A 57,671-nucleotide genomic window follows, 5' to 3' on the forward strand; every position below is an offset into this window, starting at 1 on the left:
GCTGTACCACTACCTCGAGATCATCCGAGCACCACTTATCGGAACCGATCAGCAGGCATACCACTGGTACATCGTCATCGCCCTCACCGTCGTCGGCTGGGCAGTCGCACTCCTGGCACTCCGCAAGTACCGGGCACGCGTGCCCTACTGGGTCTAGAGGAAAAACACATGAGTCAGCCAGTCAGCATCCACACGCAGAACGCGTGCGTCGACTTCCCGATCTTCGACGCCAAATCCCGCTCGCTCAAGAAGGCTTTCCTCGGTAAGGCCGGCGGATCCATCGGCCGTAACGACTCCGATGTTGTTGTCGTCGAAGCTCTCCGCGACATCACGATGACCCTCAAAGAAGGCGACCGCATCGGACTGGTCGGCCATAACGGCGCCGGCAAGTCCACCTTGTTGCGACTCCTCTCCGGGATCTACGAACCGACCCGCGGAACGGCAACCATCCGTGGTCGCGTCGCCCCGGTCTTCGATCTCGGTGTCGGTATGGATCCCGAAATTTCCGGCTACGAGAACATCATCATCCGGGGCCTGTTCCTCGGTCAGACTCGCAAGCAGATGCTCGCGAAAATGGATGAGATCGCCGAATTCACCGAACTCGGCGAGTACCTCTCGATGCCACTGCGCACCTACTCCACCGGCATGCGCGTGCGCGTCGCCATGGGTGTTGTCACCAGCATCGACCCGGAAATTCTGCTCCTCGACGAAGGCATCGGCGCCGTCGACGCGGAATTCATGAAAAAGGCCCGCGTACGCCTGCAGAAACTGGTCGAACGCTCCGGCATCCTGGTCTTTGCAAGCCACTCCAACGAGTTCCTCGCCCAACTGTGCAACAGCGCGATGTGGATCGACCACGGCCAGATCCGCATGCATGGTGACATCGAAGACGTCGTCCGTGCCTACGAGGGCGACGACGCCGCCGAACATGTCCGCCACGTGATCAGAGACATGGAACGGGAGACGCCCGCGTGAGCACACCCGAGAAGATCATCGGGGTCGTCGTCACACACAAGCGTCGTGAACTGCTGGCCGAATCGCTGAAGGTGCTCAGCACGCAGACCCGGCCGCTCGATCACCTCGTTGTCGTCGACAATGCCGACGAAGACGCGGTGCGTGAACTGGTCGAAGGCGCTTCCCTGCCCACCAGCTACATCGGTTCGAAGCACAATCTCGGCGGTGCCGGAGGATTTGCCCTTGGCATTCTGTATGCATTGTCACTCGGTGCAGACCGGGTTTGGCTCGCCGACGACGACGGTCGCCCCGAGGGACCCGAAGTCCTCGAAACCCTGCTTGCCTGCGCGCTGCGACATGACCTTGCCGAGGTCTCTCCCGTCGTCTGCGACATCGACGATCCCGACCGCCTGGCGTTCCCCCTGCGCCGCGGCACCTCGTGGCGTCGGTTGCGTAGCGAACTCGACACCTCCGAACTCGGCGACGAGGACCTTCTGCCGGGGATCGCATCCCTCTTCAACGGCGCACTGTTCACCGCCGACGCCATAGACGCCGTCGGTGTTCCGGATCTTCGGTTGTTCGTCCGCGGCGACGAAGTGGAAGTACACCGTCGACTCGTACGATCCGGCCTGAAATTCGGCACGTGCCTGAAGACCGCCTACATACATCCCAACGGCGCCGAGGAATTCAAGCCGATTCTCGGCGGGCGGATGCACACGCAATACCCGGACAACGATACGAAGCGCTTCTTCACCTACCGCAACCGTGGGTACATCCTTGCACAGCCCGGAATGCGCAAACTGCTTCCGCAGGAATGGATTCGGTTCGGCTGGTACTTCCTGATCACGCGGCGCGATCCCGCCGGCCTGCGAGAATGGATGCGACTGCGCAAACTCGGTCGGGAAGAGAAGTTCGAGCGCCCGAGTTAATTTAATTCGGTTGCACCGCTCTGCCACCGTCTGAGACGATTCTGCACCGACGCATGGTGCGTCCTGAGATTTTCGAGGAGTGAGTATTGATGACTGTCGTGTTCTGCACCTATCGCACCGTCAATACTCACGATTCTTCGTACTCGAGGACACCTTCACCATGCCAGAAAACAGCACATTACTGACCGAATACGGTTGGAACGCAACACTTTCGGAAACATTCGACGCACTGCTTGTCAATTCACCTGACACGGAACCTGGGCGCGTCATACGCGTGGACCGCGGCCAGTGTGACGTTGCCGTCGCGACCGGTACCGTCCGCGCACTCAGTGGCAGCAATGCACTGTGCACCGGCGACTGGGTTGCAGTCACCAACACTGCGCCCGCCAACACTGCGCTCGCCAACACCACGGGCGAGACCGAAACACCCACGGTCACTTCGATACTCCCACGATCGAGCAGCATCGTTCGATCCTCCGCATCCGGAAAATCCGAAGGTCAGATACTGGCCGCGAACGTCGACACCGTCGTCATCACCACGGCGTCGGACGGTGACGTCGACCTCGGACGCATCGAGAGACTACTCGCACTCGCATGGGAAAGCGGCGCAACACCGGTCGTCGCGCTCACCAAAACCGATGCAGCTCCTGATATTTCCGCCGTTCTTGCCGAAGTTTCCGCCGTCGCACCCGGCGCAACAGTGCTCGCCGTCAGCGCCGAAACCAGCGAGGGAATGGACATACTCGACGCAGTTCTGGACGGCACCGTGGCGATACTCGGTCCTTCCGGCGCCGGCAAATCAACTCTTGCCAATGCGCTCCTCGGTGATACCGCCGCGAGCTGCGTACTCGAAACGGGCCGGGTGCGGGCCGGCGACGGCAAAGGACGCCACACCACCGTGACAAGAGAACTGATTCCGTTTTCCGGCGGCCGGACGCTCATCGACACTCCGGGGCTGCGGGGCGTCGGCATGTGGAACGCCGGCGAGGGTATCGACAAGACGTTCCCCGAGATCGAGGAACTGATCTCGGCCTGCCGGTTCTCCGATTGCGCACACAACTCCGAGCCTGGGTGCGCGGTCGTGGGTGCACTCGAACGCGGTGATATCGACGAGCGGAGACTCAGAAGTTATCGGAAACTACAGCGGGAGAACGCGTGGAACGCCGCACGCAGCGACGCCCGTCTGCAGGCGGAACGCACGCGAGAGATCAAGGTGCTCTCCCGCCGCATCAAGGATCATTACCGGGGCCGAAGGCAGTAACGGCCGAACCCTGGCAGCATGGGAGTGATCCCGACGAGAGGTTGCCATGTTCGAGCAGTTCCGTTCCAGCGCCAGGACCAAGCTTCAGCGTGCGGTATCCGAGGTGATCGAGAACGCCGACCGCCATAATGCCGAGCGCACACGGCAGATTCTCGACGAACTAACACGCTCGCACGACGAACTGGCCGGGGCCCGCGAAGATATCGCGGGCCTTCGGAGCAGAATCGACGAACTGGAATTCCGCCAACGCCGCGACCTTGCCTACGCAGTCGATTTGGAAGCAACCGCGTCGAGCGCGTCGTTCATCCTGGAACACATGCGGGTGGCGCAGACGTTCGGTCATCCTCACGACACACTGCGACACGCATTGAATTTGGTCGAGATTCCAGGAATGGCACTCGAATTCGGCGTCGCATCCGGAACGACCTTGAAGATCATCGCCGACGAATTTCACGAACGTGATGGCATCGTTGCCGGCTTCGACGTGTTCTCCGGGCTACCGGAAACATGGCGAACCGGATTTCCGGCCGGTGAGTTCGCCCAGGAATCTCTCCCCGAAGTACCTGGGGCACAACTTGTTCCAGGACTCTTCGAGGAAACACTACCGACCTTCCTCGATCAGGAACGTGAAACCGTGGCGTTCCTGCACGTCGACGCCGACCTCTACTCGTCGACCAAAACGGTGCTCGATCTACTCGGAGACCGCCTAGTCCCGGGATCGATCATCGTGTTCGACGAATTCTTCAACTACCCCGGGTGGCAGAACCACGAATACCGGGCGTGGACGGAATACGTCACACGCACCGGCATCTCCTTCGAGTACGTCGGTTACACCTTCGACAACGAACAGGTGATAGCCAAGATAGTCAGGTGAGAGTCACTTCTCGTACAGGCGAGCCCAGTTCTCGCGGCTGGTGAGCTGCGGGAACTCCCGGGCGAATGCCTCAGCAACACTTGGCGATTCGGCCAGGAATCGCTTGATCACGCCGGCAAGGCGACCACTCATCTCGGCAGCCGTCTCACTGTCGAAGCGGCGTTCACGCACGCCACCCTGCGAAGCGTCGGTCACGAAGACATGATCGAAGCGTCCGACGTGCCACCACTGCGCGTCCTCGTAGGAGATCGCCACCGGACCCCGCTCGAGCTGGTTGCGAGCCTGCATCACAGCGCGTTTCGCAAGAACAAGATCGGTCCACAGGCCGGTCTTGGGACTGGGCGCAACGCGACGAATCGGCAGCCTTCCCGGCAACTCAGACGCCGGACGAGTCACCGTCTCCGGGAACCGCTTTCGTTCCTGGTTGATCGTCGCCAATGCCTTCTGTCCACCGTCGGCCAGGCCCGCCGGGCCTTCCAGGAATCCCTCGATCGCCCGGATCTGTGTGTGCGCGAGGCCGTACTGCAAACCGACTATCGAATGCGAAATGTCTCGCGCCATTTGCTTGGCCAGTGTCTTCGGCGCAAACCCTGGATCGAGTGCCGCGGTGATCAGACCGTTGCGAGTACTGAAGTAGTGGGCAAAACCGTCGACGTCCTTCCAGTAGAAGTCGGCATGCCAGACCGCGGCCGACGGCAACGTGATGGTGGGGATTCCGGCCCGTCCGGCGCGCAGGCTGTACTCGACGTCGTCCCACTGGAAGAACACCGGCAGGGGCAGCCCGATGCGTTCGATGGCTTCAGCGGGGATCAGGCACGTCCACCAGCCGTTGTATTCGGCGTCCACCCGGCGTTCCGGCAGCTTCTCGAGCACGCTCCGGTTACGGACCCCGTGCTCGTCGGTCGGCACACCGCGCTGAAGGGTGCCCAGATCGACGCGTTCACCCGAAGCCAACAAGTAGTCGGGATTGAACAGGAAAAGCATCTGAGCGCCGATCAAGGCCGGTTCCGTTGTCATGTTCGCAAACGCACTCAGTCGAAGGACCGATTCCGGTTCACACAGAATGTCGTCGTCCATCAGAATCACGTCGGAGTGCGGTCCGGCCTCCGACGCCTCGTACAGTCCTCGCGTGAAACCGCCGGCACCGCCCAGGTTCGCCTGCCGCAGGTACTGCAGGCGCGATCCGAACTTCTTCGACACTTCCTGGAAAAGCTCACGACTCTCCACCGGATCGGTGCCCTGATCGACGACGTACAACGCGTCGAGCAACCCCAACACGCGTTCGTCGGACGCAAGAGCCTCGACGGTGCGCGCACAGTCGTCGGCGCGGTTGAACGTGCAGATCGCTACCGCTACCGGCCGGATCAGCTTCGGTGAAACGACGGACCATTCGACGTCGTCGACAACTGCGCCGCCGCCCTGCGCTTCGAACTGCAACCACAGCGCGCCGCCGTCGACAAAAGTGTCGAGAGGCGCCGTCATGGAAATCTGCTCGGTTCCGGTAACAACGACATTGGTCACGATACGACGGTGACCACCGATGTCGGACGCCTGAATTTGAACGCGGCAGGCCGTCTCGGCTACGACGCGCGCGGTGACGGTGACCTCGGTGACAGCCGTCCACCGCTGCCAGTAGCTGGCCGGAAATCGACCGAAGAAAGTATTGGTGTGCGCAACAGCTCCGGGCTGAAGTCGCAGTTCGAACCGAGATCGTGTCGACATGCCGACCTTGGTTACGGCGTACAACTCGTCACTGGCGACGGGAGAGGTTCCGGTGAACAACGTGCGCTGCGCTACCAGGCGATCCGAGCTCGCACGATGTTCGATCAACTCGACCCCGCTGTCGGACTGCCCGGTGTCGGACTGGCCATCGGTCACTTTCACGGTATCCACACCTCGCAGGGTATCGCGAACCCGCTCACCCCTGCCGCATGCACCAGGCCACGCTGGTTCTACCCGCGGTACCCCGGGCCGGCCACAGCGGCCAGCTCCTTCTTCCGCCGGCGAAGCGACAACAATCCGTTTGCCATTTGAATGACGTCCTTGGGCGAAATCCGGCTTGCATGCGCGAGGTGATCGTCACTGAGACGAATCGGAACCTCCACAGGGCGCACGCCCGCCAATTCCAGCGCGTAGTCCAGTTCCGTCGTAAACAGAAAACCTCGCTCGGCCAAAGCCGGCGCGATCCGGCGCACCAAGGTGCCGTCGACGATGAACGTTCCCTGCGGATCACCCGTCCGGGTACCCAATATGGCTCGTCGAAGGGTGGCAAATCCACCGGTCATGATCGCTCTCAACAGGCCACGCTGCACGTCGGATTCCGCGTGGGCCTTCGAACCGATGACCACGGGAGGAACAGACCCCAAATCAGCCATCACACGGTTCGCGCCTTCGATGTCGCCGAAACCGAACGGCAGATCGTCCGCGGTGAGCAACACACGCTCTCCCCGTGACGCGATGATTCCCGCGCGCAGTGCCGCACCCATGCCTTTGTCACTGGTCATGGGACGGAAAGTCACGCCCGGCCAAGACCAGGCAGCCGACAACGCGGCACACACGTCCGCAGTGTTATCGGTGGAACCGTTCTCCACGACGATGATCTCGACTGGGCTGGTGCTCTTGGCAGGGCTGGTGCTCTTGGCAGGGTTGGCGCTGAAGTACTCGGCGAACTGTCGCACCGTCGACTCCAGTACCTCACCTGAGTTGTATGCGGGGATGACCACCGAAAGCTCCGGCGTAGCTGATTCCCCACGAACGGGTTCCGTCCGCGATGTCGCCACGTGCCGATCTCCTTCTTCCCCGACTGCAGTTCGAACTCGTCGGAATACTACGCTCCAAGGAAATGGGCTCCGAGAAACAGGGCACTGAGAAACAGGGCTCTGAGGGATAGGGCACGCCCCGGGCTCCGAAGTACAGCCATCGACTCGACGACGAAAGCACATCGTGAAATCTGACTTGCCGCTTGCTCAACGCGTAGTGCCGCCGATTCTGCTCGCCGCTCTGGTTTCGATCGTCGCGGCAATCCCACTGATTTCCAATCGCTGGTTCTACTACTGGGACGACAGTGCAGCAGCTTTCACGCCGGGATGGCACACGATCGGCGAACGAATTCTGTCCGGTTCGTGGCCGACGCTCATTCCCGAATTGTGGGCCGGTGGAAACGTCACCGCCGAAGCCCTTTACGGGACATACAATCCCGTGATCCTTCTGGATTCGGTTGCCATCGCGCTCATTCCGAACCTCGGCATCGGGATCACGCTCGTCAAAATGCAATTCATGGCGATACTTGCCGTCGGTGTCTACCTCGTGGCTCGGCAGTACGGCGCAAACCGGTCGATGGCATTCATCGCCGGATTTGCCATGCCATTCGCCGGTTACACACTCTACTTCGACGCTTCCAGTTGGGCATCCGGACTGATCGCCTTCGCGTGGATCCCCCACGTGTGGTGGTCGACGCGGGCCAGTGCACTCGGGCGCGTGAATCCGCTGGTACCGATAGCATTCGGCTATCTCGCCATGACCACCGGCAACCCGTACGGAGCGGTTGGCGTCGCTGTCGTCTATATCGCCGTCATCGCGGAATGCATCGCGATCAAACGGGCAGGCAGTATCCGGTCACTTCTCATCAGTGCCACGGCGATCATCATGATGTCGCTGATCGTGTACCTGCCACTTCTGTTCACCACCGGCGTATCCGTGCGCACGCAGTCCGGCATCGCGAACGACGGCTCGCTACGCCCCGATCTCGGTGATCTGATCAACGTTTCAGGACCTTCCAACCAGCCGTACGTCACGGCATTTGCATCACCTGCCATGACGATTCCCCTGGTCTACCTGGCTTGGTTCCTGATCCCGCTTGCTCCCTGGATTCGATGGAGTTCGCTCAAGGCGCTGGGGCGTCACAGTGTTTCGCTCTTCGTCTTCGGCGGAATCTACGTGGTGCTGCTTCTCGGCCCGTCGAATCTGTGGCTGTTCCGTTGGCCGGCAAGACTTCTCGAATACGGCCAACTGCCCGCCATCGTTGTCGCGGCGGTTGCTCTGTCCGCAGGCTTGCAGCGTGATCGAATCCGCGCGCGATCGATCATCACCGCAGGATTGTTGGCGCTCCAGTTCTATCTCGCCTGGTCGAATGTCCCCGAAGACATCGGCATTCACTTCGCATCGCTGCTCATCACCGTGGTTCTGACGGCCGTCGCTCTGATCGTGGCCTACCGGAAACCCCGATACCTGGCAGGTGCACTCGCGGCCGGAATCGTCGTAGTGCTCAGCGCCCAGACAAACTTCTGGTTCACCGGAAACTACAACGTCACACCGTGGAAGTTCCCGCGGCAGATCGCGTTCCTGGAATCGAAATTCGAAGACCGATACCAAGGAACAACTTTCGCCATCGCCGATCCCGTCAACATTCCGCTCGACAACCAAACCGGACAGTGGGGAGATTTGCTGTTCGGAAATGCCTGGCAGCCTGCGGGCGTCGACGCCGTAAACAGCTACGCGGGAATCAGCTACAACGACTTCGTTCAAGCCCTGTGCCTGAACTACTACGGCGGCGTCCAGTGCCCCGACGCAGTCGATCGACTACTCGCCGAGTCACCGGGCACCGGCGTGTCCTGGCTCGACGCGATGCGCATCGATACCGTCGTCGTTCAGAATTCCGGACCGTACGGTGGAAAAAACGCACTCGACGCCCTTCCCGAGAGCGACTGGACCGTATCGCCCGATCGCGTCGTCACGGTCGGCCGCCGCACCACCGATCACCAGTGGCCGGACGGTCGTGTCTCCGCAACCACACCGGGACTCGATGTTCAGGGCGACGCCGCCGCAACGGATACCCGGGAAACCGTCGAGTACACCGGATCAGGCACGGTCACCTTCTCCCTGCTCGCCTGGCCCGGCTGGACCGCAACCGTAGACGGGCAGTCGGTGGAAACGAAGGCCAGCCCCGGCGGCTTGTTGCAAGTCGATCTACCGCCGAGCGCCGACGCCGGATCGACACTCACCATCGAATTCGCCCCGCCTGGAAGCACATTCGGATGGGGCATCGCCGGCGTCGGGCTACTGGTCGCCTTGTCTCAAGGCGCCTGGGCGTTCCGAACGCGGCGCAATCAGGAAGAAAGCGTCGCAGCGAGCGCAGATTCCGTGACTTCGTGAACCGCACGGTGAGCGGGCAGAATTGACGCCCGCTCACCGTCCGCATCACCCGTTCCCTGCACCAACCCGAGGAAATGCGTCAACTGCGCTGCCAGCGGCTCCTCGCTGTAACGGATCGTCGGAATCTCGATGACCGTCTGCTGCTGGTAGCCGTCCCGATCGGTGGGCATGTTGTCGTCGATGTGACGGTAGATCGTGATGTCGCGACGAAGCAGATCGATCTCGATGAGTCGATCAGCCTCGAGCAACGACAGTTGACGGATCTTGCGCTGGCTGATTCGGCTGGCCGAAATAGTCGCTACCGCACCCGAATCGAAACGCAGAACAGCGTCGGCGCAATCTTCCGACCGGTTCTGCACGGAAGTCGGATGGAAGTATCCGAACTCGCCTTTAGCCAAACTCGGCTCCGAGCCGGCAAATCCGATAGCCAAGTCGATGTCGTGAATCAACAAGTCTGTCGCAACGCCGGTCGGAATGCGAGAAACAAACGGAGAGTGACGAATACCGTTAACCTGCCACACATCGCCGGAGAACTCGCGTGCAGTGCGAACAGCTGGATTGAAGCGTTCGAGGAGACCGCACATCAGCGGAACACCGGACGCGCGTGAACGATCGACCAAGTCGACGCTCTGCTCGTACGTCGCGGCCAACGGCTTCTCCACCAGAACGGGCTTACCCAGATCGAGAACCCGTCCGGCCAACTCGTAGTGGGCCGGTGTGGCTGCGGCAATCACCACAGCGTCGATACCGTCGAGTGTGTCGAAATCCGCAGCCCAGCGCGTATCGAACCGCTCCGCAACAGCTTTGCCCTGTTCCTCGCGCGGCTCGATCAACAACTCCAACTCGCACAAAGCCGACTGCGCGATGACACGCGCATGCAGCGAACCCATCTGGCCGGAGCCGACAAGGGCAATACGGGGCTTGCTCGTGGTCATTTTCAGGCCTCCATAGCGCCGCGCACTGCGGCAACAATCTGATCGACGTCTCCGGCGGACAATGCCGCGTGGACCGGAATACTCAAGCACCGCGACGCCACCGACGTCGCAACCGGCGTGTCCTCGATCACCACACGGGGATGTTCGCGGTAGCACTCGTAGTCGTACACAGCCTTGGGGTAGTAGATCCCGCTGCCGATGTCCTTCGCTGCGAGACGCTCGCTCAATTCGTCGCGAGAAATCGGTGCGTCCTCGGCCAACAACAAGGTGAACTGGTGCCAGACATGTCCGCGGCCGGACAGTTCAGCCGGCAGGATCAGCCCGTCGACATCTTTCAAACCGACTCGTAAGGCTTCCGCATTGCGTCGACGCGCCTCGACCTGCTGCATGTACGTCGCCATCTGCGGCAGCGCCAAGCTTGCCTGTAGATCGGTCATCCGGTAGTTCTGGCCGACCATCTCGTACTGGTAGCGAGCCCGCATACCCTGGTTACGCAGGACACGAAGTCGGTCGGCTGTCGCGTCGTCGTCAGTGGTGATCATTCCGCCTTCGGCGGTCGTGAGGTTCTTCGTCGCGTAAAACGAGAAGCAGCCCAACCCGAAACTGCCGGCGCCGCGCCCCTCGAAGGTCGCACCGTGAGCTTGAGCAGCATCCTCGACGACAGTCAGACCATGCGTCGTGGCCAACGGCATCAACGCCCCCATGTGAGCCGACTGGCCGTACAGGTGGACTGGCATCAGTACCTTCGTACGATCGCCGATTCGGGCTGCAGCGGCAGCGGGGTCCAGATTGAAATCGGACTCGGAAATGTCGGCGAACCTGGCCGTCGCACCGGCCTCGAGAATCGCATTCAACGTGGCAACAAATGTGAACGGCGTGGTCAGAACCTCGTCACCGGGCTGCAGATCCTGAACCTGAAGTGCCGCGATCAGCGCCGTGGTGCCATTGTTCACCGCCACCGCATGACGAGTACCGACCAGAGCCGCGAACTCGTCCTCGAGCCGCTTGACCTTGGGGCCCTGCGCGACGATCCCCGATCGCAGAGTGTCCAGCACCTCGCGCTCGACTTCTTCCCCGAACGAGATACTGGATATCGCGATCACTGAGTTACCTCCGATAGATTCATTCGACTGTCGTCGGAACGAAATACTCCGACAACCAACGAAGCGTATCGAAACGCAATTCGATACTTCGAGAGGATTCCGGAACACGCATGTCTTCACGTCCTGACTGCCATATCCATCCCACCGCCCTGGTCGGCGCCGAAGTACTGATCGGAACCGGTGTGACGATCGGACCGAATGCAGTCCTGACCGGTCCACTCGACATCGGCGACGACTGCTGGATCGGGGCGGGAGCCGTGCTGGGAGCACCACCGGAGATCCTCGGCGCACACCATCCCACCTCGTGGTCCGACAGCGCGGGCCTCGGAATCCGCATCGGCGCCCGAACCACAATCCGTGAACTGACCACCGTCCACCAGGGCAGCGAACGACGCACTGAAATCGGTGACGATTGCTTCGTGATGAACCGTGTCGGCATCGAACACGACGTTCAGGTCGGTGACCGGTGTGTCGTGTCGTCCGGGACTACGCTCGCCGGGCATGTCAGCGTCGGAGACGGCGTCAATCTGGGGATGCATACCGTCGCTCACCAGCGACGCGTCATCGGATCCGGATCCATGATCGGCATGGGAACCGTGGTGGTCAAAGACGTTCCTCCGTTTGCCAAGGCCTTCGGCAATCCGGTGTCACTGCACGGCGTCAACCGGATCGGTATGAGCCGTTCGGGCATCTCCGAAGAAGCTATCGAGGCAGTTGCGGCGATCTACGCCGCCGGAAGCTTCGACGGTTTAGCCGCCTTCCCGGATTCTCTGCGCGACGCCTTCACCTGGTGGCGCGAACGGGCCGACAAACCACTCGTTGTGTAGCTGGGAGAACCCTGGTTGGTATCGTCAGGCAAATGACGAACGGGTGGGAAGTTTCAGGCGCGTGAGTACACCCCCCGAATCCGAACATCCCAAACCCGAAATGCCGGTCGACGATGTCGAGCCAGCCGCGAAGCCGAACACTCTGCGCGGACTGCTCGTCAACGGATTCAAAGTTCTGGTCACCGTCGCGATCGTCATTGCAATCATTTTTGCGGTGAAGTCCCAATGGGCCGCCGTCAAAAGCACGATCACCGAACTGAACTGGTGGACGCTCGCTGCGTCGTCGCTGTTCATCTTCCTCGGCATGGGCGCCGCAGTGCGATCCTGGCAACACGCACTCGGTGCCCTGGAACAACCGATCCCGGCGTTCGACGCTGCCCGCGCTTATCTGGTCGGCCAACTCGGCAAGTACCTTCCCGGCAGTGTGTGGGCATTTGTGCTGCAAACGGAACTCGTGAGGCGCGCCGGCGTGTCCCGGGCCGCAGGCTTTGTCGCAGTGCTGGTCACGGTCGGGTTGAGTACAACTTCGGCGTTGGTCGTGGGACTCTTCGGTCTACCTGCTCTGTTCGAGGTCAGCACGGTAGCAGCGGTCGGCGTGATCATCCTGGTACCGATCGCATTGGTCTGCGCGTACCCACCCGTCCTCACCCGTTTGGTGAACCTCGCGCTGAAATTGCTCCGCCGCGCACCCCTGCACAAACCGCTCACAATGCACAAAATAGCCCTCGCGCTGGGTTGGTGCGCAGCTAGTTGGGTGCTCTACGGCATCCAACTGTGGCTGCTCGCGTCCAGCTCGGCGGGATTCGAAATTCGTGGGCTCGTCCAATGCATCGGGGCTCTCGCCCTCGGTATGTGCGCGGGTGTCCTGGTATTTGTCGTCCCGTCCGGAATCGGTGTCCGCGAAGCCGTCATCGTCGCGGCGCTTTCGCCGTTCATGGATGCGGGCGTCGCGCTCGGCCTCGCGCTGGCGTCGAGGCTGCTCTTCACCCTCTGCGAAGTCTTTGCCGGCGTCGTGGCTGCGCTCTCGGGATCGCGGGTCCTGCGCAACGCTCTCGTGCACGAGCGTTCCCGGGTACCCGCTCCCAGCAAAGCCTGAGCTGACAAGTCCAGTAAGCCGCTCAGTCCACGACAGCTTCCGAAGCTGAATAGCCTGCCTCGGTGACAGCCTTCTGTGGACGCCACCACTGTTCGTTGTCGCGATACCACTCCACGGTGGCTTCCAATCCACTGCGGAAATTGCGATATAACGGCTGCCATCCCAGTTCCCGTTGAATTCGCGTCGGATCGATCGCGTACCGCATGTCGTGCCCTGGACGGTCAGTGACAAAGTCGAATTCGTCTGGTTTGCGCCCGAAAATCTCGAGCAGGGCTGCAATCACCGTCCGGTTATCCGTTTCACCATCCGCGCCAATCAGGTACGTTTCGCCCGACTTGCCTCGTTCCAGGATGTCCCAGACCGCACGATTGTGATCGTCGACGTGAATCCAATCGCGAACGTTGCGACCTTCCCCGTACAACCGGGGACGCACACCGTCGATCAGATTTGTGATCTGGCGCGGGATGAACTTCTCGACATGCTGAAACGGGCCGTAATTGTTGGAGCAATTGGAGATCGTTGCCTCGATCCCGAACGAACGCACCCATGCCCGCACAATCAGATCGCTCGACGCCTTTGACGCCGAATACGGACTCGAAGGGTTGTACGGCGTCGACTCGGTGAATCGCGTCGGGTCATCCAGTTCAAGATCGCCGTACACCTCGTCCGTCGAGATGTGGTGATACCGAACCTCATGCGCCCGAACAGCCTGCAGCAGCGAGAACGTGCCCATCACGTTGGTTCGGATAAACGGTTCCGGATCACTCAACGAATTGTCGTTGTGGCTCTCCGCCGCAAAATGCACCACCGCATCGGATCGCGATACCAACTCGTCCACCAAGCCCTGATCGGCGACGTCACCGTGAATGAAGTGGATACGATCCTCCACCTCGGCAAGTGAGCTCCGATTACCGGCATAGGTGAGAGCATCGAGAACCGTAACCTCGACGCCTGGACGCGAAGTCACCGTCTGGTGAACAAAATTGGCGCCGATAAACCCGGCACCCCCGGTGACCAGCAGTCGCACGTTCATCTCCTCAAGCTTGCCGAACCCTTCGAACCTTACCGCCCGTCGGCGCCTGACCGGTTTGCTCGTCGGATCTGACCGCTTTGCCCATCAGTGCCCGATCCGTTTGCCCATCGGTGCCCGATCCGTTTGCCCATCGGTTCCCGATGCGTTTGCTTCGATATGCGCACGTGCAGGACACTGCACGTATGCGTGGAATCATTCTGGCCGGCGGCACAGGCTCTCGCCTGCACCCGATCACTCTCGGAGTGAGCAAGCAGATGCTGCCGATCTACGACAAGCCGATGATCTACTACCCGCTTTCCACGCTGATGTTGGCGAACATTCGCGACATTCTCATCATCACCACGCCGCACGACTCCGAACAATTCAGGCGCCTACTCGGTGACGGTTCCCAATTCGGGGTCAATCTGACCTACGCGATCCAGCACGAACCGAACGGACTCGCAACAGCATTCGTCCTTGGCGCCGAACACATCGGGAGCGAATCTGTTGCACTTGTCTTGGGCGACAACATCTTCTACGGTCCGGGTCTGGGCACCCAGTTGAAGCGATTCTCCGACATCGACGGAGGGGCGATCTTCGCCTACTGGGTCTCCGATCCCACCGCCTACGGGGTCATCGAGTTCGACGACGCCGGACGCGCGATCTCCATCGAGGAAAAGCCGGAATCCCCGAAATCGAACTACGCCATACCCGGACTGTATTTCTACGACAGCGACGTTGTGGACATCGCGCGAGACCTGAAGCCCTCCGACCGAGGCGAATTCGAGATATCCGACGTCAATCGCCACTACCTCGACGCGGGTCGTCTACAAGTCGATATCCTCCCCCGTGGAACCGCCTGGCTCGACACCGGCACCTCGAACTCCCTTCTCGAAGCCGCCAACTACGTGCGGACAATCGAGCATCGTCAGGGCCTCAAAATCGGCTCACCCGAAGAAGTTGCCTGGAGGCAGGGATTCATCACCTCCGACCAAATGCGCTCCCAAGCAGAAACATTGGGTAAATCTGGCTACGGCGATTACCTCCTCGCCCTACTCGAACACGGCAAGGAATGGTGACATGGACATCCGCGAACTGAAAATTTCCGGAGCTTGGGAAATCACTCCCCGACAGTTCGGAGACAACCGCGGCGTTTTCCTCGAATGGTTCAAGAGCTCCGCATTCACGGCCGCAACAGGCCGCAACCTCGAACTGGCGCAAGCTAATTGCTCGGTTTCTGCAGCGGGCAGTCTGCGCGGAATCCACTTCACCGACACACCTCCCGGGCAAGCCAAGTACGTCACCTGCGTCAAAGGGGCCTTCCTCGACGTGATCGTCGACCTGCGCGTCGGATCCCCGACATTCGGCGAATGGGATTCCGTCCTGATCGACGACATCGACCGCAAAGCGGTCTACCTGTCCGAAGGCCTGGGGCACGCCATTCTGTCCCTCGAGGACGGATCGACTGTCATGTATCTCTGCAGCATCGAATACTCCCCGCAATTCGACCGCGACCTCGACCCTTTCGATCCGGAACTGAACATCGCCTGGCCAACAACCGACCGGGCAGGTCACCCCCTGGCCTACGAACTGTCTGCAAAAGATAGTGCCGCACCATCACTCGAGGCACTTCGCACACAAGGACTCTTGCCCAGGTTCTAGGGGCCCAGGTTCTAGGCGCCCAGGTTCTAGTGCCCCGTTTTGTGACCGCACCACCGCCGAATCGGTAATCTGCACCAAAATAGATACACCGGTACTGGTAACCGACGGGCATGGGTACACAGGCGACATGGGTACACCGACGACATGGGTCCACGGATGAGCGAAGACAGTGGTAGCCGCGGCACCAAACGGGGCCTGTGGATCGCCGTACTGCTCGTCCTGGGACTCGGTGGTCTCACGCTGGCCGCGCCGCCGCTGACACCGAGCTCACTAATACCGAACTCACTGCAACCGAACTCACTGCAACCGAATGCCCAGTCACCCGTCACGGTCATCACCACCACCCCGCCGCCGCCTGCGATTTCGCTGACGCCACAAGAACTGGTCGCGCGGGTCGTCTCCAGCATTGTCACCATCACTTCGTCCGCCAGGTTCACCACCACGGCAGGAACAGGTATTGTCCTGTCTCCGGACGGGGTGGTCTTGACCAACCATCACGTGATCAGCGGTGGCACCGAAATCACGGCCGTGAACATGTCCAATGGACTGATCTACGACGTAGAAGTACTCGGTTACGACAGCGGCCAAGACCTCGCAGTACTCCGGCTCGTCGGAGCGTCAGACCTTCCAGTTGCCACCGTGGGAAGCTCACAGACAGCCGCGCGAGGCGATCCCGTTACCGCCATCGGAAATGCCGATGGAGAAGGAGTTCCACTTCCTGCGCTCGGCACTATCACCGGTTTCGGGGTCACAGTCAACACTCGCAATTCGACGGATGGCTCACGAAATCAGCTGAAGGGCCTCATCGAGGTCAATGCCGACATCCGGCCCGGCGATTCCGGCGGACCACTTGTGAATGCTGCTGCCGAATTGATCGGAGTCAGTAGCGCCGGCAATGCCATCGCCATCGAAGATCGAACGGAAATCTCACCCGCCCCGCAGTCTTACGCGATCCCGATCGACACCGCGCTTCCGATTGTCGACCAAATACTCAGTGGTCGCTCCTCGGAGACGGTACGTGTAGGCCCCACGCCGGTGCTCGGCGTGGCAGTCAAAGATCACGTGGGGTCCCCGCCTGGTGCGGAAGTGGTTGCAGTGAGCTTCGATTCGCCAGCAGAGCTTGCCGGGTTGACCGAAGGTGACGTGATCACGAATTTCGGGGGAGCTCCCATCGCCTCGACGTCCGACCTGAATATCGCGATGAGCATGCGTCACCCTGGCGATACGGTCGACCTGATCTGGTTCGACGCGCAAGGCCAACAGCGGTCAGGTTCCCTCGTCCTCGACGAGGGACCGCCGCGTTGAACTGCCACGTTGACCTGTATCAAGCTCTTCAATTCGGCTCAGGATCTTGATCCTCTCTCGAAGACCGTCTCTGCCGATTCGGGTCTCCTCGATGTAGTTTCTTGCGCCACGCAATGATCGAATGCGCTCGTTCCAGCAATTCTCGTGGATGGTGCCGGGAGTTCACTCGAGGCCGCCGTTCCGGATCGATATGCGCCGGCGGTGTCCACTCCGTTCTTCCGGTGTACCCGTCGTTCTCGTTCCGCGCGTTGGTGATCCAGCCCTGCGAGCCCTTTTTGACGAGACCGTGGCAGCTGTCGCAGACGAGTGTGAGGTTTTCGATATCGGTGAGCCCGTCATCATTCCATTCGGTCATGTGGTGGACAGCGCACCGCGAGGGTGGTGCGTCGCAATCGGGCCGCGTACATCCCCGGTCAGCTGCAATAAGTGCCAGGCGCTGATCAACAGTCGCGAGGCGCTTCCCACGACCGAAATGCAGCGGGCGGCCGTCATGATCGAAGAGAACCAACACCGGATGGGATTTCTCGGACATCGCGAGCGCGTCCCGAATCGGCAGAATACCGCCGGTTGCCGTGGTTGCCACGCCACCGATCGATTCCTCCAACTGCTCCAATGTCATGGTGACGATGACTGTCGCGGGAAGGCCGCGATGGTTGCCCAACACACCTCCGTCGAGGACACATTTCAACAGCGCTGAAAATGCGTCGTGGTTTCGCTGACCGGCGGTACGTGTGTCACGTGACGCTGCTGCCGCAATTGCCGACTCGCCCACCTCAGAGCAGTCCCCGCCAGGTGATTCCGGATCATCCGGGTTGTTCATCCCTGGTCTCGCCCATTTGGCCAGCACAACATCAAGTTGTGCCTTTGCAACCGGATCGAGCTCACCGGAGATCCGTGCCATCAGATCTGCGTCCTGTCTGCGCACACTGAGGTACCGCCGACGTCGCCGATCCCTGTCATCGGTTAGTTCACCGTCTGGGTTGAGCCAAGCCAATGCCTCGATGCCGGCAGCCGTCACTCCTTCCGGAGTGCCCGTGCGCGCGTATTCGGCGAGCACCATTTCGAGGCTTTGTCGGTCTTCGAAATCAAGTGCCGCAGGCGCTTTGTGCATGACATCCGCGATCGCCGATATGTGATCACGGCCGATATCCCCGTCACGTGCTGCATCAGCGGTTTCGGGGAGCACCGCGGGAGTCTGCTCCCCGAAGGCCGAAACTTGTTGCACCACAGACCGTGCCGCCCGCACACGCCGTGACGCGTCCGACGCAGAAATACGGAGAACCTGCACGAGCAGTTGATTCGGCGACCGAAGCCCCTGTCCCACGTGCAGGCTACGTTCCATTCCTTCGGCCACGAGTTGATAACCAACAGCATCGATCAGCCGAACTGTTCGCTCGAGATCTCGCAATGCAGAGATGATTCCGTCGTCGGTCAACGCCGCAGACGAGCACTGCACCAATTCTTCGGCAGCGCACGACAACACATCGACCAACTGGCGATGACCCCCGTCATCTGGTGCAATATCGCTCACTGAACCCCCCGGTTCGAACTTGCACCACACCCTATTCCGAGGGTCCGACAAGAAACTCCAGCAAGACGAGCGTCAGATGAACACCGTCAAGACTCAGGCGATGCGCGCCCGAATAAACGTTGCGACGTCACGGAGAGCTGCACGGCTTTCCGGAAGACTCGGCCACACCGCTGGGAAAGCGTGAATCTGCCCGTCCCAGATTTGCAGTGAACATTCGACACCGGCTATCGAAAGTCGTTGCGCCATCAGTTCCGCGTCCACTCTGAGCACTTCGGATTCCGCTGCTATCAGCAGCGACGGCGGAAGTCCTGCAAGGTCTCCGTCGACCGGCGACGGCATTACGCCGCCCAACGAACCGATTGCTGTCAAGGCAGAAACCGGGGCGATGACATCGCGTCGAGCATTGGCATGTGCAGATTTTGCGGTGCAGTCCAGGTCGAGGAATGGCGACAACCCAACCAACCCTGCAGGCGCAAGATCAGTGGCAGCCGCCGCCAACGCTGTGGCGAACGCCAGAAATCCGCCCGCCGAATCACCGGCGAAGACAGTCTTTTCCGGTAATCCGCCCTGCGCGAGAAGCCAGTGATACGCACTCAGGCAATCATCAACCGACCCACTGATGCTCGTGTACGGCAACTGCCGGTACGCAAGATGCAATACAGGCAGCCCCGTCCGCTTGGCAATGCTCGCAACCACTGGACGATGTGTGTTGAGGCCGCAACACATGAAACCGCCCCCGTGCAGGTACAAAACCGCTCCGTCGCGAATATCGGCCGTAGAACCGGCTGTGCGCACCAGTTCTCCGTCGAAGCCCGATCCCCCGCTGGAATCAGGAAAACGAATCATCTCTCGATCGATTCCCGACGGAATTCGCATCCGTGCCGCCGAGTCCAATACCGCTGCGCGCCGAATTGCGCCGTATGTCAACGGCGCCACTCCGACAACCGGACGCACCATCGCGCGACACACGTTGTATAGAATCCGCGACGAGGTACTCGGGCTGCCGAACCGCGTGCCGGTTCGGCGAGTGATTATCGGAGACAGGGACATCCGCCTAGATTAAGGGCGGTCAGTTTCCGGCGAGGTCGACTTCGTCAAGATCTTCGACGATAGTGACTTTTCGCTTCCGCCCACCGATCACTTTCCCGAGGTTGCGTAGTCCACCGGACGTCGGCTTGGGTGCGGGCGGAATGCGCTGGGGTGCAACGCGGGTGCGGGCTGCACGTTGTACCGGTTTAGGAGCGGGTGCCACCGGCGCAGCAGGAACAGGAGCAGCCGGCGCGGCATATCCAACCGACTCAGCGACTTCCACAACCTCGCGAACGACAACCTCGCGCACCACAACCTCAGCCACCTCGACAGGCTCGGGCACTTCAACAAGCTCCGGCACTTCGACAAGCTCCGGCAAGACAACCCGCGCCTCAACAACCCGCTCCTCAACAAACGTCGCCTCAACCTGCGCCGGCCCGTCGAAGACGGGGAATTCCAGCGCCCATCGGACGCGGCTGTCCAACCAACGTGAGTCGAGTTCGCGCAGTAGATCCGGATGCCACGACGCCTCCTGCGTGTCACCGAACGCCCGTGTGTCGTCGCTGACCCACAGTATTTCGGTGCCGGGATTCCGATCGGCCAGATCGAGCAGGGTCAACCAGTTCAGTGTCGCGGGGTAGCCGTCACGCTTTTTCTTGTCGACGTACGGCCGTTGCATCGCTATCGCGCGTTCGGCCACGAGCAGGTGCGGCACGTCGACAGGGTCGATGACCTCTATGCCGATTCCCTGCAGATCGTCGACCAGATCTTGCACATAGCCGTCCGCTTTGTCGTGGGCGGCGTCGATGAATCGGGTGAGGTCCCGGCGTAGACCGAGTCGGTCGTACATCCGCGCTTGCACGCTGAGAGCGGCGATCATGTCCGCGGATTCCTTGCGGTAGCGATTTGCGACGTCGAGGGCAACGAGGCGCGGGACCACAACGCGGAGTCCGCGAGCTTTGGCGTCGGCGACGGAATTGTCGAACCGTGCGCCGCGGACCAAGGCGGAGGAGTCGAGGACGATGATCATGACCTGCATTCTCCCTCAAGAACGGGACGAATGCGCTAATTCACGCGGCCCTTAATTCACACAGCCCTTAATTTCTGCAACTCTTACTTGATATTGAAGATCACAGCTCGCTGGACGATGAAGTTGATGACCGTTGCGGTGCCCTGCGCGATGACAAACGCCAGAGGCATGCGCCACCATTCGTCGGCGAGCACATGCAACATCACTGCGTTGAGCCCGACCTGAACGGCAAAGGTCACCGCGTACAGCACGACAACAGCGATAAACCGGGCGCGCGACGGCTCGGCCTTGAACGTCCACCGGCGATTGATCAGATACGCCGTGGTGGTACCGGCAACGAAGCTCAGAGCTTTTGCTGCGGTGTACGACAGCCCCAACGCGTGGAGCAGCGCATACAGCCCGTAGTCCACGATCGCCGACAACCCGCCCGTCGCAACAAACCGGACGATCTGCGTTTTCAGGTCGAGAGCGTCATCGGCGAGGTCCGTCGTGACGGGAATCTCCACCGGCAGAGGGACGTGGGGTTCGTGCTGGTGGTTCGCAGGCGTTTCGGGCACGACGACGAGCGTAACGACTCCAGCCCAAGCCGTCCGGCTCTACTCCCAGGTAACCTCTACGTTGATGTCCACGACAGCAGAAGAGACGCCCAAGCAGGCTCTCCACACCCAAGCCCGCACCCTCACCGGTTGGGGACGCACCGCCGCCACCACCGCACAGGTGTTGTCCACCCCCGACGTGGAAGTGATCGCAAGTGCGGTCGCCCAGGTTGCGGAGAAGAACGAGTCCAAGCCGTCGCATTTACGACGCGGTGTCATCGCGCGCGGTCTCGGCCGTTCGTACGGTGATCCGGCGCAGAACGCAGGCGGCTTGGTCATCGACATGAATGCGCTCAACCGTATTCATCGCATCGATCGTGACACCGCTTTGGTGGACGTCGACGCCGGGGTGAACCTGGATCAGCTGATGAAGGCTGCTCTGCCGTTCGGCCTGTGGGTTCCCGTGCTGCCAGGTACGCGCCAGGTCACGATCGGCGGCGCCATCGGTTCCGATATTCACGGCAAGAACCACCACAGCGCGGGCAGCTTCGGCAACCACGTCGTGTCGTTGGATCTGCTGACGGCTGACGGCAAGGTTCGCACCCTCACCCCCAAGGGCGGGCGTAACGATCCCAAGGCTGCGCTGTTCTGGGCCACGATCGGCGGTATGGGCCTGACGGGCATCATCCTGCGGGCCACCATCAAGATGACGCCGACCGAGACGGCATATTTCATCGCCGACGGCGATGTCACCAACAGCCTCGACGAGACAATCGCACTGCACAGCGACGGCAGTGAGGCCAACTACGAGTACTCGAGCGCCTGGTTCGACGCAATCGCTGCGCCGCCGAAGCTCGGTCGTGCGGCAATCTCGCGGGGCTCCTTGGCCAAGCTCGACCAGCTTCCGGCCAAGCTGCAGAAGAACCCGCTTGCATTCGACGCGCCGCAGTTGCTGACGTTCCCCGACATCTTCCCCAACGGGCTCGCCAACAAGTTCAACTTCTCGGCGATCGGTGAGGTGTGGTTCCGCAAGTCGGGAACGTACCGCGGCAAGGTCCAGAATCTGACGCAGTTCTATCACCCGCTCGACATGTTCGGTGAGTGGAACCGCGCCTACGGGTCCAACGGATTCCTGCAGTACCAGTTCGTGGTTCCGCCGGAGGCTGTCGAAGAGTTCAAGAAGATCATCGTCGACATTCAGCGCAGTGGTCATCACTCGTTCCTGAATGTGTTCAAGCTGTTCGGCGAGGGCAATCAGGCTCCTCTGAGCTTCCCGATCCCGGGTTGGAACATCTGCGTCGATTTCCGCATCAAGCCGGGCCTCAACGAATTTGTCACCGAACTCGACAAGCGAGTCCTCGAATTCGGCGGACGCCTGTACACGGCCAAGGATTCGCGGACGTCCGCAGAGACCTTCCATTCCATGTACCCGCGCATCGACGAGTGGATGGCGACGCGCCGAAAGTACGACCCCACAGGCGTTTTCGCCTCCGATATGTCCAGAAGGCTGGAACTGTGATCAACGCTGTAGGTAACCCGCAAACTGTTTTGCTTCTCGGTGGAACGTCCGAGATCGGCCTCGCGATGTGCGAGGAGTACTTGAAGAAGTCGCCGCTGCGCATCATTCTGGCGACGCTGCCCGGCGATCCCGGCACCGATGCCGCGGTCAAGGGACTCGAAGCCAAGGGCGCCACCAAGGTTGAGGTCGTCGACTTCGACGCTGTGAAGTTCGACAGCCACCCCGACGTCATCGACAAGGCGTGGGCCGGCGGCGACGTAGATGTCGCGATCGTTGCGTTCGGTTTGGACGGTGACGCCGAGGAGCTGTGGCAGAACCAGCGCAAGGCTGTCCTGGTCGCAAACGTCAACTACACCGCGGCAGTCTCCGTCGGTGTGCTGATCGGCGAGAAGATGAAGGCTCAGGGCTTCGGCAAGATCATTGCGATGTCGTCGGTTGCCGGTGAGCGCGTGAAGCGCGCCAACTTCGTCTACGGCTCCACCAAGGCCGGTCTCGATGGCTTCTATCTGGGCCTCGGCGAGGCTTTGGCGGAGTTCGGCCCGAGCGTAACGGTGGTTCGACCGGGCATGGTGCGCACCAAGTTCAGCGCCCACGTCAAGGAAGCACCCCTGACCGTCAACAAGGAAGACGTCGCGCGGCTTGCTGTTGCAGCGTCGGACAAGGGCAAGGAAATTGTCTGGGCACCGGGCCCGTTCCGCTTCGTGATGATGGCTCTGCGCCACGTGCCGCGACCTATCTTCCGGAAGCTGCCCGTCTAAGCTCTTTTTCGTGTCACAGACAACAGCTGAACCAGCTCTGACAACTGCCTCCCCGTCGCCGTGGCGTAATGCCGCGGCGACGGTGGTGGAAATGGCGCTCGCGGCACTGGTAGCGGTCGTCGTCGCCGCTGTCGGACTGTTCGCGTTCAGCCAGGTCGACTGGCCGGCGTTCACGTCGTCGAATGTCACTCAAGCCGTCACGACGGTCTTGCAGGTTGTCTGTATCGCCGTGATCGGCGTCGCCGTGCTGATGTTCCGCGCCCGCAAAGCGCAGCGAACTGCAAAGCTCCTCTCGTGGGCGGGGCTTTCGGGCTTCGTCACCACGACGCTCGGACTCCCTCTCGCCGCAACCACGCTGTATCTGCACGGGGTTTCGGTCGATCAACAATTCCGCACCGAATACCTGACTCGGCTCACGGATTCCGCTGCGCTGCAAGACATGACGTATGTGGATCTCCCGCCGTTCTACCCGGCCGGCTGGTTCTGGGTCGGTGGACGCGTCGCAAATCTGCTGGGTATGGACGGCTGGGAAGCCTTCAAGCCCTATGCGATCGGCTCGATCGCCGTTGTCGCCGTGATTGCACTCGTGTTGTGGACCAAGCTCATTCGACGCGACTGGGCGGTAGTCGCGGCGTTGGCCGTTACCGCGGTTGTGTTGGCGTACAACTCCCCTGAGGCGTACGGCGCCGTCGTCAACCTCCTGATCCCGCCGGTGCTCATCCTCGCTTGGGGCGCCCTCGATCGCCCGGGTTCGTCCCGGTTTGCCGGAGCGGGAGCAGTTCTCGGCACCGGCTTGTTCCTCGGATACGCAGCGACCGTCTACACGCTGTACCTCGGATTTGCCGCGTTTGCGGTAACACTGATGGGTATCGTCGCGGCGGTTCTCGCGGCCCGCGCCCAGAACACCTGGAAAGCCGCACTCGGACCACTGATCCGACTGGTCGTCATCGCCGTCATCGCCGGCGTGGTCGCTCTGACTGTCTGGGCTCCCTACCTGCTCGAAGCGCTCTCGGGCGCTCCCGCCGAGTCGGGCACCGCTATGCATTACCTCCCGGATTCCGGCGCGGTACTCCCCTTCCCGATGCTGCACTTCTCACTCGTCGGCGCGCTGTGCATGTTGGGCACGATCTGGCTGATTTCCCGGTTCCTGTTCTCACGCAGGGCACGGGCGCTGGGTATCGGCGTGATTGCGGTGTATTTGTGGGCCCTGTTGTCGATGATGTTCACGGTTGCCGGCAGCACTCTTCTCGGATTCCGGCTCGAGCCGGTTCTGATCGGGCTCCTCGCCGCGGCAGGTGTGTTCGGCTTCTTCGAGTTCGCCGGCTGGATCGTGTTGGCCACCAGCGAGAATCCGCGGGTCAAAGCAGTACTCGTTGCTCTCGGCGTCATCGGCGCGATTTCCTTTGCGCAGAACATCCCGCAGGTGCTGGCCCCGGATATCGCTGTGGCATACAGCGATACCGACGGAAACGGCGAGCGCGGAGATAAGCGCCCGCCGGGAGCCGAAGCGAATTACGCGGACATCGACCGCATCATCCGCGAACAATTGGGCCGCGAGCCCCACGATCTGGTGGTCCTGACAGCCGATATCGGCTTCCTGAGCTTCTACCCGTACTTCGGTTTCCAAGGATTGACATCGCACTACGCAAATCCGTTGGCAGACTTCCGGGCCCGCGCGGAGCTGATCGAGAATTGGTCGGAACTCGAGACACCCGACGAGTTGATTGCCGCATTGGATGCCGCACCGTGGCGCAGCCCCGACGCATTTGTCTTCCGCCAGGGCGCCGACGGATACACCCTGCGCCTGGCCGAGGATGTCTACCCCAACGATCCCAATGTCCGCAGGTACACGGTCACGTTCCCCAAGGAGCTGTTCGACGATCCTCGCTTCACGGTCACCGAGCAGGGACCGTTCGTGGTTGTCACCCGCAACTGACGCGGTACCCCCGATAACAGTAAACAAACGGGATATTCTTCACAGTCGGCTTGCCGGTGACGGTCGTTGACGCGCCCCCTCCGCACCCCTAACTTCATAACGTGACAAAAACCGATGCCCGAACGGCCATGATCGATGCGGCCGAGCGATTGGTGGCGGAGCGCGGTTTAGCAGCACTGACCTTGCGCGACGTCCAGATCGAGGCTGGGCAGGCAAACAAGTCGGCAGCGCAGTACCACTTCGGTTCACGCGAAGGCTTGCTGTCCGCGGTGATCGAGTCACGCATGAAGCCGGCTGCGGAGCGCCGACACGATCTCCTCAACGCGATCGACGTCGCACAGCAACCGCCGACCATGCGCCAACTCGTGGAAGCGTCGGTGCTGCCGTTGGCCGAGCAGACGATCGAACGTGAGCACAGTTTGTACGCGCGTTTTCTGGTGCAGTCCATCTTCGATCCGGGAATGTCGACGGTCATCCGGGACCACCTGCAGGCAGCGACCTTTCGCGACGTTCAGCAGCGCATTGCGTCGGCGTCGGAGTTGCCGGCCGATATCGCGGATCTTCGCGCGGGCACACTCAGCATTTTGGCCATCGTGACATTTGCTACCTGGGAAGGACGAGTTCACAGCCCTGCACAAGCCAAGCTCATCGTGGCCGATCTGATCGAGAGTTGCCTCGGTGCGTTGAACGCGCCGGCACCCCAACCCTGATCACACCCGGCCCCAGTTAGACCCCTAGTCAGACAGGGGTCGAGTTTGTCCTCGCCACCACCGGGGTATTCGACTGCTTCACGACGCGGTTGACATGACAACTGCGCACCCATCGTGGCGGGGCAGGTGATGACATTGAGCGAACTCGTTGCGCAGAGTCACGAATTGGTTCCACATCGCGCGATCCTGGACGCAGCAGAGCACACTCTTGTCATTGCGCGAGGTAAGCCATACGGCCCCGAGCAGGCATTTCACGAGCTGCTCCGTGTTGCGACAGAGCATCGGATCGCGGTGCTCACTTTGGCGCGGGCTCTTATCGACGTGTCGCAGACACGTGAACCTGAGAGCCTTCCGAAGGATCTGCCGCATACCGTCGCTGCGGCGCAGTGGGGTGCACTTCTGGATCTGCCCACCCGGGAAACACTGCACGCGCACGACACCGACGACGCTGAGGTAGAAAGTCACCCAGCCGACGAACCTGCTGTCGATTACCTGCTCTCGACAGATCTTGCCGGTCGCATCGTCTTTGTGTCGCTGGCGTTCACCATCGCTGCGATTGTGGGATTCTTTGCCCACGACTGGGCGCTGTTACTTCTTGTGACGGCGGCATGCACGGCGTGGGCGGCGGTGGCACTCGCAATGAAGGCCGTCCGCACCTCCCGCACTCACCGCCGGTCGATCCCTACCGAATACCGGTCGAATACGCAGGCTCCCAACAACTCTCACCGTCACACTGTTGCAGCGTGACGGTGAGAGTCGTAACGATCAAAGCCTCTGCCCTTTAAAGTCAAAGTCTCTGCGGCGCTCCGTATGTGACGACCGTGTCCCCATTGGATGTCACGGCCTTTGCGTACGGCCGGATGGTGACCGGACCGATGGCACCCTGCACGTATCCGTGGATTCCTTGCATCCGCACCGTCGCTTCGCGGCCGTCGAATGTCTGATCTTCGAGCAACTCCACGTCGGTAATTCCACCCGGCGCCAAATCCACGTCAAGTTCCTGCGACGGGATGATGTCTCCACCGAGTACAAATGCATTCGAGATGTCGAGTCCCAGAGCCGGTTCGGGAATGAACCCGATTCCGAGGTTGGTTCCGCTCTCCACGCCCCAGTCGAGTCCGGGGCTGTTGAGGACAACCGTGGCACCGGTCAACGCGATCGGGTAGCCGATTTGGTAGCCGATCGTCAGTTGGGTTCCGGTGAAACTGTCCGCGTCTGGGCCGTCGATGCGCACCGACGCAACGCCGTCGTGGAAGAACTCGACGCTCAGTGGCGAACTGTCGAGCGGCGGGACTGTGTGGATGGCTGTGTCCATCTGCAGGACTTCTATGCGGTTTCCCTTGACGTCCGTGATCGAACTCGCGTTGTCGACTCCCGCCGACGCGTTGGTGCTGCCGAACGCGACGGCAAGGGCGGCCACTGCCCCGACAGCCCCGATGCGAGCCCCGTTACGAGCCTTGTTCCTACTCGCTGCGCGTTTACCCCCTGCGCCGCCGCAAACCCGTGTGTTCGTCATGCACAAGCACCATCCCATCAGGTTGTGACCCCGATGGGTTCCCGCTTTGTCGAGAACGCGATCCGTCGGGGCTGTGTGAACGAATTCGGGGTACACGAATTCGAGCAGGACACCTCCGAGGTACCCATGTCACAAAGCCGCCAAACTCGACCGACCGGTTATCTCGAATGAGGCACGAGCGGGCCTGAACTGCCCCGAATACGGCCTGCTCGCGCAGCTGCAGGCTGGTCTCCAGGCCATCGTTCGTTACGCTGGCGGGATAAGTTATCGAATCGATACCTTCAGCGGGTACCTCGTAACCACCGAGGAACCGCCGAGACAACCACCGAGGCAACCACCGAGATTGGTTTCATCCGAAAGGCGCCGACTGCATGACCGAGACTCTGCCCGAACCTCAACAACAGCTGGTCGAGGCGACACCAGGGCGGGTCCGTTCAGTTATCAGCCGAGGCCGGATGGTCGATCTCGCGATCATGGTGCTCTTTGTCCTGGCCGCGTTCTGGGTGATGTCGAATCTCTGGCGCAACCTGGAGTCCGGTTATCTGGTCAACGCGGGCCGCGACCAGTCGATGTGGGAATGGTTCTTCGCCGACACCGCGCACGCGCTCTCTCAGTTCCGCACACCGTTGTACAGCGACCTGCTGAATTATCCGCTCGGTGTGAACCTGATGGCCAATACCGCGATGTTCGGCATCAGCATGCCGCTGGCGCCGCTCACCTTGCTTTTCGGGCCGACGCCGACTTATGCGATCGGGCTGACCTTAGGCCTGGCCGGTACCGCAATCGCCTGGTACTGGACATTTTCTCGGCATGTGCTGACGGGCGTTTCCGTTCGGGTGAAGTGTGCGGCCGCAATTGGTGGCGGGTTCTGCGGATTTGCCCCTGCCATGATCTCGCACGCAAACGGTCACCCGAATTTTGTGGCCTTCTTTGTCATCCCGTTCATCTTCATGCAGGTTATCCGCGTTTCACGTGGAACCAATGTGGTCAGGGACGGCGTCGTCCTTGGCCTGCTCATGGCGTGGCAGATCTTCCTCGGCGAAGAACCACTCCTCATCTTCACCATGTCCGCGATGGTGTTCGGCGCTGTGTACGCACTCTCGGATCTTCCGAGAGCGCGGGCTGCGATCAAGCGCAGCCTGCCCGGCTTGGCCGTCGGCGCAATCGTGTCCATCCTCATCACTGCGATACCGCTCTACTCACAGTTCTTCGGCCCCGCAAGCTACGACGGCGTCGGCCACGGCCAGGCGGGAGCCGACTTCGGCGCGTTCACCACCCTCCCCACCGAATCGGTGGGCGGCGACAAGACCGGCGCCGAGTACCGCATGAACCCCACCGAGGAGAACTCGTACTTCGGTTGGCCGATCGTCATTCTGATCTTCTTCGCGACGGTATGGCTGTGGAAGATGAAGCTCACTCACGCCGCTGCGGCCGTTATCGTCGTGATGGGCGTGCTGTCATTGGGGTCCGAGCTTGTCTACAAGGGCGATCACACCGGCATCACGTTGCCCTGGAAGTTCCTGGCCCACTTGCCGCTGTTCGAGTCGGTCCTGGAGTCACGCTTTGCCATGGGTGCAATTCCCGCCATCGGGTTGCTGCTGACATTGGGTACGTATCGCGCACTGGTGGAGCTTCGTAATCCCCGCGGCGGCAATTCTCGCGGCCCTGGCCTGATATTGCCCGGCGCGTGGTTGGCGGTGCTGGCGCTCGCAGTGGTTGTCCTGATTCCGACGCGCATCGATACCGTCGAACGCCCGGACACCCCGAAGTTCATCACCAGCGGATCGTGGGAGAACTACGTCAGCGACGGCAGCCTCGTGTCGGTTCCCGTGTCCAGCGGTGAAGAAGCGCGGGCCATGCGCTGGCAGATCGATGCCGATTTCGGCTTCCCGATCGCCGGCGGCTACTTCGTCGGCCCTCATTCGATTACCCGCGGCGGCATCTACGGGGCTGAGTTCCGCCCCACGTCGTCGCTTCTGGTCAAGACCAACGAGACCGGTCAGATCCCCGTTGTCGACGCCACCACCCGCGCCGACGCCCTCACCGACCTGCGGTTCTGGCGTGCCGACGTCCTGGTACTCCCGAAAGCAAGCAACGACAACGCGTTGCGTCAGACGGTCAACGCTCTGGTGGGCTTCGACGCCACCTCGGTCGACGACGTCTGGGTGTGGGACGTCCGTGACCTCGTGAGCGGTAAGACGACCAACAAGTAGCGCTTCCTTAAGTCGTCTCTCAGGATGTAACGGGCGACACTCGCCTAACATCGTTCCTTGTGCCGTCTGACGTAGTAGTGCCCCCGCAGTCTCCCCCCACTGGCCCCGACGCTCGCCCCGAGTCGGATGCCCAACGGGTGCAGAAGGCACGAATCATCGCGATCGTCACCGGTCTGCTCGGCATGCTGCTGGCGCTCGCCACCCCGTTCCTCCCGGTCGACCAGAAGGCAGCAAGTGTCAGCTGGCCGCAGGACGGGTCGTTGAACAGCGTCTCGGCGCCGCTGATCTCCTACTCCCCGACCTCCCTCGACATCACCATCCCGTGCCCCGCGCTTGGCCAGCTCGGCGAAGACGGCGGCACGCTGGTCTCGACCATGCCGAACGGTGCGCCCGACCGCGATGCGCGCGGCCTGACCGTTCGGACCACCGCGGATCGCCTCGAGGCGATCGCCCGCGAATCGGTCCTGATCTCGGCGCCATTGGGCGAACTCACCGGATGCACCGCGCTGACCATCACCAGCGACTACCAGCAGACCGTCGCCACCGTCACCGGAATCGACGGCCTTACTACAACCCTGACCGGCGACTACCGTCCACAGGTTGTCGGCATCTTCACCGATCTGCAAGGCGCTCCACCTGCGGGCCTGTCCGTCAACATGGACATCGACTCCCGATTCTCTTCCAGCCCAACACTTCTCAAGCTCTTTGCGATGATCGTCGCGGCACTCTCCACGATCGTCTCGCTGTACGCGCTGCACCGGATCGACGGCGTCGACGGCCGACGCGCACGACGGTTCCTCCCGGCGCGGTGGTGGAAATTCACGGGCGTCGACGGCCTGGTCATCGGAACGCTCCTGCTGTGGCATGTGGTGGGCGCCAACACGTCCGACGACGGATACCTCCTCGGCATGGCCCGGGTTTCGGAACATTCGGGATACATGGCCAACTACTTCCGTTGGTTCGGTGTTCCCGAGGCGCCGTTCGGTTGGTACTACGACGTCCTCGCGGCGTTCACCAAGGTGAGCACTGCCAGCATGTGGATGCGGTTGCCCGCGTTGATCGCCGGCATCCTGTGCTGGATGGTGATCAGCCGCGAGGTGATCCCGCGGCTCGGTGTTGCGGTGCGCCGCAACAAGGTTGCCATCTGGACCGGCGGCCTCGTGTTCCTGGCGTTCTGGTTGCCGTACAACAACGGTTTGCGTCCCGAACCGATCATCGCGCTCGGCGCTCTTCTGACGTGGTGCTCCATCGAACGTGCCGTTGCCACAGGCCGTTTGCTGCCTGCGGCGGTTGCGGTGCTGATTGCCGCGTTCTCTCTCGCCGCTGGTCCGTCGGGACTCATCGCGATCGGTGCCCTGCTCGCCGGGGCGCGCCCCATCGTGCAGATCTTGATCGCCCGCGGCAAACGAGTGGGTTTCTTCTCGCAGATCATGCCGGTCCTCGCAGCCGGAACCGTCGTACTTGTTGCGGTGTTTGCCGATCAGACGTTGGCAACGGTGCTCGAATCGACCAGGGTGCGAACAGCTATCGGCCCCAACGTCCCGTGGTTCGAGGAACGAGTTCGCTGGGACGCTTTGATGACCATCTCCCCCGACGGCTCGTTGGCGCGCCGCTTCGGCATGTTCGTGATGATCGTCGGGCTGATCTTCTGCGTCATGCTGATCCTGCGGAAGGGCCGGATTCCCGGCACCGCGATCGGGCCGTCGCGCCGGATCCTGGGCATCGTGTTCGCGTCGCTGCTTCTCATGCAGTTCACTCCGACCAAGTGGACCCACCACTTCGGCGTCTATGCGGGGCTGGCAGCAACGGTGGCCGTGCTCGCCGCGGTGGGAGTCAGCGCGTCGAGCATGCGTTCCAAACGGAACCGCGCGCTCTTTGCCGCAGGCATCCTGTTCATACTGGCCGTGGCGTTCACCAGCTCCAACGGCTGGTGGTACGTCTCGAGTTACGGCGTCCCGTGGTGGGACAAGCCGCCGTCCATCGCCGGCAAGGGCTTCTCCACCGCGTTCCTCGGCCTGACGATTCTCGCGTTGCTGCTGGCTGCGTGGTTCCACGTTCGTGAACCCCTCGAGAAGTCGACTCCTAAGAAGAACAACGGCCGGACAGCTCGCCTACTTGCAGCGTCCCCGTTGACGATCGCGGCAGGCGCGGTTGTACTGTTCGAGGTGTTGTCCCTGGTCAAGGGCGCGGTCGCGCAGTATCCGGCGTACTCGATCGGCAAATCCAACGTCGAATCCGTCTTCGGCGGAACTTGTGGCCTCGCCGGTGAGGTCCTGGTCGAATCCGATCCCGATACCGGTGTTCTGCAGCTGATCGACCGCCCCGCCGACCTGGCAGGCGCAGGCGCTTTCGGGGCAACCGAATCAACAGGATTCACCCCGGACGGAGTGGCGAGCGACCTGACCGCAGATGCCGAGGACAAGGCTGCCGGCAGCGCCAACAGCCTCGACACCACCACGTCGGCAAACGGCACCACCACCCCGGGAACGGGCGCCGGTACCGGAGGCGGATCGGCGTCGACGGCCGGAATCAACGGAAGCAACGTTGCGCTCCCGTTCGGCCTCGATCCCGCGACCACTCCGGTTCTCGGCAGCTTCGGCTCGTCGGAAGCCGCTTCCCTGACCACCGGTTGGTACGCCTTGCCGCAGCGCAGTGACGCGGCGCCGCTGCTGACCATCGCTGCCGCCGGGCGTATCCGCTACGTCGACACCGACGGCATCGTCACACCAGGTGCAGTTGTCCACGTCGAATACGGCAAGACGCAGGCCGACGGCAGCGTGACAGCGCTCGGCCAGATCGATCCGATCGATATCGGCCCGTCTCCGTCGTGGCGCAACCTGCGTGTCCCGATGGATCAGCTCCCCGCCGATGCCGACACCGTGCGTGTGATCGCCAGTGACTCCGACATCGGCGGCGAGAAGTGGGTTGCACTCACCCCGCCGCGGGTTTCCGACATGCGCACTCTGCAGAGCGTCGTCGGATCCACCGATCCGGTACTGATGGACTGGGCTGTGGGTCTTGCGTTCCCGTGCCAACGTCCGGTCGATCATCTCTACGGCGTGGCCGAAGTTCCGGACTGGCGCATCCTTCCCGATCGCATCGGTGCGGAGTCCACCAATGCCTGGCAGGACCACTACGGCGGCGGTCCGCTCGGCTGGACCAGTGAGTTGCTCGCAGCCCGCACCTTGCCGACGTATCTCGACAACGACTGGGATCGCGACTGGGGTTCGCTCGAGCAGTACACACCGCTCGATCCGGCGGCGGAACCCGCTCAGATCGACGTGACAACCGAGACCCGTTCGGGCACCTGGACACCAGGTCCGATTCGTTACCAGTCATAACTGTTACCGGTGGACCTACCAAACCTCCCGGGCACGGTAGGTCCACGGGTAACACTCGCATAACATCGGTAGCCGTGCCAGACGTCGCCACAGTGCCACCCTTAACTCCGAGTTCGCCGCCATCCCGTCCGGATGCACGGATGCGCTTCCGACAAACGCGATTGATCGCGATAATCGCGGGCCTCATCGGATTTGTTCTGGCACTCGCCACCCCGCTTCTTCCTGTGGTGCAGACGACGGCAGCGGTCAACTGGCCGCAGAACGGCGTCATCGGCGACGTCGAGGCACCCTTGATGGCTCAGGTCCCCATCGACATCAACGCGTCGATACCCTGCACCGCGGTCGGCGCGCTTCCCGCGGGCGGCGGCATCCTCATGTCCACGGCCCCCGCTCAGGGCGACGGTGCGGCCCTCAGTTCCATGTTCGTGCGTGTGTCCGAAAGCAACGTCGACGTCCTTGACCGCAATGTCGTCGTGGCGTCGGCTTCGCGTGAGGACGTCGAGTCCAGCCGCTGCACCGCCATCACGTTCAACTCCGACGTCGACCGGACCGCCGCAGCATTCGAGGGACTCACCTACCCCGACGGCAACCCCGTTCGTGGACAACTTGACGGCGACTTCCGCCCCCAGGTGGTCGGTGTCTTCAGCGACCTCCCCGACGGCGCGGCCCCCGAGGGTCTCGGATTCTCGATGACCGTCGATTCCCGGTTCTCGTCCAGTCCGACGACGCTCAAGCTGGTTGCGATGATCGTGGCCGTCTTGTCCACCATCGTGTCGCTGATCGCCCTCGCCAAGCTCGACGGAATCGACGGCCGCACTCACCGCCGCTTCCTCCCCGCACGCTGGTGGAAGTTCTCCGGACTCGACGGCGTTGTTGTCGGCACATTGACGTTGTGGCACTTCATCGGCGCAAACACGTCCGACGACGGTTATCTCCTCACCATGGCCCGCGTTGCTCCCGACGCCGGATACATGGCCAACTACTTCCGCTGGTTCGGCGTCCCCGAAGCCCCGTTCGGTTGGTACTACGACGTGCTGGCGGTGATGGCCAAGATCTCGACGGCCAGCCCGTTCATGCGCCTGCCCGCGTTGATTGCCGGAATCCTGTGCTGGATGGTCATCAGCCGTGAAGTTGTTCCACGCCTCGGACGTGCGGTCCGCCGGAGCAACGTCGCGCTGTGGACCGGCGGGATGGTCTTCCTCGCATTCTGGCTCGCATACAACAACGGTCTGCGACCCGAGCCCATCGTCGCGCTCGGCGCCCTGCTGACGTGGTGCTCCATCGAGCGCGCCATCGCGACCGGCCGACTGTTCCCGGCTGCCGTTGCAGTGCTGATCGGCGCCTTTACCCTCGCTGCTGCCCCCACCGGATTGATGTGTATCGCAGCACTTCTCGCGGGTATCCGGCCGCTCATCCGAATCGTCGTGAAGCGTCACCGTGAGGTCGGCACACTGCCACTGCTTGCACCGATCGCGGCGGCCGGAACCTTGGTGCTTGTCGTCATCTTTGCTGATCAGACGCTGGCCGGCGTTCTCGAGGCCACCCGCGTCCGGACCATCATCGGACCGAATCTCGAGTGGTACAAAGACTTCCTGCGGTACTACTACCTCTTTGTCGACACGGTCGACGGCTCGGTAGCCCGCCGATTCGCCTTCCTGACGATGATCCTGTGCCTCTTCACGACGCTCTTCGTGTTGCTCCGACGCGGCCGGGTTCCCGGCGCCGCTACGGGTCCGTCGTGGCGTCTGGTCGGAGTTGTCTTCGGCACCATCTTCTTCATGATGTTCAACCCCACCAAGTGGACTCACCACTTCGGTGCGTACGCCGGCATCGCCGGTTCGCTCGCGGCACTGACAGCTGTTGCTGTATCCGCGTCTGCACTGCGATCGCGCCGCAACCGCTCGGTGTTCGTAGCTGGCCTGCTCCTGATGCTGGCGTTGACCTTTGCCGGCATCAACGGCTACTGGTATGTCTCGAGTTACGGTGTGCCGTGGTTCGACAAGACTGTTTCCTTGAGCGGACACGAATCAAACACCCTGTTCCTCGCACTCTTCGGGCTCGCTCTGGCCGTCGCGGCCTGGCAGTACCTGCGTGAAGGATTTGCGGCGGCACCGGAAAAGCCGAACACCGTCAAGGGCAAGCGGATTCGCAAATTTGCCGCAGCGCCGCTGACCGTGATCGCCGGCCTCATGGTGCTCTTCGAAGTCCTCTCTCTCCTCAAGGGCGCCGTCTCCCAGTACCCGGCATACTCACTGGGCCGTAGCAACATCGAAGCCCTCGCCGGAAAAACCTGCGGCATGGCCGAAGACGTGTTGGCCGAGACCGACGTCAACTCCGGCAACCTGGCGCCCATCCCCGGCCCTGGATTCAATGCCGAAGACCCCTTGGCCGGCGAAGAGGCGAAGGGCTTCTCCGCCAACGGTGTTCCCACCGATCTGACCGCGGACTACATCGAGGTCAAGCAGGGCATGGGAAACACCGACACCCAAAGCGTCGGCCCCACATTCGAAACCGGTTCGGACTCCGGAACCAGCGGCGGCACCGGCAATATCGGCGTCAACGGGTCCACCGCCAAACTCCCATACGGCCTCGACCCGGCCACTACGCCCATCATGGGCAGCTACCAGGCCGGCGTGCAGGAACCGGCGTCACTGATCTCGAGCTGGTATCAATTACCCGCTCGCAGTGAACAATCTCCGCTTGTTGTCATGTCGGTGGCCGGACGCGTCTGGTCCGTCGACAACACCGGAGCGGTGACCTACGGCCAGTCACTGCTCGTCGAGTACGGCAAAACGCAGCCGGACGGGACAGTGGCACTGCAGGGTTCGTACATGCCCCGCGACATCGGGCCGGCGCCGTCGTGGCGCAATGTTCGTATCCCGATCGACGAACTCGCCACCGACGCCGACGCAGTCCGCGTGGTTGCCTTCGATCCCAACCTCACCGGCGATCAGTGGATGGCGTTCACGCCGCCTCGCGTGCCGAAGCTCGAGTCACTCAACTCGTACCTCGGCAGCGAGCAGCCGATTCTGCTGGACTGGGCTGTCGGCCTTCAGTTCCCGTGCCAGCGTCCGTTCTCGCATGTGAACGGCGTCGCGGAGATGCCGAACTTCCGCATCCTCCCGGACCGGCCACTGGCTGTCAGTTCGACCGACACGTGGCAGTCCGCGGACAACGGCGGGCCGCTCGGGTTCACCGAGGTCCTGGCCGAGGCCACGGCAGTCCCGACGTACCTGAAGAACGACTGGGCCCGCGACTGGGGATCTCTCGAACGTTACGACCGGTACTTCCCGAATGCCGTTCCGGCAGAAGTGGAGACGGGCACCGCAACCCGCTCGGGAATGTGGATGCCCGGCGAGATGCGGGTGCACTAGACGGCACTACCTACTCGGGTGCGACGTACGGAGACGGCCGAGACCGCTCCGACAACTACGACGCACCCGAGTAGCTGCGCAGCACTTGGCCGTTCGCCCAGGAGAACGACCGCCAGCAGTACGGCAAGTACCGGCTGCATGAGCAGTAGCGTCGCACCCACCTCCGCAGGCAGCCGAGGTAGCGAATAGCCCATCAGCATCCAGCCGAACACCTGGCCGACCAGAGCAAGAGCGGCCAGCCAGATGAACGATTCCCAGCCGGGGGTGAAATCGATCTGTCCCCACAGTGATCCGATCAGGGAACCGGCAATTCCTGCCGAGGCTGTCGACACCAGCACCTGACTCGCCGCACGGTCGGCCGCGCCGATCCGGCCGACAACGAAGATGTAGCCGCCGTAGGCGATTCCGGAGATCAGGGACAGCACTGTTCCCCACAGCAGATCCGTCCCGGCCGCTGCGCCGCCGAACACACCGCCCGCCAAGGCAATTCCGGTGAACATGAAGGGCAACGCAAACAGAAAGCGCAGCGGAACGCGATTGCCGAACACCAGCCAGGACAACGCGGGCACCACGATCACCTGCACATTCACGACGACGCTTGCTATCCCGGCGCCGATCATGAGAATCGACTGCGACCACAGAGCAAAGTCCAGCCCGAGCAGGATGCCGCCCAATGCTTGCAGCACCAGCGCCCTTCGGGTTGGCATTCCCACTCGTCGATACTCGCGCCACGCCAGCAGGGCCAGCGGCGGCAAGGCCAGGAAACACCGGAAGAAGACCGCGGTCGACGGCGACACATCTGCCAGTTTGATCAGAATCGAACTGACGGAGATAGCAGCGGCGCCGCCGATGACCAGTAATCGAGGATCGAAGCGAGCCTGAGTAATTCGGGTGGGCGTGCGCGTGGGTGAGGTCAAGGTGGTCACTCCCACAATGTTCCTGCCGCTAACTATTCAGCACAAGCAAATATTCGGATCGCATATTGCGTAGCATTACTACCGTGTTGAACCTCGAAAGGCTGCGTGCCCTGCACGCCGTCGCAGAAAACGGATCAGTTGCCGCTGCCGCGCGCACTCTGCACGTCACGCCGTCGGGCATCTCACAACAGCTGAACAAACTCGAGCGCGAAGTTGGTGTGGCGCTACTCGTTCCCCAAGGCCGAGGCGTACGGCTCACCGAAGCGGGCCGCGTCCTCGCCCGGCGAACCGCCGAGGTTCTCTCGGTACTCGCTCACGCCGAGGCCGAAATCGCGTCACTGCACAGCGAAGTGACGGGACGACTGCGCCTGGGCGCACTCGTCTCTCCCAGCCGGACGGTGCTGCCGAAAGCTGTCGCCGAGATCAAACGCGCGCATCCCCAACTCGAGATCACCTTCACCGAAGGCGAATCCGAGGAACTTCTCCCCGCCCTCATCCGCCGCGACCTGGATGTTGTTGTGGTCGACAGCTGGAGCACTCTACCCATCGAACTTCCTGACGGGCTCTCGTTCACCCCGGTGTACGACGACGTCGCGGTGGTCGCCATCCCCGCGTCACATCCGCTGGCGGAGAACAAGGTTGTTGCGCTGCGCGAGTTGTCCGACCACGCGTGGGCGGGTTGGACGCGCGGCACGGATTTCCACACCTTCACCGTCAGAGTCTTGCGCGCACAAGGATTCGACCCACGAATCGATTACGAGGTAGCCGAGTTCCCCGCGCAAGTGGAATTTGTGGCGCAAGGGCTTGCCGTAGCGCTGATTCCGCGTCTCGCGAGAGTGATACCACCGGTAGGTGTTCGGATGCGCGACACTCTTCCGCCGCTGCGACGCGACATCTACGTGGCCTGGCGGACCGACAGCGAGCGGCCCGCTGTGCGGGCAGCGATCGAGGCGCTGCGTGAACAGTTCGATGCCCTGGATACAGCGCAGGACACGGTTGACTAGGACAATTCAACGACAACGGCCCGGCACTTCGAAAGAAGTACCGGGCCGCGACAACTGAACGGTTACAGCGGCATCAAGTTGTGCTTGCGCGGGTTCTTGAAAATCGTCTTGTCCTTGAGCAACTTCAGAGCCTTACGGATTTCGAGACGCGTCTGTGAGGGCTCGATCACCGCGTCGATGTATCCGCGCTCAGCCGCGATGTACGGCGTCGCGACAAACTCGTTGTAGTAGTTGATCAGCTGCGCACGCACGGCAGGTGCGTTGTCGCCCGCTTCGGCAAGCTGACGGCGGCCCATGATGTTGACGGCACCCTCGGCGCCCATCACAGCGATACGCGCCGTCGGCCACGCGAGGTTGATGTCGGCGCCGAGCTGCTTGCAACCCATGACGGCGTACCCGCCGCCGTACGCCTTACGAACTACCACGGTCACCTTCGGCACAGTGGCTTCGATGTACGAGAACAGGAAACGCCCGCCGCGCTTGATGACGCCGACTTTTTCCTGATCGACGCCGGGAAGGAAACCCGGTGTATCGACGACAAAGACGAGCGGGATGTTGAACGCGTCGCACAGGCGGACGAAGTGCGCAGCCTTGTCGGAACTCGCCGCATCGAGGGCACCACTGAGGTACGTGGGCTGATTCGCGACAACCCCCACAGGCAAGCCGTCGACGCGGGAGAACCCGGTGATCACGTTGTGCGCGACCTGGGCTCCGATTTCGTGGAAGGTGCCGTCGTCGAAGATCCGCAGAATGATGTCGTGCATGTCGTAGCCGGCGTTGTCCGCGTCCGGCATGAAGGCATCGAGTTCGAGGTCCGTCTCGGTGATCTCGGGTTCGAGGCCCGGATTGATGAGCGGCGCCTTCTCCTGCCATGAGGAGGGCATGAAGCTCAGGTACTCACGCACCCACTCGAACGCAGCCTTCTCGTCCGGGGCGACGTGATGGATGTTTCCGTTCTCTGCCTGCTTGCGCGCTCCACCGAGGTCGTCGAGGCTGACCTCTTCGCCGGTCACCGACTTGATGACGTCGGGGCCGGTGACAAACATGTAGGACTCTTCGGTGGCAACCACGACGTCGGTGTTGATCGGCGCGTATACCGCTCCACCGGCACACTTTCCGAGAATCACCGAAATCTGCGGGCACACGCCGGACAAAGGCTCCTGACGTGAACCCATGTTGGCGTACCACGCAAGTGAGGAGACCGCGTCCTGAATTCGGGCTCCACCGGAATCGTTGATGCCGACGACCGGGCAGCCCACTTTGAGGGCAAAGTCGTTGACAGCGGCGACCTTCCGGCCGAACATCTCGCCGGCAGCGCCGCCGAACACCGTCTGATCGTGCGCAAATACGGCGACGGGGCGCCCGTCGACGGTTCCGTGTCCGGTCATGACGCCGTCGCTGTACGGATTGCCTTCGCCCGCCATTTTGACCAACGCGCCGATCTCGATGAAACTGCCTGGATCGAGAAGCATGTCGATGCGCTGACGGGGCGTGCTGTGCCCTGCCTCGTCGCGCTTGACAATGGCCCGGGCGGAGCCGGGTTCCTTTGCCTTCTCCAACTTTTCGCGGAGTTCAGCAAGCTTCTCCGCGGTGGTTGTCGTCACTTCTGAACTCCGGTTTCCGCTGCTTTGGTCTGGGCTGTCTCGATCTGGGTCAGCTTGGTGGTGAGGTCTGCCGCGACCTTCGAGATATACGGCTCGTCCACGATCTGCAGGTGATCCCCGCCGATGTAGACGACCTCGAGGTTCTTCACGTAGCTGCCCCAACCACCGTCTGCCTTACGGGTTTTGAATGCAGGCTCGAGCGTCATCAGTTCGTCGTGGTACTTGTCTGCCATGTAGATCACGACGTCGCCGTCGTAACTCTGGAACTTCGCAGTCTGGATGGCGCGATTGTCCAGGAACGACGTCCGCTGGTGCTCGATGATGCCACCGGGGATCTTGACGCCGCTCATCTTGATCATGTCCATCAGGAACTGCATCTGATCTTCATCGGATTCGATTTCGGCCAGAACATCCACGGGCAATGGCACATCGAGGTTGTAGGTGCGCTTCGCGAAGGCTCCGTACCGCTCCCACCGCTTCCGTCGCTCCTCCGCAGTGTCGGGAACGTCCTCGCCGGCCATGACGGTGTCGAGCATGCCGACAACCCGCACATCGGCCCCCTGCTTGCGCAGGATGGCTGCGACGGCATACGCCAGCACGCCGCCGAGCGACCAACCGCACAAGACGTACGGTCCGTCACCCTGAATTTCACGGAGCAACGGCACGTACTCTTCGGCGCGCTTCTCGATCGGGCCTTCTGTGCGCTCGAACCCGTACATCGGCGTGCCGGCAGGCAGACGCTTGAGCAATGGTTCGTACGCAACGGTGGATCCACCGGCCGGGTGGAACACGAATACCGGTACGGCAGTGGAACCTTCGGGGCGGCCGCGCAGAATACGCACCACACCGTCGATCTTGCCCTCGTCTTCGAGGTACTGACGCACGACGTCCGCAAGGTCTTCGATCGTGCCGGAACCACGTACGTCGTCGACGGTGACTTCGCCGCCGGCCCGCTCGGACAGCCGGACAGCCAGCTTCTGTGCCAGATCGTCGTCGACAGTCGGCAGAGCATTGAAAATGCCCTTGGCCGACTTGCCGGTGACCACTGCCCACGTCGCAAACGTCAAGCGTTCAGCGGCATCTCGCGGCGGGACGTCGGAACCTGCGTCGTCTGCGGTGCCTGCGCGAGAAGGATCGACGGCAGCAGGCATCTCCACCGGGAGCTCTACCGAAGCCGAAGCCGAAACTGAAACCACCTCGTCGTCACCGGCATCCGCCGCCAACTTTTCGGCAGCCTGCTGATCGGCCATCGCCTGAACCTCTTCGCGGTTCTCGATGGCGTAGCGCAGGTACTTGTTGACCTCGAGCAGGCTTGCATCCTTGACTGCCTGGAGCTGCAACTGCGGAATGTCGAACTCGTACTCGACGCGGTTCTTGATGCGCATCGCCATGAGCGAATCGAGACCGAGTTCGATGAGCGGAACCTCGGCCGGCAGATCTTCCGGCGAGTAACCCATGGATTCCGCGACAACGATCCTCAGACGGTCGTCGAGGCTCTGCGAACCGTGGGGATCCCACTTGTCGCCGGCATCTTCGACTACCTCGGCAAGAGCTTCCATAGTGCCCGTCGGACGGGCCGGTGCGGCGACGACAAGCTCGGGCAAAGCCTCGCCCGACGTGACAACCGCGTCGAACAGCAACCGGAAGGAGCCGTTCTCGCGGGCATGCACCTGCACCGACGCTCCGCCCGGGTGCGGGTTGAGCGTAGTGGTGACCGTCGTGGCGCCTGAAAGCTCGCCGTGCGGGACGGCCGCGGTGAGCGTCACATCCGAAAGAACCTGAGCTGCAGCGGCTGTCACCAGAGCGGCCAAGTCGGAGACGACGGATGCGTCGGCTTCCCACACGTGGCGGCCGTCGGGCAGGGCAACGTGCGAACCGGGAGCACGTCCCGAGCCGCCCGCATTGACCCGAATGTCGAGCCAGTACGGCTTGCGCACAAAAGCAGTGCGTGGCAGAACTGCGAATTCACCTGCAGGAAGCAGAGATTCGAGATTCACAGCGTGACCGTGAACGTACAGCTGAGCCAAAGCCGACAGCACGCCGATGGACTCGTCTTCCTTACGCTTGAGCGTCTGGATGAGCTGCATGTCGTGCAGGCCGGCATCGAATGCCGTTGCGGCGACGGACATCAAGGTCACCGGATTGGGAGCAAGTTCCACAAACGTGGTGTGGCCGTTGGCAACTGCCAGACGCACAGCGTTGGTGAAGTACACACTGTGGCGCAGTCCCTTGACCCAGTACGCTTCCTGGTGGATCGGCTCGTGGCCGGCCTTGTAGAACGTGTCCTGATCGACAGACGAGTAGACGCCCACCTTCAACGTCGAAGCTTCGATACCGGCCAACTCGGCAGCCAGTTCGCCGAGCAGCGGATCTACCTGCGACGTATGGCTTGCACCCTTGGTCTGCAGAACGCGAGCCATCTTGCCGTCGGCCTCAGCGGCGGCGACGATTGCCTCGATATCGGGCTGCGGTCCACCGATCACCGTGTGCGTCGGCGCCGCGTACACGCAGACCTCGAGCTTGGGATACGTGGGCAGCAGCGCTTCGATCTCGGTCGCGCTGTATTCGAGCAGAGCCATCAGGCGGATGTCGTCACCGACCAGAGCGCCCTCGGCTTCGCCCATCAGACGCGAACGCGAACAGATAACGCGGACAGCATCTTCCAGGTTCAGGCCACCGGACACGTAGGCCGCCGCAGCCTCACCCATCGAGTGCGGAACAACAGCGTCGGCGTCGGCGCCGTGATGACGCAGCAGCGCGGCCAGGCCGACCTGAATGGTGAAGATCGCGACCTGAGCGGTTTCGACGTTGTACTCGAACGAATCGTCGAGGAACATCTCCGCCACCGAGTACCCGGCCTCGTCCTGGATCAGCACGTCGACCTCGTCGACGGCTGCCTTGAACGCCGAGTTCTCCAGATACAGCTGCTTGGCCATCTTGCGGTGCTGCGAACCGAAGCCCGAGAACACCCACACCGCCCCCTTGGGCGACGGTGCGTCGGCGGAGAACACACCGGCAGCGGGCTTTCCGGCAGCAACGGCGCGCAGGGCACTGATGGCTTCGGAACGAGTCTTGACCACAACGGCGGCGCGTGAGCGGCCGTGATTACGACGCGAGAGTGTGCGCGCGACATCCACCAGCGGCGTTGTGCTGCCCTCTTCGGTTTCGAGCCAGTCCGCCAGATCAGCGGCCGCGCGGCGACGACGCGACGGCAATGCGCCGGAAACCGCGAGCACAACCGTCTGGTCTTCGACGAGCCCCATCGACTGCGCTGCGTCGGCAAGAACACCGGCAGCCTCGGTCTCGACATCCAGAGTCTCGACATCCAGATCAGCATCGGAGTCCGAAACAACAGCGGCTGCCGGGACGTACTCCGTCACCACGACGTGCGCGTTGGTTCCACCGAAACCGAAGCCGGACACACCGGCGATGGCCTTGCCGGTGTAGCGGGGCCACTCGGTGGCCTCGGGCGTCACCTGCAGGTGCGCCTTCTCGAAATCGATGTGCGGGTTCGGGCCAAGGTAGTTGAGCGTCGCGGGAATCTTGTTTTCCTGCATCGCCAGGACAACCTTGATCAGGCCGGCAGCACCGGCTGCGGCCTCGAGGTGCCCGAAGTTGGTCTTTGCGCTGCCGAGGAGCGCCGGCTTGTTGTCGTCACGTCCACGCCCGACAACGCGGCTGAGCGCGTCGGCCTCGATGGGATCACCGAGATCGGTGCCGGTGCCGTGAGCTTCGATGTAGTCGACGGTGCTCGGCAGAATGCCGGCGTCGCGGTACGCAAAACGCAACACGTCGGCCTGAGCGTCCGGGTTGGGTGCAAGCAGTCCGTTGGAGCGGCCGTCCTGGTTGACGGCGGAACCGGCGATGACCGCAAGGACGGAATCGCCGTCACGCTCGGCATCTTCGAGACGCTTGAGCACAACAAGTCCGCCGCCCTCGCTGCGAACGATTCCCTGTGCCTGAGCCGAGAAGGCGCGCAGTTTGCCGTCGGGAGCGAGCATGCCGATCTGATCGAACCCGAGAGTTCCGGGAGGGGCCAGCAGCATGTTGATGCCGCCGGCAAGAGCGATGTTGGAATCGCCGCTGCGCAGCGAGCGCACAGCCTCGTGCACTGCGACCAGCGAAGACGAGCACGCGGTGTCCAGCGCGATGGACGGCCCGCGGAAGTCGAAGAAGTACGAGACACGGTTCGCGACGACGGCCGTCGACGTTCCCGTCAGTGCGTACGGGTGGGCGTTCGTGGGGTCGCTGACCGCGAGCAACTGGTAGTCGTTGGCGGAACTGCCGATGAAGACACCGACCTGCTTGCCTTTGAGATCGCTCGCGGGAATGTGCGCATGCTCGAGCGCTTCCCAGGTCAGTTCGAGAGCGAGGCGCTGCTGCGGATCGACGTTGACGACCTCGAGCGGGGACATCGCGAAGAACTCCGCGTCGAATCCCTTGACGTCGTCGAGGTAGCCGCCCTTGGTGTTGGCGTTCTCGATCGCGGCCTTGAGAGCGGGATCGGACTTGAACTCGACCCAACGATCCTCGGGCAGGTCGCTGATGCCGTCGCGGCCCGCGGACAGCATCTCCCACATCTCCGACGGCGTATGTCCGGCGCCGGGGAAACGAGTCGACAAGCCGACGATGGCAATGTCGTGGGCATCCGTGCTGGCGCCTGGCGCGTAGTACGACGCGTCGACGCTCTCTTCCGGCACCTCGGGCTCGCCCTCGATGATCCGAGTGGCCAGCGACGCGATGGTCGGGTGCTGATACGCAACGGTGGCAGTCAGTGTGATTCCGAGCAGATCCTCGATGTCGCCGCTCAGGGCAACCGCATCACGTGATGCGAGCCCGAACTCCTCCATCGGACGATCGTCCGTGATCGTCGTGGCCGGCTGACCGGTCGCGTCGGCGATCCAGTTGCGTAACCACTCACGGAGCTGCGCGACACTCATGTCGACACCGCTCGCGTCAGCAGTAGCGCTCACGTCTACGGAACTGTCCTGCGCACCATCTTGTTCAACCATCAACTCACCAAGCTACCGATCATGAAGGGGATGTTCCTCAAACGCTATCGGGGAATGCCGTCTGCTGATAGCCACCACGCAGCGTCCCCTCGATGTAGCTTGCCTTGCACGCGCGGCGAGCGATCTTGCCGCTGGACGTACGCGGAATGGAACCGGCCGGAACAAGCAGGATGTCGCGTGCGGTCACACCGTGACGAGTCGAGATCGCGGCGCGGACCGTATCCGCGATCGGCTGCGGGTCGGCTTTACCGGCACCGGGTGCACGCTCGGCAACGATGACCAACTGCTCCGAGGAATCGTCGTCGTCGAACGTCAGACCCGAGTGGGAATTCGAGAAGACGACGGCAGGCAACTGGTTTGCCGGAACGGCAAACGCCGCGATGAAGCCCGGACGCAATGCGGGGCTCGCGTCCTGAGCGGAAGACTCGAGATCCTGCGGGTAGTGATTGCGGCCGTCGACGATCACCAGGTCCTTGACGCGACCGGTGATGTACAGCTCGCCGTCGACGTAGACGCCGTAGTCGCCGGTACGCATCCAGTGCGCGTCCAGCGGCAGATCGTCGGTGTGGCTGTCTTCCGGCAGGCGGTTGGTCAGCGTGTTGTGGAACGTCTCGGCGGTCTCTTCGGGGCGTCCCCAGTAGCCGACGCCGATGTTCTCGCCGTGCAGCCAGATCTCGCCGACGTGGTTGTCGGGGACCTCGGTCTGCGTTTCGGGGTCGACGATGGCGGCCCACTGGCTGCGTGAGACGTATCCACAGGACACCTGCGCGATGGCGTTGTCGGCGTGCTGATCGACGATGACCATGCGGCCGTTGTTGAGCTCGTTGCGGTCGACGTAGATGACCTTGGCCTCGTCGGAATGCTTGGTCGACGACACGAAAAGCGTCGCCTCCGCCATGCCGTACGACGGCTTGATCGCCGTCTTGGGGAGACCGTAAGGCGCAAACGCCTCGTTGAATTTGCGCATCGACGCCGTCGTGACCGGCTCACTGCCGTTGATCAGGCCGATGACGTTGCTCAGGTCGAGGTGCTCGCCGTCCTTGGGCAGGCCACGGGCAGCAGCATGCTCGAAAGCGAAGTTGGGGGCGGCCGCGAAGGTGCCTGCGCCGTCCGAGGCCGCTGCGAGTTCCTTGATCCAGCGGTTGGGCCGCTGAACGAAGGCGCGCGGACTCATGATGGTGATGTACTTGCCACCGAACGCAGGCAGGATGACCGTCAGCAGACCCATGTCGTGAAACAGGGGCAGCCAGGTGACGCCGCGTGAATCTTCGGTGAGCTCGATGGAGTCGACCATCTGCAGTGCATTGGTGCCGACAGCACGGTGGGTGATCTCCACACCGGCCGGAACTCGCGTCGAACCCGACGTGTACTGCAGGTAGGCGATGTCGTCGAAGCCGATATCGGGGCGAACCCAGGTTTCGCCGACGGTATCGGGAATGGCGTCGACGGCGATGATGCGCGGGCGTTCGGCGGCGGGCAGCGAACGGAACAACGCACGCACACCTGCGGCCGATGATCCGGCAGTCAGGATTGCCGACGGCTTGCAGTCCCCGAGAACGGCGTGCAGGCGATCGGAGTGGCCGGGCTCGTCCGGATCGAAAAGCGGAACGGCGATGGAACCGGCCTGGATGGCCGCGAAGAACGAAATGACATAGTCGAGACCCTGAGGTGCCAGGATCGCCACGCGGTCGCCAGGCTTGGTGACCTGCTGGAGGCGGGCGGCAACAGCACGCAGACGTACACCGAACTGGTGCCACGTCAGCTCCTGTGCTTCACCGTCACGCTCACGCGAGTAATCGATGTAGCGGTACGCGAGCTCGTCCGCGTTCACACGCGAGTGTTGCTCGACGTAGTCGACCAGAGTGAAGCCCTCTTTCAGGCGAATCCGGCCCTTCTCGTCGAGAAAACCATCGAACAGCGCGTTCATTCCATCTCCTCCGAAGCGATCACACAAGCATTTTTGGTCATGCTTGCGCCCCAGACTTCCTTCGCTCTCTCGGGTATATCGTCAATCAATCGAAACGCACTACGTGCGCAACTCACCTGAATCACTTCATCGATCCCAAACCATCGATATGTTACAGATCGGCATCATCCGCATCGCCGCGCGTGCTCGGCCTCAGGGATCGTGGCGAGCGAAGAACCGATCGTGGCGATCGTGTCCAGCGGCGTCGACACAGCCGATTCGCACTCCTCGAAAGTGCCGACTGCCAGGCACGCAGAGCCTGGCGGCTCCGGGGCGCCGCGCGTGCGCTCCACCGCTGCACCCCGCGGGATGCCGTGACCTGGAGTTGTGATCATCCCCACCCTGCAGCGAACTGCGAGCCGGGGCGCGCGACGCGCACCAAGGCTGTGGGTGGAACCCATGGATCACTCCTTCGTAGTCAAGGCTGGAACATCCGAACTTACTCGCCAGTCACGTTCGTGACAGCACTTTAGAGGACCAGGCGAGCAGTGGTCGCACTTTGCCACGACCAATCCAGCAGACTACTCGCCGACGCACCCCAGCCAGACAAAAAGGATCAACTGTGCGGGGGCGTCGGCGCCCCGTTGATCATGTCCGCTGCCCACTGTGCCATCCATTGGGTCGCCGTCGTGCCATCCGAATCAACTTGGAAGGAGTTGTACATGGCATGCACAGGATTGTTGTAGTACTCCGCCAAACGCGGCAGCGACGTCATGAGGTTGCCCGGATTCATCGCTCCTGCCGGGGCGTCACAGATTCCGTCACTCGGCGCACAGATCTGATAGGTGCGGTCGTTCAGCTTGCCGAACCCACCCTCACGGGGACCCGTCATCGTCAGACCCGGCAACTTCAAACCGTTCAGCGACAGCTCGGCACCCACACCGGCAACGCTTGGGCCAACGGTAATTCCGTACGCGGGATCACGACGCCCGTCCGCGATCAAGCCGACACCGAGCACCAGATCTGCCGGCACTGCGCCCGTCCCGTTGCCGATACTCGCGGCTACGTCACCGGCGATGACCGCGCCCTGCGAGAAGCCGGTGAGTACGTAACTCGTCAGTGGGCACTCGGCATGGCGCTGCACCAGAAAGTCGTTGGTGGCAGCAGTTCCCGCACCCCGACTGTTGTTGTACGACTGCTGCCCGTCCGGCGGAAACGCCACCGGATTCGAGAACTGCGCAACGTAAGGAACCGTATAGACATCCGCACGTGAAGCGTCGAACTGATTCTGCAAAGGACCCGTGACGTTGAGCATCAACGAAGCCGGGTTTGCCGCCGGAGCATACGGATCGTCGGCAGCGCTGGACTCCCAGGTTCCAGGGATGGCAACTACCTGGACATCGGGACAACTAGCCGGCTGCGACGCCGGTTTCTCGGGTCCGGGTGGCAACGGCTCGGGTGTCGGCACCCGCCCGGCAAGGATGTACCAACCGCCGATCACCACGGCAGCGACCACCAGAATGATCAGCAGCGGGACCAGGCAACCCCGACGCTTTCCGCCTCGCGCCATCATCTATTTGCAGAATGTGGCGTTGGCGACATCGATGTAGATCTGAGCGTTGGCGGTGGCCTGCTCTGACGTGATCGCAGTGCCATCCGTCGCCGCGGAACCCACGACGGCCGTCACCAACGCAAGAATCTCCTCGTCCGAGGTTCCCTGAACATTCGCGGCGCAGATGTAGTTGGCCGTGTTGATCGCGATGCTGCCGTCACCCTCGGGAGTAACTCCCTTGGCCTTCAAACCGTCGAGGAATGCCTGTGCTTGCGGGTTGACCTCTACTTCTGTCGGACCGGGGAAACCCTCGATGCTCTGGGGCTGCTCCGGCGGAGCCGTAGCGGCCGCTCCGGGACTGGTGGGCGCTGCGGACGCCGTTGTGGTCGCGCTCGCGGAAGCCGAACTGCTCGCAGCCGACGACGATGCCGCGGCGGACGTCGTGGTCGGGGTGGAGGTGACCGTCGAGTCGTCACTTCCACAAGCGACGAGCATCCCACCGGTAATCAGTGTCAGAGAGCCCACTGCGATCGCGCGCGCAAAAGTATTTCGGTTACCCGAGAAAAGCGACATCAATGTCCGTCCTTGCCTTCAGTCGAAAGTCCATCATCAGGTTACGCAACGCACAGCGGGCAGGCACCGATCCGTGATCGGGCCCGCCCGCCGTGCGTTGTGTGTCGTACGTTGCGTCCTACGGGTGAATCTCGGTCTTGCCGTCGATCACCGTGATCCAGCCGAACTGGAAGTTCTGCTGAGTTCCACCGGGGATGTCGAACTTGTCACTGAGCGGGTATCCGAGCTTGCCGCCTTCGTAGCCGACACTCTTCCATCCGTCGAAGATCGGGCCGTTGGCTACGGACCAGGCGCCCGTTGCAGGGCTCCAGTAGATGTTGCCGCCGTCGAACTCCGTGAAGCGACCGTTGTCCTTGATCGCCACTTCGTTGGACTTCGGGAACCCGAGCCATCCGTTTTCCCAACCGAGTTCGCCGTACTTGCCCATGATCATGCCGAGCACGGCGTACGTGCCGTTTGCACTGTTGTACATGGCGCCGATTTCGAAGCCCTGCACGGCGCCGGCCTTGCCGGGGGTCGCGATCTCCGCTGCGGTGGGGTACTTGAGCGGGCCACCCTCGTAGCCCTGTGCTGCCCATTCGCTGAGGATCGCTCCGCGGACGGCGTGTGCGCCGGTCCACCAGGTCCAGTAGATGGAGCCGTTCTGGAAGTGGTTGAACCGTCCCTGACCGTCGGGGGTTCCGAGTTCAGGCGTGGTCGGGAAGCCGAGCGGGCCGGCAGCTGCGCCGGTGTTCATGTACTCACCGGCGATACGGCCCGCGATGGGGTTAGCGCCGGTGCCGGAGGTCCAGTAGATGCGGCCGTTGCGGAAGTCCTGAGCCAGGCCACCCGCGACGCTGTACTCGGCTGTGACGCAGTCACCGATCCAGCTGTTTGCCGCTGCGGTTGCCGCGATGGCACCCGAAGCGCCACATGCCGGCTTCTCCACGTCGGTGCCGAGCGCGTTGGCGAGCTGCGGCCACAGCTGATGAAGCTCGAACTGCCAGTACGGCCACGAGTGCGTGCCGGACGGGCGGTAATTGATCTGCGCGGGAATGCCGAGCGAGTTGAGCTTGGTCGCAAATGTCTGCGAGGTCAGGCGCGCAAGAATCTCGAGGCCCATACCGGCGTAGTTGGTGCTGACACCGGGGATTCCCGACGGCTGATCGTACGGTCCGGTGGTGCCGCTACCGCTCGAGACGTACAGGCTGACGCCCTTGAGCTTGTCGGCCTGGGTGTACGGATCGTGCGCTGCCCACTGCGGGTTCGACGGCGGGCCCCACATCGCTGCGGAGTTGAACTTGCCCGCGTCGTTCATCGCGAACTGGATTGCCTGCGGCATTCCGAGCGACGTCGTGGTGAGGATGCCCGAGAGCGACGCGGCGAACTTGAAGAATCCGGGGTTGCGCGCGGCAAGAGACATCGCGGCCGTGCCACCCATGGAGAGACCGACCACGCCGCGGGTCTGCGTTGTGCGCCAATCGTTCTCGAGGATGGACGGAAGTTCCTTGGTGAGGAACGTCTCCCACTGGTAGAACACACCGTTGTCGGCCTCGAGCCAGTCGGAGTAGAAGCTGGACTGTCCACCGACGGGGAGAATCACGTTGACGTTCTTGTCTGCGTAGAACGACTCGGCATCGGTCTCGGCGGTCCAGCCGTTCTCGATATCGGTGGCGCGAAGGCCGTCGAGCATCCAGACGGACGGGAAGGTTGCCGACGGGTTCACGTTCCAGTCGCGGGCCAGAAGGATCTGAACCTGAATGGGGATTCCCATCGACGGGGAGTTGATCCACAGTGCGACACGGCGCTCGCTGAGCCATTCGACCTTGCCGACGGTGGCGCCGCCCTGGTTCTGGGTTGCGGCGGGCGCGGTGAGGGCCGGACTCGGCGCAGCGGCAGCGGTACCTGCCGTGGTCAGACCTGCTGCGATCGGCAGAACCAGCAGTGCTGCCAGCGCTCCGACGACCTTGGTTCTATAGGTCCCGAAGGACCGACTGCGGTCCCGCTTGGCAAGGCCTACTCGCATGAGTTCACTCTCTTTCCCTTACTTCCGGTCCGCGTGTCTTACTACCCGGTGTTTCACGTACTCGGTATCTCACGTACTCGGTGTCTCACGTCTTCGGTATCTCACGTGTTCAGTGCCTACGCGGCGAGGCATCTCTGCCTCGCACACCACCTCGGCGACCAGAGCCCTGTCGAAACTCTTTCTACACGGAAACGACTCCGACTAGGGGTTGCCGCGCTGTTACTGGTGGTGCAATTGTTACCGAAGTTCCTGTTTACGGCATCTCCAAAACAGAAGTGCCGTTCCGGTCTTCCTCTCGGAAGTCCGGAACGGCACTTGTCTGTCTAGGTCTTGCGGTGCAGCGTCATGCAGTGATGCACGGTAAAGCGGTGAAGCATGGTCACCAGGCGTTCATGGTGTCGAGGATCTGGCCGCGGGCCTTGAACAGTTCCTCGGACCAGTACGCCCACGAGTGGGTGCCGTTGGACGGGAAGCTGTAGGTGGCCGGAATGCCGAGCGTGTTCATCCGGATCTGGAATGCACGGGTGTTGGCCAGCGCAAGTGCTTCGAGGCCCATGGCGTTTGCCGTGTTGTAGTAGCCGACCAAGCCCTTGGGGTTGTCGTACTTACCGGTCAGACCGCTTGCTGCGGAGATGTACATCGACAGGCCCTTGAGGCGAGGCGCGAAGACGAACGGGTCGTTGCGCAGCCATGCCGGGCTCCACGGGGGTCCCCACATGGAGTCGACGTTGAAGCGGCCGGCATCGAGCATCGCGACGCGGATTGCTTCACGCATACCGGGAGCCGAGATGTTCAGGTAACCCGACAGCGAGCCGGCGAACTTGAACTGGTCGCGGTGGTACGCGGCGAGAGTCAGTGCGGCACTGCCACCCATCGACAGGCCGAGGACAGCGTTGTTGTTAGGCGAGACGCCGTAGTTCGCGAGGAAGTTGGGCAGCTCTTCCGTGAGGAAGGTTTCCCACTTGTAGGTCATCTGCTGACCGTTGAAGTTCGAGGGTGCGTACCAGTCCGTGTAGAAGCTGGACTGTCCGCCGACCGGCATCACGAGAGTGATGTTGTCGTTGCGGTACTGCTCGAGAGCGTTGGTCTCGAAGGACCACGCATTGGCATCGTCACGAGCGCGGAGGCCGTCGAGCAAGTAGAGGGCAGCGTTTCCGCCGCGAGCGGCCCACTGGACCTGAACCTTGATGTTGCCCATCGTGGAGGGCACCCACAGCTCTTCGAATCCGCCCCACGGCGCGGTCTGGACCGGCGCAGCGTGCGCGGGAGCAGCGGTAGCAACTGCGCTACCGGCGACGCCTGCGGCAAGGGGAAGCACGAGTGCTGCCGCACCGATGGCAAGTGCTCGGTGCTTGAGGCGCTGTGTCAGCCTCGTCGGGGCAAATCGCATGGATACTGCTCTCTCTCTTCGTCTGCGGTAGCTACCCCCGACTAGGGGAAGTACCGACGGATTCCGTCGGGGAACAGGTATGTGCGCCAGTCTGGACAAACCAGACTGGCAGCGGACCTCGTTCCAAGTCACACTGCGCTCGGTGGACCCTATGTCACAGGTTTGGTTGTGACAAATGGATCTCAACCACCGGGCGCTTCTCCCCTGGTGCTCACGGGAGCATTTCGGGTAGGTGAATCGTCTTCGGATACATCGGCGCCGATCACGGGAGCGTTACGGGATCGCAACATGTTTTCTCCTACGGCATAGTGATCTGCATCACTTTTGGGTTTCAAGTGGCACAAGACCACATCGCTGTAGTTCGTACGCCGGCACTCGATCGAATCGATATTTTGCCAAGTCGAATGCCTGACGGAAGTTCTGCTTGAATCGCGCCCACGTCAACTCACTGCGGTAGGAGGTCAGCAACTCCTGCGTTTCCGGACAGGTCAGCGCCAGCTTCGCGTCAGCTACCCATTCCTCGTCGAGGAAGAAGGGCAGCCACGGGTGGACGTCGACCATCCCGGTGTCCGCAACCACCCAATCCGGATACAGGTTCTTGTCGTGACCGATACGGCCGTCTTCCAGCCTCTCCGTGTGCGCGGCGAGCGGGTACGCCAGTCCCATCTGATCGAGCACACGAACGTCGAGTCCGACGTTCATGCTCGTCATACCGAGGTTCAGGAAGAAAACGACATGCTCGCCCGATTCGTCTATCGGCCCTGGCGGCGGAACGACGAACCACGCGTTGTAACTGGGAGACGGAATGAGTAGTCCACCGTCCGGGGTGTCCGCGATGGTCTCGACCATTGCTCGCATCCAGGGGTAGTCGAGGTAGTCCTCGGCTCGGATCGGATGCTCGTGACCGGTGTTGAGAGCGTAGAACGCACGCTCGTCGACGATGCCCGAGCGTCCGACGATCGAGCCTTCCGGCATGCCGGTCGTATTTGCGGCGACGGCTGCCCACACGATGGTCCCCACCCACAGCACTGCGGAGACACCGAAGATCGCGGTGTCCCGGTTGCGGCCGAATGCCGTGCGCGCCGGGACCCGAAGCGGAATGACCGCCACCGGGATCAGAAGGCAGAACAACACCGGAAGCAGGACGCGGCCGTGCATGAAGTCGCCACCGACTCGAACCGAGTACACACCCAGAATCAGGCCGCTGCCGAGAATGAACGTGACAACAGCGCGTGGGGTGCGCAACCACGCCTGCAACCGCACCCAGCGCGACCCTGAAACGGTCTGGGGCGCGGACGTGCGCTCGTTCCTGCCGATCGCAAGAAGTAGCAGCGCACCGACCAGCAGGAACAGCAGAGGCAACCACAGCAAGTACGGTCCGACGAGATTCCACAGATAGGCAAATCCTTGCGACCACTTTGCACCGCCTGCATCCTTCGAGACCGCGGTATTGGGGTACGGAAGCCCGTAATAACCCATGCGCCAGATCTGGTACGCCACCGGAACGAGTCCGGCGACAACCACGATCATCGCGCGGACCTTCCACGTCAAGCCTGCGGACACGACGATCATCATCAGTGCAAGAGCACCAGGGATCGCCATCTCCGGGCGCACGAGGGGCCCGAGCCCGGCAACAAAAGAGAGAATCAGAATCGACGCCGTCGACGGTACTGACGCCTGTGCCCACCGAACCATCAGCAACCACAGCAGCGCGATCCAGAAGATCACCAGACACGTCTCGAGGCCGGACGTCGCAAAATCTCGGGCGGGCGGAACAGCAATGTAGACGAGAACGCCGGCCGGAACGAGGAAAACCGTCCCGCCGACGCCTGGTCGCAGATCGCGGTACAGGCGGGCCGTTCCGAGCATCGCCAAGACCACAGCTGCGGTCGAGAGCACCAAAGCGATTGCCAGGACGACATATTCGAGCCGGATCTGCGTCAGCCAGCCGAAGGCGTAGACGATGTACGTCCACGCGGTGCTCGTATTCGCCTCGACGCGTTCACCGGCATTGAAGACGGGGCCGTTGCCGGCCAGCAGATTTCGCACCGTGCGCAGGACGATCAGTCCGTCGTCGGCGATCCATCGACGCTCCCACGCTCCCCAGAACGTGAGGACGGCAGCAAGCACCACCCCGCCGAGGAAAACTGCTCGGTTAGGGGTGGTGCTCGGTGCCGCGGTGTCGGCGACCTGGTCGGCTTCAGTGGCCGGCTCAGACGATGTAGACAGCGACACCCACTACTCCGATCCACGCCACTGCGAGGAATTGCAGAACCCGGTCACCGAGCGCGATTTCCTCGGGCTCACCGGCTTCGCCGCCGTCGACGTCCACGGCGTACCGCAGCACTGCGACGGTGAAGGGGACCATCGAAATGGCGTACCAGTTGGTACCCTTGATGTCGTCCTGCTGGAAGGCCCACAGTCCGTAGCAGAGCACGAGTGCCGTCGCGGCCATCGTCCATACGAACCGCAGGTAGGTCATCGTGTAGCTCTCGAGCGACTTGCGGATCTTGGCGCCGGTACGTTCGGCCAGCTTCAGTTCGGCGTACCGCTTTCCGGCAGCCATGAAGAGCGAACCGAATGCCATCATCAGCAGGAACCACTGCGACAGTTCGATCTCGGCTGCCACGCCACCGGCTATGGCGCGCAACAGGAATCCGGACGACACGATGCAGATGTCGATGACGGCCTGGTGCTTCAAACCGAAGCAGTAGGCAAGCTGGATGACGATGTACACGGACATCACCACGGCAAGTTGCCAGTTGGCGATGAACGAGAGAGCGATCGAACCGGACAGCAGCACCACGGCCATGCCGTACGCGATGTTGACGGGCAGAACTCCGGCCGCGATGGGGCGGAAGCGCTTGGTGGGATGCGCTCGGTCTGCCTCGACGTCCATCGCGTCGTTGACGAGGTAGATGCCGGACGCCGCCATGCAGAACACGACAAATGCCAGCGCGACGGGCAAGAGCACGTCGGCTTCGGTGGCTGTGCCGGCCGCGATGGGCGCGGCGAGCACGAGAACGTTCTTGACCCACTGGCGTGGGCGGAGCGCCTTGACGATGCCGGCGGGCAGGGACTTAGGGGGTCCGCTGACCGTGGCCGCTTCCTCGCTCATTTCTCTCCATATTTCTGTTCGGCCTTATGCACCAGCGCCGCGGATGCGGCGCCCAGTGCCGCACCGGCAAGCACGTCGGTCGGGTAATGAACTCCCAGAACCAGGCGCGAAAGCATCATCGGGGGCACCAGCAACGCCGGTAAGGGTAGCCCGGTGAGTCGACCGATCAGGAATGCCGCCGCCGTCGTCGACGTGGCGTGCGAGGACGGGAAGCTCAGCTTGCTCGGCGTCGAGACGTTGACCTGCAACGACGGGTCGGACGGGCGTTTGCGCCGCACGACACGCTTGATCACGACCGACGCGGCGTGTGCCCCGAAGGCACCGACGGCAGCGCCCGCCCATTCGCGGCGACGCGGCTTGTCGACGGCAGCGCCGACGGCAGCGATCGCGATCCAGCCGAGTGAGTGCTCACCGAAGTGCGACATTCCGCGAGCAACGGCGACGGCTCCAGGCACCTGCCCGACGGTCGACTGGATTCCGGCGAGGATCCTGACCTCGGGAGATACAGCCTCAGGAGATACAGCCTCAGGAGATACCGAAGACACGTTCCCACCTTTCCGTGCTGGTCAGTGAAGGAACGGCATCCTGGTACTGCTTCTTCAGTTCGGGGAACCTGGCAGCGAGTTCGCGGCGCAACCGGGTGGCTTCCTTGAGCAGTTCGAGTGCCTGCTTGGGGTTGCGCTTGCGGTAGACGACTCCGCGGCCGTCGGCGGTGGTGACGGTGACGCCGTCCACCTGCGAGAGCAGGAACCAGCGGGCGTCGATGGTCGGCACGTTGAGCTGGGGTCGCTCGAGGTGTTCGGCCTTGGCCGGCTTCACGTTGTGAACGGCGGCCCGAAGGACTCGGGTCACCTTCGCGACGGTGGTGAGCGGCAAGCTCACGTCTCCGACGTCGGCACCTGACGGCAGTGGCAGTTCCGTCGACGACGGCAGTACGACGGCGTCGGAGAATTCCTTGCGCTGGGCGTGTACCTCACCGAGTGCGGTCGGCAGCATGTTCGCGACGTGCTCGGGGCCGGCGAGGAAGTCGGCGATGGCCTTGTTCTGGATTGCGACGGTGGAGTACTCGAGGCACAGCAGGTGCTTGAGCGTTGCCTTCACCGTGTTGACCACGAGGCCGCGTCCGTTGCCCGGCATGTGCAGTGCGGCAACCACGAGACGGTTGCGGAGGTGGAAGTACGCCTGCCAGTCGATGGCGTCGTCCTTGTCGCTCCACGCCATGTGCCAGATCGCGGCACCCGGAAGTGTGACGGTCGGGTAGCCGGCTTTTTTTGCGCGCAAACCGTATTCGCAGTCGTCCCACTTGATGAAGAGCGGGAGGGGCTGCTTGATTTCTTCGGCGACCTGGCGCGGGATCATGCACATCCACCAGCCGTTGAAGTCGACGTCGATGCGGCGGTGCAGAAGCTTCGATTCGCGCAGCGGCTTCTTCGAGAAGTCGTGGTCGTATTCGACGTTCGGCGCTGCGGTCCACATGAAGATGCCGCGGTTGACCACTTCACCCATCACGTGGAGGTGGCTGCGTTCCTGCAGGTTGAGCATCTGGCCGCCCACCAGCATCGGCGATTTCGCGAACCGCGAGAAGGACAGGGCGCGCAGGATCGAGTCGGGTTCGATCTCGATGTCGTCGTCCATGAACAGGATGTGCTGGCACGACGTGTTCTTGAGTGCCTCGTACATGATTCGGCTGTATCCGCCGGAGCCGCCGAGGTTGCCCTGATCGTGAATGGTGAGCCGATCACCAAGCGCTGCAGCAGCTTCGGCGAATCCTGGCTCGTCGCGCACCTTGCGGGTGCCCTGATCCGGCATGATGACTGCCTTGATCACGTCGGACACCAGCGGATCGGATGCCAGCGCGGCAAGTGCCTTCACGGCGTCCGTCGGGCGGTTGAACGTCGGAATACCCACGGCGACAGTCGCTTCGCCGGGAGCCTCGACGGGGGCGTACCAGCCGCCACTCTCGACAACCACGGCCGAATCGGTAGTGA

At 62.3% G+C, this 57,671-nt stretch carries 43 protein-coding genes (2 of these 43 cut by a window edge); 20 read left to right on the top strand and 23 right to left on the bottom strand.

The features are described from left to right. The 5 genes from wzm to RG2_RS24335 form a co-directional block, all read left to right on the top strand. Positions 1 to 157: the end of a galactan export ABC transporter permease subunit Wzm/RfbD gene (gene wzm / locus RG2_RS24315; RefSeq protein WP_033235132.1), read on the top strand. It extends 716 nt beyond the left edge of the window; only the last 157 of its 873 coding nucleotides appear in the window; its start codon lies off the left edge, out of view; the stop codon is at positions 155 to 157. An 11-nt stretch (positions 158 to 168) separates the two neighbouring features. Further along, the gene (wzt, locus tag RG2_RS24320) at positions 169 to 975 is read left to right on the top strand and encodes a galactan export ABC transporter ATP-binding subunit Wzt/RfbE (protein WP_033235133.1); all 807 of its coding nucleotides are present in this window, start codon (positions 169 to 171) and stop codon (positions 973 to 975) included. Further along, on the top strand, positions 972 to 1,883 hold the full coding sequence (gene glfT1, locus RG2_RS24325) for a galactofuranosyltransferase GlfT1 (RefSeq protein ID WP_033235134.1): 912 nt from the start codon (positions 972 to 974) through the stop codon (positions 1,881 to 1,883). The genes wzt and glfT1 overlap by 4 nt, the downstream gene beginning before the upstream one ends. Before the next feature lie 160 nt (positions 1,884 to 2,043). Further along, on the top strand, positions 2,044 to 3,144 hold the full coding sequence (gene rsgA, locus RG2_RS24330; protein WP_033235229.1) for a ribosome small subunit-dependent GTPase A: 1,101 nt from the start codon (positions 2,044 to 2,046) through the stop codon (positions 3,142 to 3,144). A 46-nt stretch (positions 3,145 to 3,190) separates the two neighbouring features. Further along, positions 3,191 to 4,018 (top strand): TylF/MycF/NovP-related O-methyltransferase, encoded by an 828-nt coding sequence (locus RG2_RS24335; protein WP_033235135.1) that lies wholly within the window; start codon positions 3,191 to 3,193, stop codon positions 4,016 to 4,018. Positions 4,019 to 4,021: 3 nt separating this feature from the next. Here the strand turns inward: RG2_RS24335 and RG2_RS24340 are convergent, their stop codons facing one another. Together RG2_RS24340 and RG2_RS24345 are read right to left on the bottom strand one after the other, a co-directional pair. Beyond that, complete coding sequence (locus RG2_RS24340) at positions 4,022 to 5,902, bottom strand: glycosyltransferase (RefSeq protein WP_051730594.1); 1,881 nt, start codon at positions 5,900 to 5,902, stop codon at positions 4,022 to 4,024. A gap of 68 nt (positions 5,903 to 5,970) precedes the next feature. Further along, complete coding sequence (locus tag RG2_RS24345) at positions 5,971 to 6,798, bottom strand: glycosyltransferase (protein WP_033235136.1); 828 nt, start codon at positions 6,796 to 6,798, stop codon at positions 5,971 to 5,973. Positions 6,799 to 6,961: 163 nt separating this feature from the next. Here RG2_RS24345 and RG2_RS24350 point away from each other — a divergent pair, with 163 nt between their 5' ends. After that, positions 6,962 to 9,169: a putative glycosyltransferase family protein gene (locus RG2_RS24350; RefSeq protein WP_033235137.1), complete on the top strand. Its 2,208-nt coding sequence runs from the start codon at positions 6,962 to 6,964 to the stop codon at positions 9,167 to 9,169. Here RG2_RS24350 and RG2_RS24355 read toward each other — a convergent pair. Both RG2_RS24355 and RG2_RS24360 read right to left on the bottom strand, forming a co-directional pair. Continuing rightward, positions 9,124 to 10,104 carry a Gfo/Idh/MocA family protein gene (locus RG2_RS24355; protein ID WP_033235138.1) on the bottom strand — a complete coding sequence of 327 codons (981 nt, stop codon included), beginning with the start codon at positions 10,102 to 10,104 and terminating at the stop codon, positions 9,124 to 9,126. The genes RG2_RS24350 and RG2_RS24355 overlap by 46 nt on opposite strands. A 2-nt stretch (positions 10,105 to 10,106) precedes the next feature. After that, positions 10,107 to 11,207 carry a DegT/DnrJ/EryC1/StrS family aminotransferase gene (locus RG2_RS24360; RefSeq protein ID WP_033235139.1) on the bottom strand — a complete coding sequence of 367 codons (1,101 nt, stop codon included), beginning with the start codon at positions 11,205 to 11,207 and terminating at the stop codon, positions 10,107 to 10,109. 110 nt (positions 11,208 to 11,317) lie between these two features. On the opposite strand from RG2_RS24360, the gene RG2_RS24365 reads away from it, so the two are divergent. Both RG2_RS24365 and RG2_RS24370 read left to right on the top strand, forming a co-directional pair. Continuing rightward, on the top strand, positions 11,318 to 12,034 hold the full coding sequence (locus tag RG2_RS24365) for a DapH/DapD/GlmU-related protein (protein WP_033235140.1): 717 nt from the start codon (positions 11,318 to 11,320) through the stop codon (positions 12,032 to 12,034). Positions 12,035 to 12,134: 100 nt separating this feature from the next. Continuing rightward, a complete protein-coding gene (locus RG2_RS24370) occupies positions 12,135 to 13,130 on the top strand; it encodes a lysylphosphatidylglycerol synthase transmembrane domain-containing protein (protein WP_033235141.1) in 996 nt (331 codons plus the stop codon). 22 nt (positions 13,131 to 13,152) lie between these two features. Here the strand turns inward: RG2_RS24370 and rfbB are convergent, their stop codons facing one another. Continuing rightward, positions 13,153 to 14,157: a dTDP-glucose 4,6-dehydratase gene (gene rfbB / locus RG2_RS24375; RefSeq protein WP_033235231.1), complete on the bottom strand. Its 1,005-nt coding sequence runs from the start codon at positions 14,155 to 14,157 to the stop codon at positions 13,153 to 13,155. 188 nt (positions 14,158 to 14,345) lie between these two features. Here rfbB and rfbA point away from each other — a divergent pair, with 188 nt between their 5' ends. From rfbA to RG2_RS24390, 3 genes are all read left to right on the top strand, one after another. Next, entirely contained in the window at positions 14,346 to 15,221 is an 876-nt protein-coding gene (rfbA, locus tag RG2_RS24380) for a glucose-1-phosphate thymidylyltransferase RfbA (protein ID WP_033235232.1), read from the top strand. Position 15,222: 1 nt separating this feature from the next. Then, a complete protein-coding gene (locus RG2_RS24385; RefSeq protein ID WP_033235142.1) occupies positions 15,223 to 15,804 on the top strand; it encodes a dTDP-4-dehydrorhamnose 3,5-epimerase family protein in 582 nt (193 codons plus the stop codon). 156 nt (positions 15,805 to 15,960) lie between these two features. Further along, on the top strand, positions 15,961 to 17,109 hold the full coding sequence (locus RG2_RS24390) for a S1C family serine protease (protein WP_033235143.1): 1,149 nt from the start codon (positions 15,961 to 15,963) through the stop codon (positions 17,107 to 17,109). 28 nt (positions 17,110 to 17,137) lie between these two features. Here RG2_RS24390 and RG2_RS24395 read toward each other — a convergent pair whose 3' ends face one another. The 4 genes from RG2_RS24395 to RG2_RS24410 all read right to left on the bottom strand — a co-directional run bounded on the left by RG2_RS24395 (position 17,138) and on the right by RG2_RS24410 (position 21,256). Further along, on the bottom strand, positions 17,138 to 18,640 hold the full coding sequence (locus RG2_RS24395; protein WP_230590194.1) for an HNH endonuclease signature motif containing protein: 1,503 nt from the start codon (positions 18,638 to 18,640) through the stop codon (positions 17,138 to 17,140). 93 nt (positions 18,641 to 18,733) lie between these two features. Further along, a complete protein-coding gene (locus RG2_RS24400) occupies positions 18,734 to 19,690 on the bottom strand; it encodes an alpha/beta hydrolase (protein WP_033235144.1) in 957 nt (318 codons plus the stop codon). A gap of 19 nt (positions 19,691 to 19,709) precedes the next feature. Further along, positions 19,710 to 20,699 carry a PIN domain-containing protein gene (locus tag RG2_RS24405; RefSeq protein ID WP_033235145.1) on the bottom strand — a complete coding sequence of 330 codons (990 nt, stop codon included), beginning with the start codon at positions 20,697 to 20,699 and terminating at the stop codon, positions 19,710 to 19,712. 83 nt (positions 20,700 to 20,782) lie between these two features. Beyond that, positions 20,783 to 21,256 carry a GtrA family protein gene (locus tag RG2_RS24410; protein WP_172936890.1) on the bottom strand — a complete coding sequence of 158 codons (474 nt, stop codon included), beginning with the start codon at positions 21,254 to 21,256 and terminating at the stop codon, positions 20,783 to 20,785. A gap of 64 nt (positions 21,257 to 21,320) precedes the next feature. On the opposite strand from RG2_RS24410, the gene dprE1 reads away from it, so the two are divergent. The 5 genes from dprE1 to RG2_RS24435 all read left to right on the top strand — a co-directional run bounded on the left by dprE1 (position 21,321) and on the right by RG2_RS24435 (position 26,905). Next, positions 21,321 to 22,754 (top strand): decaprenylphosphoryl-beta-D-ribose oxidase, encoded by a 1,434-nt coding sequence (gene dprE1, locus RG2_RS24415; RefSeq protein ID WP_033235146.1) that lies wholly within the window; start codon positions 21,321 to 21,323, stop codon positions 22,752 to 22,754. After that, positions 22,751 to 23,512 carry a decaprenylphospho-beta-D-erythro-pentofuranosid-2-ulose 2-reductase gene (gene dprE2, locus RG2_RS24420; protein WP_033235147.1) on the top strand — a complete coding sequence of 254 codons (762 nt, stop codon included), beginning with the start codon at positions 22,751 to 22,753 and terminating at the stop codon, positions 23,510 to 23,512. Before dprE1 ends, dprE2 begins: the two co-directional genes overlap by 4 nt. Before the next feature lie 91 nt (positions 23,513 to 23,603). Then, positions 23,604 to 25,448, top strand: a complete 1,845-nt coding sequence (locus RG2_RS24425; protein ID WP_033235148.1) for a galactan 5-O-arabinofuranosyltransferase — start codon at positions 23,604 to 23,606, stop codon at positions 25,446 to 25,448. A gap of 101 nt (positions 25,449 to 25,549) precedes the next feature. Further along, positions 25,550 to 26,158 carry a TetR/AcrR family transcriptional regulator gene (locus RG2_RS24430; RefSeq protein WP_072782704.1) on the top strand — a complete coding sequence of 203 codons (609 nt, stop codon included), beginning with the start codon at positions 25,550 to 25,552 and terminating at the stop codon, positions 26,156 to 26,158. 129 nt (positions 26,159 to 26,287) lie between these two features. Beyond that, the gene (locus tag RG2_RS24435; protein ID WP_116538776.1) at positions 26,288 to 26,905 is read left to right on the top strand and encodes an ANTAR domain-containing protein; all 618 of its coding nucleotides are present in this window, start codon (positions 26,288 to 26,290) and stop codon (positions 26,903 to 26,905) included. Positions 26,906 to 26,945: 40 nt separating this feature from the next. Here RG2_RS24435 and RG2_RS24440 read toward each other — a convergent pair whose 3' ends face one another. Continuing rightward, complete coding sequence (locus tag RG2_RS24440; protein WP_072782726.1) at positions 26,946 to 27,692, bottom strand: MspA family porin; 747 nt, start codon at positions 27,690 to 27,692, stop codon at positions 26,946 to 26,948. A 353-nt stretch (positions 27,693 to 28,045) separates the two neighbouring features. On the opposite strand from RG2_RS24440, the gene RG2_RS24445 reads away from it, so the two are divergent. The 3 genes from RG2_RS24445 (at position 28,046) to RG2_RS24455 (ending at position 36,602) form a co-directional block, all read left to right on the top strand. Continuing rightward, entirely contained in the window at positions 28,046 to 29,887 is a 1,842-nt protein-coding gene (locus RG2_RS24445; protein ID WP_033235150.1) for a hypothetical protein, read from the top strand. Between the two features lie 59 nt (positions 29,888 to 29,946). Then, positions 29,947 to 33,228, top strand: a complete 3,282-nt coding sequence (locus RG2_RS24450; protein WP_371851337.1) for an arabinosyltransferase domain-containing protein — start codon at positions 29,947 to 29,949, stop codon at positions 33,226 to 33,228. 140 nt (positions 33,229 to 33,368) lie between these two features. Continuing rightward, the gene (locus RG2_RS24455; RefSeq protein ID WP_371851338.1) at positions 33,369 to 36,602 is read left to right on the top strand and encodes an arabinosyltransferase domain-containing protein; all 3,234 of its coding nucleotides are present in this window, start codon (positions 33,369 to 33,371) and stop codon (positions 36,600 to 36,602) included. On the opposite strand, the gene RG2_RS24460 is transcribed toward RG2_RS24455, so the two are convergent. After that, the gene (locus RG2_RS24460) at positions 36,599 to 37,528 is read right to left on the bottom strand and encodes a DMT family transporter (RefSeq protein ID WP_371851339.1); all 930 of its coding nucleotides are present in this window, start codon (positions 37,526 to 37,528) and stop codon (positions 36,599 to 36,601) included. The two genes, RG2_RS24455 and RG2_RS24460, sit on opposite strands and share 4 nt — an antisense overlap. Positions 37,529 to 37,602: 74 nt before the next feature. On the opposite strand from RG2_RS24460, the gene RG2_RS24465 reads away from it, so the two are divergent. Then, positions 37,603 to 38,523, top strand: coding sequence for a LysR family transcriptional regulator (locus RG2_RS24465; protein WP_033235154.1), 921 nt, complete (start codon positions 37,603 to 37,605; stop codon positions 38,521 to 38,523). A gap of 62 nt (positions 38,524 to 38,585) precedes the next feature. Here RG2_RS24465 and RG2_RS24470 read toward each other — a convergent pair whose 3' ends face one another. The 12 genes from RG2_RS24470 to RG2_RS24525 form a co-directional block, all read right to left on the bottom strand. Then, on the bottom strand, positions 38,586 to 40,127 hold the full coding sequence (locus RG2_RS24470; protein ID WP_033235155.1) for an acyl-CoA carboxylase subunit beta: 1,542 nt from the start codon (positions 40,125 to 40,127) through the stop codon (positions 38,586 to 38,588). After that, positions 40,124 to 45,139: a polyketide synthase Pks13 gene (pks13, locus tag RG2_RS24475; protein WP_033235156.1), complete on the bottom strand. Its 5,016-nt coding sequence runs from the start codon at positions 45,137 to 45,139 to the stop codon at positions 40,124 to 40,126. Before pks13 ends, RG2_RS24470 begins: the two co-directional genes overlap by 4 nt. A gap of 37 nt (positions 45,140 to 45,176) precedes the next feature. Continuing rightward, the gene (fadD32, locus tag RG2_RS24480) at positions 45,177 to 47,066 is read right to left on the bottom strand and encodes a long-chain-fatty-acid--AMP ligase FadD32 (protein WP_033235157.1); all 1,890 of its coding nucleotides are present in this window, start codon (positions 47,064 to 47,066) and stop codon (positions 45,177 to 45,179) included. A 164-nt stretch (positions 47,067 to 47,230) separates the two neighbouring features. Next, complete coding sequence (locus RG2_RS24485) at positions 47,231 to 47,506, bottom strand: hypothetical protein (RefSeq protein ID WP_033235158.1); 276 nt, start codon at positions 47,504 to 47,506, stop codon at positions 47,231 to 47,233. A 155-nt stretch (positions 47,507 to 47,661) separates the two neighbouring features. Then, positions 47,662 to 48,615, bottom strand: coding sequence for a cutinase family protein (locus tag RG2_RS24490; protein ID WP_033235237.1), 954 nt, complete (start codon positions 48,613 to 48,615; stop codon positions 47,662 to 47,664). A 3-nt stretch (positions 48,616 to 48,618) separates the two neighbouring features. Then, entirely contained in the window at positions 48,619 to 49,170 is a 552-nt protein-coding gene (locus RG2_RS24495) for a DUF732 domain-containing protein (RefSeq protein WP_033235159.1), read from the bottom strand. A gap of 118 nt (positions 49,171 to 49,288) precedes the next feature. Beyond that, on the bottom strand, positions 49,289 to 51,175 hold the full coding sequence (locus RG2_RS24500) for an alpha/beta hydrolase-fold protein (protein ID WP_033235160.1): 1,887 nt from the start codon (positions 51,173 to 51,175) through the stop codon (positions 49,289 to 49,291). 379 nt (positions 51,176 to 51,554) lie between these two features. After that, positions 51,555 to 52,565, bottom strand: coding sequence for an alpha/beta hydrolase (locus RG2_RS24505; RefSeq protein ID WP_045066340.1), 1,011 nt, complete (start codon positions 52,563 to 52,565; stop codon positions 51,555 to 51,557). Positions 52,566 to 52,883: 318 nt separating this feature from the next. Further along, on the bottom strand, positions 52,884 to 54,800 hold the full coding sequence (locus tag RG2_RS24510) for an arabinofuranosyltransferase AftB family protein (protein WP_033235161.1): 1,917 nt from the start codon (positions 54,798 to 54,800) through the stop codon (positions 52,884 to 52,886). Continuing rightward, on the bottom strand, positions 54,778 to 55,683 hold the full coding sequence (locus RG2_RS24515) for a decaprenyl-phosphate phosphoribosyltransferase (protein WP_033235162.1): 906 nt from the start codon (positions 55,681 to 55,683) through the stop codon (positions 54,778 to 54,780). The genes RG2_RS24510 and RG2_RS24515 overlap by 23 nt, the downstream gene beginning before the upstream one ends. Beyond that, positions 55,680 to 56,171 carry a phosphatase PAP2 family protein gene (locus RG2_RS24520; protein WP_033235239.1) on the bottom strand — a complete coding sequence of 164 codons (492 nt, stop codon included), beginning with the start codon at positions 56,169 to 56,171 and terminating at the stop codon, positions 55,680 to 55,682. Before RG2_RS24520 ends, RG2_RS24515 begins: the two co-directional genes overlap by 4 nt. Positions 56,172 to 56,208: 37 nt before the next feature. Then, positions 56,209 to 57,671, bottom strand: the 3' portion of a protein-coding gene (locus RG2_RS24525) for a glycosyltransferase (protein WP_033235163.1). The gene runs 451 nt beyond the window's last position; 1,463 of the gene's 1,914 nt are visible here — the last part of the coding sequence; its start codon lies beyond the right edge, outside the window; its stop codon occupies positions 56,209 to 56,211.

The sequence above is a fragment of the Rhodococcus globerulus NBRC 14531 genome (genome assembly GCF_001894805.1).
Classification (GTDB): Bacteria; Actinomycetota; Actinomycetes; order Mycobacteriales; family Mycobacteriaceae; genus Rhodococcus_F; species Rhodococcus_F globerula.

Coding starts and splice junctions, on each gene's coding strand:
- RG2_RS24405 (WP_033235145.1), bottom strand. CDS start 20,699: ATGATCATCGTCCTCGACTCCTCCGCCTTGGTCCGCGGCGCACGGTTC.
- RG2_RS24355 (WP_033235138.1), bottom strand. CDS start 10,104: ATGACCACGAGCAAGCCCCGTATTGCCCTTGTCGGCTCCGGCCAGATG.
- RG2_RS24500 (WP_033235160.1), bottom strand. CDS start 51,175: ATGCGAGTAGGCCTTGCCAAGCGGGACCGCAGTCGGTCCTTCGGGACC.
- RG2_RS24335 (WP_033235135.1), top strand. CDS start 3,191: ATGTTCGAGCAGTTCCGTTCCAGCGCCAGGACCAAGCTTCAGCGTGCG.
- RG2_RS24365 (WP_033235140.1), top strand. CDS start 11,318: ATGTCTTCACGTCCTGACTGCCATATCCATCCCACCGCCCTGGTCGGC.
- RG2_RS24385 (WP_033235142.1), top strand. CDS start 15,223: ATGGACATCCGCGAACTGAAAATTTCCGGAGCTTGGGAAATCACTCCC.
- RG2_RS24490 (WP_033235237.1), bottom strand. CDS start 48,615: ATGGCGCGAGGCGGAAAGCGTCGGGGTTGCCTGGTCCCGCTGCTGATC.
- RG2_RS24495 (WP_033235159.1), bottom strand. CDS start 49,170: ATGTCGCTTTTCTCGGGTAACCGAAATACTTTTGCGCGCGCGATCGCA.
- RG2_RS24485 (WP_033235158.1), bottom strand. CDS start 47,506: ATGGGTTCCACCCACAGCCTTGGTGCGCGTCGCGCGCCCCGGCTCGCA.
- rsgA (WP_033235229.1), top strand. CDS start 2,044: ATGCCAGAAAACAGCACATTACTGACCGAATACGGTTGGAACGCAACA.
- RG2_RS24455 (WP_371851338.1), top strand. CDS start 33,369: ATGCGCTTCCGACAAACGCGATTGATCGCGATAATCGCGGGCCTCATC.
- RG2_RS24435 (WP_116538776.1), top strand. CDS start 26,288: ATGACATTGAGCGAACTCGTTGCGCAGAGTCACGAATTGGTTCCACAT.
- RG2_RS24370 (WP_033235141.1), top strand. CDS start 12,135: ATGCCGGTCGACGATGTCGAGCCAGCCGCGAAGCCGAACACTCTGCGC.
- RG2_RS24400 (WP_033235144.1), bottom strand. CDS start 19,690: ATGTCCCTGTCTCCGATAATCACTCGCCGAACCGGCACGCGGTTCGGC.
- RG2_RS24445 (WP_033235150.1), top strand. CDS start 28,046: ATGACCGAGACTCTGCCCGAACCTCAACAACAGCTGGTCGAGGCGACA.
- rfbA (WP_033235232.1), top strand. CDS start 14,346: ATGCGTGGAATCATTCTGGCCGGCGGCACAGGCTCTCGCCTGCACCCG.
- RG2_RS24515 (WP_033235162.1), bottom strand. CDS start 55,683: ATGAGCGAGGAAGCGGCCACGGTCAGCGGACCCCCTAAGTCCCTGCCC.
- RG2_RS24390 (WP_033235143.1), top strand. CDS start 15,961: ATGAGCGAAGACAGTGGTAGCCGCGGCACCAAACGGGGCCTGTGGATC.
- dprE1 (WP_033235146.1), top strand. CDS start 21,321: ATGTCCACGACAGCAGAAGAGACGCCCAAGCAGGCTCTCCACACCCAA.
- wzt (WP_033235133.1), top strand. CDS start 169: ATGAGTCAGCCAGTCAGCATCCACACGCAGAACGCGTGCGTCGACTTC.
- RG2_RS24425 (WP_033235148.1), top strand. CDS start 23,604: ATGGCGCTCGCGGCACTGGTAGCGGTCGTCGTCGCCGCTGTCGGACTG.
- RG2_RS24440 (WP_072782726.1), bottom strand. CDS start 27,692: ATGGGATGGTGCTTGTGCATGACGAACACACGGGTTTGCGGCGGCGCA.
- fadD32 (WP_033235157.1), bottom strand. CDS start 47,066: ATGAACGCGCTGTTCGATGGTTTTCTCGACGAGAAGGGCCGGATTCGC.
- pks13 (WP_033235156.1), bottom strand. CDS start 45,139: ATGGTTGAACAAGATGGTGCGCAGGACAGTTCCGTAGACGTGAGCGCT.
- RG2_RS24505 (WP_045066340.1), bottom strand. CDS start 52,565: ATGCGATTTGCCCCGACGAGGCTGACACAGCGCCTCAAGCACCGAGCA.